The organism is Pseudomonas sp. Irchel s3h17, from assembly GCF_900187505.1.
GTDB lineage: Bacteria > Pseudomonadota > Gammaproteobacteria > Pseudomonadales > Pseudomonadaceae > Aquipseudomonas.
Map to the genome: position 1 here is coordinate 1 of NZ_FYDL01000006.1, position 55974 is coordinate 55974.

The 55974-nt window shown below is 61.4% G+C and carries 55 protein-coding genes, 1 tRNA gene and 2 pseudogenes (1 of these 58 only partly in view); 30 read left to right on the forward strand and 28 right to left on the reverse strand.

What is annotated here, in order from left to right:
• Both CKW25_RS09675 and CKW25_RS09680 read left to right on the forward strand, forming a co-directional pair.
• On the forward strand, nt 1–416 hold a 416-nt coding region (locus tag CKW25_RS09675), incomplete at its 5' end, for an oligopeptide/dipeptide ABC transporter ATP-binding protein (RefSeq protein ID WP_371854926.1).
• Nucleotides 416–1387 (forward strand): peptide ABC transporter ATP-binding protein, encoded by a 972-nt coding sequence (locus CKW25_RS09680; protein WP_095078957.1) that lies wholly within the window; start codon nt 416–418, stop codon nt 1385–1387. The genes CKW25_RS09675 and CKW25_RS09680, both read left to right, overlap by 1 nt.
• Nucleotides 1388–2107: 720 nt before the next feature.
• On the opposite strand, the gene CKW25_RS09685 is transcribed toward CKW25_RS09680, so the two are convergent.
• The 5 genes from CKW25_RS09685 to CKW25_RS09705 all read right to left on the reverse strand — a co-directional run bounded on the left by CKW25_RS09685 (nt 2108) and on the right by CKW25_RS09705 (nt 7736).
• Complete coding sequence (locus CKW25_RS09685) at nt 2108–2785, reverse strand: dTMP kinase (RefSeq protein WP_095078958.1); 678 nt, start codon at nt 2783–2785, stop codon at nt 2108–2110.
• A 375-nt stretch (nt 2786–3160) separates the two neighbouring features.
• Entirely contained in the window at nt 3161–4312 is a 1152-nt protein-coding gene (locus CKW25_RS09690; RefSeq protein WP_095078959.1) for a hypothetical protein, read from the reverse strand.
• Nucleotides 4299–5573, reverse strand: a complete 1275-nt coding sequence (locus CKW25_RS09695; protein ID WP_218192549.1) for an LssY C-terminal domain-containing protein — start codon at nt 5571–5573, stop codon at nt 4299–4301. The genes CKW25_RS09690 and CKW25_RS09695 overlap by 14 nt, the downstream gene beginning before the upstream one ends.
• The gene (locus tag CKW25_RS09700) at nt 5570–6862 is read right to left on the reverse strand and encodes an LssY C-terminal domain-containing protein (protein ID WP_095078961.1); all 1293 of its coding nucleotides are present in this window, start codon (nt 6860–6862) and stop codon (nt 5570–5572) included. The genes CKW25_RS09695 and CKW25_RS09700 overlap by 4 nt, the downstream gene beginning before the upstream one ends.
• Before the next feature lie 307 nt (nt 6863–7169).
• Complete coding sequence (locus CKW25_RS09705) at nt 7170–7736, reverse strand: hypothetical protein (protein ID WP_095078962.1); 567 nt, start codon at nt 7734–7736, stop codon at nt 7170–7172.
• A 395-nt stretch (nt 7737–8131) separates the two neighbouring features.
• On the opposite strand from CKW25_RS09705, the gene CKW25_RS09710 reads away from it, so the two are divergent.
• Complete coding sequence (locus CKW25_RS09710) at nt 8132–8512, forward strand: RidA family protein (RefSeq protein WP_095078963.1); 381 nt, start codon at nt 8132–8134, stop codon at nt 8510–8512.
• Between the two features lie 124 nt (nt 8513–8636).
• Entirely contained in the window at nt 8637–10637 is a 2001-nt protein-coding gene (locus tag CKW25_RS09715; protein WP_095078964.1) for a U32 family peptidase, read from the forward strand.
• A 291-nt stretch (nt 10638–10928) separates the two neighbouring features.
• On the opposite strand, the gene CKW25_RS09720 is transcribed toward CKW25_RS09715, so the two are convergent.
• Nucleotides 10929–11003, reverse strand: a tRNA-Gln gene (locus CKW25_RS09720).
• Between the two features lie 366 nt (nt 11004–11369).
• On the opposite strand from CKW25_RS09720, the gene CKW25_RS09725 reads away from it, so the two are divergent.
• Nucleotides 11370–12029: an MliC family protein gene (locus CKW25_RS09725; RefSeq protein ID WP_095078965.1), complete on the forward strand. Its 660-nt coding sequence runs from the start codon at nt 11370–11372 to the stop codon at nt 12027–12029.
• A gap of 22 nt (nt 12030–12051) precedes the next feature.
• Here CKW25_RS09725 and CKW25_RS09730 read toward each other — a convergent pair whose 3' ends face one another.
• The 3 genes from CKW25_RS09730 to CKW25_RS09740 form a co-directional block, all read right to left on the reverse strand.
• A complete protein-coding gene (locus CKW25_RS09730) occupies nt 12052–12753 on the reverse strand; it encodes an alpha/beta hydrolase (protein WP_095078966.1) in 702 nt (233 codons plus the stop codon).
• A gap of 117 nt (nt 12754–12870) precedes the next feature.
• Complete coding sequence (locus CKW25_RS09735; RefSeq protein ID WP_095078967.1) at nt 12871–13500, reverse strand: DUF5074 domain-containing protein; 630 nt, start codon at nt 13498–13500, stop codon at nt 12871–12873.
• A 33-nt stretch (nt 13501–13533) separates the two neighbouring features.
• The gene (locus tag CKW25_RS09740; RefSeq protein ID WP_095078968.1) at nt 13534–14754 is read right to left on the reverse strand and encodes an HTH domain-containing protein; all 1221 of its coding nucleotides are present in this window, start codon (nt 14752–14754) and stop codon (nt 13534–13536) included.
• Nucleotides 14755–14885: 131 nt separating this feature from the next.
• Here CKW25_RS09740 and CKW25_RS09745 point away from each other — a divergent pair, with 131 nt between their 5' ends.
• Entirely contained in the window at nt 14886–15077 is a 192-nt protein-coding gene (locus CKW25_RS09745; RefSeq protein WP_095078969.1) for a hypothetical protein, read from the forward strand.
• Nucleotides 15078–15125: 48 nt separating this feature from the next.
• On the opposite strand, the gene CKW25_RS09750 is transcribed toward CKW25_RS09745, so the two are convergent.
• On the reverse strand, nt 15126–15479 hold the full coding sequence (locus tag CKW25_RS09750; RefSeq protein ID WP_095078970.1) for a DUF1428 domain-containing protein: 354 nt from the start codon (nt 15477–15479) through the stop codon (nt 15126–15128).
• Nucleotides 15480–15808: 329 nt separating this feature from the next.
• Here CKW25_RS09750 and CKW25_RS09755 point away from each other — a divergent pair.
• Nucleotides 15809–16789, forward strand: a pseudogene (locus CKW25_RS09755) (zinc-dependent alcohol dehydrogenase family protein); the annotation flags it as partial.
• A gap of 59 nt (nt 16790–16848) precedes the next feature.
• Here CKW25_RS09755 and xerC read toward each other — a convergent pair.
• Complete coding sequence (xerC, locus tag CKW25_RS09760) at nt 16849–17763, reverse strand: tyrosine recombinase XerC (protein ID WP_095078972.1); 915 nt, start codon at nt 17761–17763, stop codon at nt 16849–16851.
• Between the two features lie 467 nt (nt 17764–18230).
• Here xerC and arnB point away from each other — a divergent pair, with 467 nt between their 5' ends.
• The 9 genes from arnB to CKW25_RS09805 all read left to right on the forward strand — a co-directional run bounded on the left by arnB (nt 18231) and on the right by CKW25_RS09805 (nt 27969).
• The gene (gene arnB, locus CKW25_RS09765) at nt 18231–19379 is read left to right on the forward strand and encodes a UDP-4-amino-4-deoxy-L-arabinose aminotransferase (protein ID WP_095078973.1); all 1149 of its coding nucleotides are present in this window, start codon (nt 18231–18233) and stop codon (nt 19377–19379) included.
• Complete coding sequence (gene arnC, locus CKW25_RS09770) at nt 19376–20389, forward strand: undecaprenyl-phosphate 4-deoxy-4-formamido-L-arabinose transferase (protein WP_095078974.1); 1014 nt, start codon at nt 19376–19378, stop codon at nt 20387–20389. Before arnB ends, arnC begins: the two co-directional genes overlap by 4 nt.
• Before the next feature lie 2 nt (nt 20390–20391).
• Nucleotides 20392–22383, forward strand: coding sequence for a bifunctional UDP-4-amino-4-deoxy-L-arabinose formyltransferase/UDP-glucuronic acid oxidase ArnA (arnA, locus tag CKW25_RS09775; RefSeq protein ID WP_095078975.1), 1992 nt, complete (start codon nt 20392–20394; stop codon nt 22381–22383).
• The gene (arnD, locus tag CKW25_RS09780) at nt 22383–23267 is read left to right on the forward strand and encodes a 4-deoxy-4-formamido-L-arabinose-phosphoundecaprenol deformylase (RefSeq protein WP_095078976.1); all 885 of its coding nucleotides are present in this window, start codon (nt 22383–22385) and stop codon (nt 23265–23267) included. The genes arnA and arnD overlap by 1 nt, the downstream gene beginning before the upstream one ends.
• Nucleotides 23264–24910 carry a lipid IV(A) 4-amino-4-deoxy-L-arabinosyltransferase gene (gene arnT / locus CKW25_RS09785; RefSeq protein WP_095078977.1) on the forward strand — a complete coding sequence of 549 codons (1647 nt, stop codon included), beginning with the start codon at nt 23264–23266 and terminating at the stop codon, nt 24908–24910. The genes arnD and arnT overlap by 4 nt, the downstream gene beginning before the upstream one ends.
• The gene (arnE, locus tag CKW25_RS09790; protein ID WP_095078978.1) at nt 24907–25251 is read left to right on the forward strand and encodes a 4-amino-4-deoxy-L-arabinose-phosphoundecaprenol flippase subunit ArnE; all 345 of its coding nucleotides are present in this window, start codon (nt 24907–24909) and stop codon (nt 25249–25251) included. Before arnT ends, arnE begins: the two co-directional genes overlap by 4 nt.
• The gene (gene arnF, locus CKW25_RS09795) at nt 25248–25661 is read left to right on the forward strand and encodes a 4-amino-4-deoxy-L-arabinose-phosphoundecaprenol flippase subunit ArnF (protein ID WP_095078979.1); all 414 of its coding nucleotides are present in this window, start codon (nt 25248–25250) and stop codon (nt 25659–25661) included. Before arnE ends, arnF begins: the two co-directional genes overlap by 4 nt.
• Nucleotides 25658–27049: a UDP-glucose/GDP-mannose dehydrogenase family protein gene (locus CKW25_RS09800; protein WP_095078980.1), complete on the forward strand. Its 1392-nt coding sequence runs from the start codon at nt 25658–25660 to the stop codon at nt 27047–27049. The genes arnF and CKW25_RS09800 overlap by 4 nt, the downstream gene beginning before the upstream one ends.
• 212 nt (nt 27050–27261) lie before the next feature.
• Nucleotides 27262–27969, forward strand: a complete 708-nt coding sequence (locus CKW25_RS09805) for an HPP family protein (protein ID WP_095078981.1) — start codon at nt 27262–27264, stop codon at nt 27967–27969.
• A gap of 30 nt (nt 27970–27999) precedes the next feature.
• On the opposite strand, the gene astA is transcribed toward CKW25_RS09805, so the two are convergent.
• The 7 genes from astA to CKW25_RS09840 form a co-directional block, all read right to left on the reverse strand.
• Nucleotides 28000–29034 (reverse strand): arginine N-succinyltransferase, encoded by a 1035-nt coding sequence (gene astA, locus CKW25_RS09810; protein WP_095078982.1) that lies wholly within the window; start codon nt 29032–29034, stop codon nt 28000–28002.
• Complete coding sequence (gene ctlX, locus CKW25_RS09815; protein WP_095078983.1) at nt 29034–29981, reverse strand: citrulline utilization hydrolase CtlX; 948 nt, start codon at nt 29979–29981, stop codon at nt 29034–29036. Before ctlX ends, astA begins: the two co-directional genes overlap by 1 nt.
• 256 nt (nt 29982–30237) lie before the next feature.
• Nucleotides 30238–30714 carry an Lrp/AsnC family transcriptional regulator gene (locus CKW25_RS09820; protein WP_095078984.1) on the reverse strand — a complete coding sequence of 159 codons (477 nt, stop codon included), beginning with the start codon at nt 30712–30714 and terminating at the stop codon, nt 30238–30240.
• Between the two features lie 12 nt (nt 30715–30726).
• The gene (locus CKW25_RS09825; protein WP_095078985.1) at nt 30727–31488 is read right to left on the reverse strand and encodes an ABC transporter ATP-binding protein; all 762 of its coding nucleotides are present in this window, start codon (nt 31486–31488) and stop codon (nt 30727–30729) included.
• Nucleotides 31489–31550: 62 nt separating this feature from the next.
• The gene (locus CKW25_RS09830; RefSeq protein WP_095078986.1) at nt 31551–32261 is read right to left on the reverse strand and encodes an ABC transporter permease; all 711 of its coding nucleotides are present in this window, start codon (nt 32259–32261) and stop codon (nt 31551–31553) included.
• A complete protein-coding gene (locus CKW25_RS09835; protein ID WP_095078987.1) occupies nt 32258–32983 on the reverse strand; it encodes an ABC transporter permease in 726 nt (241 codons plus the stop codon). Before CKW25_RS09835 ends, CKW25_RS09830 begins: the two co-directional genes overlap by 4 nt.
• Before the next feature lie 74 nt (nt 32984–33057).
• The gene (locus CKW25_RS09840; RefSeq protein WP_095078988.1) at nt 33058–33837 is read right to left on the reverse strand and encodes a transporter substrate-binding domain-containing protein; all 780 of its coding nucleotides are present in this window, start codon (nt 33835–33837) and stop codon (nt 33058–33060) included.
• 549 nt (nt 33838–34386) lie between these two features.
• On the opposite strand from CKW25_RS09840, the gene CKW25_RS09845 reads away from it, so the two are divergent.
• Both CKW25_RS09845 and CKW25_RS09850 read left to right on the forward strand, forming a co-directional pair.
• A complete protein-coding gene (locus CKW25_RS09845; protein ID WP_095078989.1) occupies nt 34387–35493 on the forward strand; it encodes an enoyl-CoA hydratase/isomerase family protein in 1107 nt (368 codons plus the stop codon).
• Between the two features lie 3 nt (nt 35494–35496).
• A complete protein-coding gene (locus CKW25_RS09850; protein ID WP_095078990.1) occupies nt 35497–36648 on the forward strand; it encodes an acyl-CoA dehydrogenase family protein in 1152 nt (383 codons plus the stop codon).
• A 294-nt stretch (nt 36649–36942) separates the two neighbouring features.
• Here the strand turns inward: CKW25_RS09850 and CKW25_RS09855 are convergent, their stop codons facing one another.
• The 8 genes from CKW25_RS09855 to CKW25_RS09890 all read right to left on the reverse strand — a co-directional run bounded on the left by CKW25_RS09855 (nt 36943) and on the right by CKW25_RS09890 (nt 45848).
• Nucleotides 36943–37716, reverse strand: a complete 774-nt coding sequence (locus CKW25_RS09855) for an enoyl-CoA hydratase (protein WP_095078991.1) — start codon at nt 37714–37716, stop codon at nt 36943–36945.
• A 14-nt stretch (nt 37717–37730) separates the two neighbouring features.
• Nucleotides 37731–38858, reverse strand: coding sequence for an acyl-CoA dehydrogenase (locus CKW25_RS09860; RefSeq protein ID WP_095078992.1), 1128 nt, complete (start codon nt 38856–38858; stop codon nt 37731–37733).
• Between the two features lie 9 nt (nt 38859–38867).
• On the reverse strand, nt 38868–40061 hold the full coding sequence (locus CKW25_RS09865) for an acetyl-CoA C-acyltransferase (protein WP_095078993.1): 1194 nt from the start codon (nt 40059–40061) through the stop codon (nt 38868–38870).
• 12 nt (nt 40062–40073) lie between these two features.
• Entirely contained in the window at nt 40074–40835 is a 762-nt protein-coding gene (locus CKW25_RS09870) for an SDR family NAD(P)-dependent oxidoreductase (protein WP_095078994.1), read from the reverse strand.
• Between the two features lie 16 nt (nt 40836–40851).
• Nucleotides 40852–42516: an AMP-binding protein gene (locus tag CKW25_RS09875; protein ID WP_095078995.1), complete on the reverse strand. Its 1665-nt coding sequence runs from the start codon at nt 42514–42516 to the stop codon at nt 40852–40854.
• A 172-nt stretch (nt 42517–42688) separates the two neighbouring features.
• Nucleotides 42689–43705, reverse strand: coding sequence for an AraC family transcriptional regulator (locus tag CKW25_RS09880; protein WP_095078996.1), 1017 nt, complete (start codon nt 43703–43705; stop codon nt 42689–42691).
• Between the two features lie 209 nt (nt 43706–43914).
• The gene (locus CKW25_RS09885) at nt 43915–44952 is read right to left on the reverse strand and encodes a dienelactone hydrolase (protein WP_095078997.1); all 1038 of its coding nucleotides are present in this window, start codon (nt 44950–44952) and stop codon (nt 43915–43917) included.
• Between the two features lie 284 nt (nt 44953–45236).
• Nucleotides 45237–45848, reverse strand: a complete 612-nt coding sequence (locus tag CKW25_RS09890) for an FMN-dependent NADH-azoreductase (RefSeq protein WP_095078998.1) — start codon at nt 45846–45848, stop codon at nt 45237–45239.
• Nucleotides 45849–45976: 128 nt separating this feature from the next.
• Between CKW25_RS09890 and CKW25_RS09895 the strand changes: the two genes are divergently transcribed.
• Complete coding sequence (locus CKW25_RS09895) at nt 45977–46885, forward strand: LysR substrate-binding domain-containing protein (protein ID WP_095078999.1); 909 nt, start codon at nt 45977–45979, stop codon at nt 46883–46885.
• Nucleotides 46882–47241, forward strand: coding sequence for an MmcQ/YjbR family DNA-binding protein (locus CKW25_RS09900; RefSeq protein ID WP_095079000.1), 360 nt, complete (start codon nt 46882–46884; stop codon nt 47239–47241). Before CKW25_RS09895 ends, CKW25_RS09900 begins: the two co-directional genes overlap by 4 nt.
• On the opposite strand, the gene CKW25_RS09905 is transcribed toward CKW25_RS09900, so the two are convergent.
• Nucleotides 47238–47642 carry a DUF1294 domain-containing protein gene (locus CKW25_RS09905; protein WP_256577951.1) on the reverse strand — a complete coding sequence of 135 codons (405 nt, stop codon included), beginning with the start codon at nt 47640–47642 and terminating at the stop codon, nt 47238–47240. The genes CKW25_RS09900 and CKW25_RS09905 overlap by 4 nt on opposite strands.
• On the reverse strand, nt 47639–48469 hold the full coding sequence (locus CKW25_RS09910) for an undecaprenyl-diphosphate phosphatase (RefSeq protein ID WP_095079001.1): 831 nt from the start codon (nt 48467–48469) through the stop codon (nt 47639–47641). The genes CKW25_RS09905 and CKW25_RS09910 overlap by 4 nt, the downstream gene beginning before the upstream one ends.
• 384 nt (nt 48470–48853) lie before the next feature.
• On the opposite strand from CKW25_RS09910, the pseudogene CKW25_RS27380 reads away from it, so the two are divergent.
• The 10 genes and pseudogenes from CKW25_RS27380 to CKW25_RS09955 form a co-directional block, all read left to right on the forward strand.
• Nucleotides 48854–49540: pseudogene (locus CKW25_RS27380) on the forward strand (cache domain-containing protein); the annotation flags it as partial.
• 123 nt (nt 49541–49663) lie between these two features.
• A complete protein-coding gene (locus tag CKW25_RS27385; protein WP_371854994.1) occupies nt 49664–50398 on the forward strand; it encodes a methyl-accepting chemotaxis protein in 735 nt (244 codons plus the stop codon).
• 118 nt (nt 50399–50516) lie between these two features.
• The gene (pnuC, locus tag CKW25_RS09920) at nt 50517–51080 is read left to right on the forward strand and encodes a nicotinamide riboside transporter PnuC (protein ID WP_095079003.1); all 564 of its coding nucleotides are present in this window, start codon (nt 50517–50519) and stop codon (nt 51078–51080) included.
• The gene (locus CKW25_RS09925) at nt 51077–51601 is read left to right on the forward strand and encodes an AAA family ATPase (RefSeq protein WP_095079004.1); all 525 of its coding nucleotides are present in this window, start codon (nt 51077–51079) and stop codon (nt 51599–51601) included. Before pnuC ends, CKW25_RS09925 begins: the two co-directional genes overlap by 4 nt.
• A 331-nt stretch (nt 51602–51932) precedes the next feature.
• On the forward strand, nt 51933–52370 hold the full coding sequence (locus tag CKW25_RS09930; protein ID WP_095079005.1) for a hypothetical protein: 438 nt from the start codon (nt 51933–51935) through the stop codon (nt 52368–52370).
• 1 nt (nt 52371) lies between these two features.
• The gene (locus tag CKW25_RS09935; protein WP_095079006.1) at nt 52372–52944 is read left to right on the forward strand and encodes an adhesin; all 573 of its coding nucleotides are present in this window, start codon (nt 52372–52374) and stop codon (nt 52942–52944) included.
• Nucleotides 52945–52996: 52 nt separating this feature from the next.
• Complete coding sequence (locus CKW25_RS09940; RefSeq protein ID WP_095079007.1) at nt 52997–54403, forward strand: heme utilization protein; 1407 nt, start codon at nt 52997–52999, stop codon at nt 54401–54403.
• A gap of 62 nt (nt 54404–54465) precedes the next feature.
• Nucleotides 54466–55146 (forward strand): C39 family peptidase, encoded by a 681-nt coding sequence (locus tag CKW25_RS09945; protein WP_095079008.1) that lies wholly within the window; start codon nt 54466–54468, stop codon nt 55144–55146.
• A gap of 32 nt (nt 55147–55178) precedes the next feature.
• Nucleotides 55179–55919 (forward strand): hypothetical protein, encoded by a 741-nt coding sequence (locus CKW25_RS09950; protein ID WP_095079009.1) that lies wholly within the window; start codon nt 55179–55181, stop codon nt 55917–55919.
• 46 nt (nt 55920–55965) lie between these two features.
• Nucleotides 55966–55974 carry the 5' portion of a hypothetical protein gene (locus CKW25_RS09955; RefSeq protein ID WP_095079010.1) on the forward strand. It continues 1272 nt past the right edge of the window, so only the first 9 of its 1281 coding nucleotides appear in the window; it begins with the start codon at nt 55966–55968; its stop codon lies off the right edge, out of view.

Genomic DNA, 55974 nt, shown 5'->3' on the forward strand with positions numbered 1-55974 from the left:
TGACCATCCAGGCGCAGATCATGGACCTGCTGCTGGCCCTGCAAAAAGAGCAGGACATGGGCCTGGTGCTGATCACCCACGACCTCGCGGTCGTGGCCGAAACCGCCCAGCGCGTGTGCGTGATGTACGCCGGTCAAGCCGTCGAAGTCGGCCAGGTGCCGCAACTGTTCGACATCCCGGCGCACCCGTACAGCGAAGCGCTGCTCAAGGCGATTCCAGAACACAGCCTCGGTGCCGCGCGTTTGTCGACCTTGCCTGGCATCGTGCCCGGTCGCTACGACCGTCCGCAGGGTTGCCTGCTGTCGCCGCGCTGCCCGTACGTGCAGGACAACTGCCGTGCACAGCGTCCGACCCTTGATCCGAAAAGCAACAGCCTCGCCCGCTGCGTCTACCCGCTGAACCAGGAGGTGGCGTAATGGCCGTCGTTCTTACCGCCCGCGACCTGACCCGTCACTACGAAGTGTCCCGTGGCCTGTTCAAGGGGCACGCGACTGTACGCGCCCTCAACGGTGCGTCGTTCGAACTGGAAGCCGGCAAGACCCTGGCCGTCGTGGGCGAATCCGGTTGCGGCAAGTCCACCCTCGCCCGTGCCCTGACCTTGATCGAAGAGCCGTCCTCAGGCTCCTTGAAAATCGCCGGGCAGGAAGTCGCTGGCGCCGACAAGGTCCAGCGCAAGCAATTGCGCAAAGACGTGCAGATGGTGTTCCAAAGCCCGTACGCCTCGTTGAACCCGCGGCAGAAAGTCGGTGATCAACTCGCCGAACCGTTGCTGATCAACACCAGCCTCAGCGCCTCGGAACGTCGCGAGAAAGTGCAGGCGATGATGAAGCAAGTCGGTTTGCGCCCAGAGCATTATCAGCGTTACCCGCACATGTTCTCCGGCGGTCAGCGCCAACGGATCGCCCTCGCCCGCGCGATGATGCTGCAACCGAAAGTGCTGGTGGCGGACGAACCGACCTCGGCGCTGGACGTGTCGATCCAGGCCCAGGTGCTGAACTTGTTCATGGACCTGCAGCAAGAGTTCAACACCGCCTACGTGTTCATCTCCCACAACCTGGCCGTGGTGCGCCACGTCGCCGATCACGTGATGGTGATGTACCTCGGCCGGCCGGTGGAAATGGGCCCGAAGGAAGACATCTACACCCGTCCGCTGCACCCTTACACCCAGGCCCTGCTGTCGGCGACACCGACCATCCACCCGGATCCGAACAAGCCGAAAATCAAGATCGTCGGCGAGCTACCCAACCCGCTGAACCCGCCGTCCGGCTGCGCGTTCCACAAGCGTTGCCCGTACGCCACCGAACGTTGCAGCACCGAAGAGCCGGCCCTGCGCCTGCTCGACAGCCGGCAGGTGGCTTGCCACTACGCGGAAGACATCAACGACTGAGCCACCGGGGTTGACAGGCCGCGTCCTTGTCCACCCCCACGCCAACCGACGGACGCCTATTCATGCCTTGCCAAATCCCTCACATAATGGCTCTTAGCCATTATCCGGGACCGATATTGCTGGCGGAAGAGACGACCAGCGACAGGGAAAGTCTGTAAGAGAAAGACAGGAGCTAATGCTGCGGCGGTGCCCGTCCTTCCCGCTGTCGCAGCCGTGAACGAGGCTAAAGGTTAGCCAAACAGCAGGCTGTAAAATGGCGGTCTTCTACTAGACCGCCCCGCTGTCGGGCATCCAGGACGACCTTGCACCTAGAGCCCGGAATTGGGCCAGCAATGGCTTGGCCCGGATTCGTTAAAATGGGGCTATCGTTCCTTAACTTTTTTCAGCTCATGAATCCCGTGCCCATCCCGATCCCAGAGGTAACCCGCGAGCTTTCCGATCCCCCTTCGCTGGCGACGGGGTTACCAGACTCGTCTACGCCGGCAGCCCCGCCGTGCAACGCCTTTGCTACGACGTGCGTATTGCAAAGTTGTGCATAGGTCCTGTCCGCTTCCCTACGTCCGCTTTCCTCTTGGCATACATTTCCAGCAATCGACGCTCGAACCGTCTGATCATGCAAGACCCGTCCCGGGCAGCTTCGGCTCAGATTTCGTTGACAGGCACCCAGATCAAAGCGCCAGCCGGCTACCGCCGTGGCGACAAATCACCCCTTCGATCCTGCTAACGATCTATATCTACAGCTATCTCAACCGCATCAAGGCCGGCGCAGCGTACTTCGCCTACGGGGCATCGAAGGACTCTATAGATCTCCGAAATCACCTGCATCGTTGCGTCTTCGATCGTTCCTTCATTACGGCATAAAAACCAGCCGTGATCTGCAATCGCTCGCTCGAACGCCTTGGTACAAGCGACATGTTCTTCCAGCTTATGGATCACAGTACTGCTCAGCCCACGCCGTCGTGCCGCTGCCCTCGCCCATGAAATATCAGGGGCGGTGACAACCCCGACATGCAGGTCTGGCACTCGCACGTTTCGATCAATGTTCAACTGTAGAATCTCTGCAAACGGGACTATCCGGCGAAACGCGGCATCAGACGGGTACCAGCGATCGATCAAGATGATGCTGCCAGGTGGCTGTTTAGCCAGCACGTGCTGGGAAATCCAGGTACGGCTGTCAGCAAAGCGTTCACAAACCCCCAACTCCAAATCCCGGGTAGGATTTCTGACGAGTTTGTTAACGAGGGCCATTGTTTCACCCCTATAGGGATCGCTTTTTTTCTCGCAAAGTCGGATCACCATTTTGTTGTCTGCCCTCAGTACTTTCGTAACGGCCTCCAACAGTGTGGTTTTGCCGGTACCCTTGGGCCCATCTAGAGAAACAAACAGCGGACGATTCATTCTTCACATAACGATTGATATACGGTTTTTTTTGCCCGGTTCGTTCGCTGGAACCGCTTGGCGCGACTACGCGAATCGAGTGGAGGGCCCTTATGAACAGACATTGATGAACACTCTAACCTGGTATCTGGCTAACGGGGCTCAAAATCAAGGGTTACAGCCGCTTATGAACATCGGTCATCGCCCATAAGTTAAATCGCGTAGCATGTTAGAAATGAGCGCGTGCTTACGTCACAGCAACTCCCAACATTGCCCGGATTAAAGAGAAAGCACTCGGCAAGAGTCCCGCCTATCAACGCAGCCTCCTGCCCTGCCCGCGCTCTTAGCGAAGCGAAGTACCTGACGCTTCCAGCTGCCGATACGTGCGGGAGCGGATCAGCGCGAAGATGCCGCCAAATCCTCTTCGACGAAGCGCAGCATCGCCTCCGCCAGCGCCTCGCGCGGATAGGCATTTTGTGTCGCCAATAGTGAAGCGATGGTCGAATGCGTTCGGGCGATCGGCACTGCCAGTGCCCAATGATCGGCGTTGATATAGCCCATCAGGGTGCTGCCAGGCACAACCTGATCGTAGAAGATCACTTGGCTGTCGTTGCGGGCATCGATGCGCGCCAGCTTGTTGTAACTCGATTTCAGCACGAACGAGATGTGATCCGGCTGCGGGAAGGTAACGAGCGAATAGTAGTTCAGTTCGGACGGCAGCCGGTTCTGCGCCAGCCAGCTCTTGCGCGTTGCGGGTCGCAGGCTGTTGATCGCGCCACCGTCGCCGGAATCGCAGGTCGCACCGGGAAAGTGCCGCAACAGGTCCGCCTGGTACTGCTCGGCATCGTTGGCCAGTGCCGAGCCGCCGACCGAGCCGGCAGCGCTGATCACTGCCGCCACGCGGCCGCGGATTTGCGGGTAAGCGACCATCGCTTCGAGAATGTCGGGCGCGCCTTTCGAATAGCCGATCAGGACGAGGCGTGGCGGTCCGGCCTCGGCTGGCATCGCCATGATCGCGTCGCGTATTTGCCGAGCGTTGTTTGCGGAACTCGATAAGGCGTCGACCTTGATCTGCACCAGGTCATATCCGAACTGGCGGAGATGAATCGCTACGCTGCCGGGCGCTTGCAGCCATTGTTCGAAGCATTCGTAGCCGACGCCGGCCACCACAGCGCCGATCAGACGGCGCTTCGATTGACCGAGATCGACGGGTTTGCCGGTGCCAGCAGGTTCGCTACCGACGCGCGTCAGTGCCTCCTCGCAAGGGCGGCTATCGGGCAGGTCGCTTCCTCGCGTGTCGAGGATCGAGCAGAAAATCTCGCGAAAGCGCGCCCGCTGGTCCTGCACGCCGGCCTGCGACGCAGGGACCAGCACAAGCGGCGGTGTGTCCGTCGAGTAGGCGATCAGCGGCGCAGATGTGCAGGCGGTGAGCGCATGGCAGCCAGCGATCATCAGCCATGCCATGCCACAGCGGCACAACAATGTGTGGGCGCCGCACAGACGGCCGGCCGAGTCATCCGGCCTGCCGAACAGGTCACTTGCGAGCATCGTCGACCTCCTTGCGTGCAGGCGATTCGCGCCGGTCCAGATACGTTTCCCAATCGAGCATCTCCACCTCCGACAGGCTGAGCGGGCGCGGCGCAAAGAACATGACCGCACGCAGACCGTCGCTGTAGTAATGGGCGCCGCTGAACGTCGTTCGAGATTGTGCCTGGGACGCGGGGCCGACGCCGGTAACGAACCCGAGCTTGTCCAGACCGGCCGAATACATCATGTCCTGAATCAGGAGATTTCTCGCCTCATCGACATCCTCATGCAAGACGAGGTTTTCCGACTCGCGCGGTGCAAAGCGTCCGCCGGTCGGTCTGCCGACCTGCGCGAGATAGACGGAGCGACCTTCGAAGCGCATTGGCGTGAGCCACACACGCACCCAGGTCGCCGGCGCTCCGGCTTGTGATTGCTTGCGAACCACGGCATCGGGCATGCGGCCGAACACACGTTCGGCCGCATCCGCGGGGTACGCGGCACGCCGGTAGCTGCGACGCACAAATGCGGCGGCGATATCGGCGAACTCGCCGACGAGAATCGCATTGAGCGGATCGCCGTGCGCCCTGCCGTTCGCGTCAGCGGCGCAGCAGGGAAGGCGCTCCAACGCGGAACGCAACGCGGCCAGATCGTCATAGTCCTTGATCTCGGAACCGTGATGCTGGAACAAGCCTTCGGCAAACCATTTTTCCCCAGCATCGTCCGGCACCTGCAAGAAGAGGGAGAACGGGATCAGCGTCTTTCTCTGCAGCAGATCGATATTCAGCAGCCGCGTAACGCGCTCCGGGTTGATGAACAGCACGCCCGCTTTCGTTTCGCCTGGCAGGACGGGATTCTTGAACCCCAGTTGGTCGAAGTGTGCATCGATGCGCGCGTTCGCTGCCGGGGCTAATGTCCTGTGCACGGACCAGGCGACTTCGAGTGGCGAGAAATAGTCGGGATCGGTCCCCGGCCGCAGCAACAAGAGCGGATCGTCAGTCTGGTTATGGACTTCGACCCACACGGGCTGCACGCGCGTCTTGTCCAACTCCACACCCAGCATGCGCCGCCTGTCTTCGGCACTGAGCACGGCGGCGCTGACGCGCACCTCGTGCCTGGTGGCCGTCTGCGCACGTTCACGCAACCCGGAAGTACTGAAATCGGCAGGCGCCTGCCAGGTCGCACAAGCAACGGCGAGCGCAAGAATCGCTGCACAACTCATGGTGCACAAGCAGCGCATTGCACACCGCAGAGTGGCGCGTGGCGCCGACGGCAAGCGGCTCATGGCTTGCCCCGCCCCGGTGATTGTCCGCCATTCTCGTAGATTCCCTTCGATAGAAAGAACTCGATTTCCGCCAGGGAGGTGTGCATTTTATCGAATACCAGGACACAGCGCAGTCCATCCGTGTAGTAAGGATCGGTCGTCAGGTTCTCGCGCGGCGCGCTCTTGGGCGCGGCCCCCACACCCTTCACAAATCCGAACTTGGCCAGCGTCACCGAATACGCCATATCCTGTGTCAGCGCACTCCGCGCTTCGTCGACGTCAGGGTCGATCTTGTGCGTCGTCAGCGTCGCAGAATGCACGGTAAGCCGGCTGCCGATATCACGGCTGATCTGTCCGACCCACACTTTCTTGCCGTGATATTGCATCGGGCTCAGCCACAGCCTCAGGTGATTGCGCTGGTGGACATTGTCACGCGCCTTTTGCAAGGCAAGGTCCTGAGCTCGCCCGAACAGATAGAGATCGCTCACCGGCGCATAGGGATAACGCTCGCCGGCAAGCGCCGAATTGACCATTTTCATGATCGACCCCGACCACTTTTCCTCGGTTCCACGCCAGCCGCGACGCGCGAATGCGGGGAAGGCATCATCGAGGCCGCCGACGATCACCAGGTTCAGAGGATCGCCGTTCCTGGAGCCCTCCTCGTTGGTGACGCAGCACGGCAGCGCCTCCAGCGCCGCCTGGAAACTGACGTCATCCGTGTAGTTCACAATTTCTTCGGGCGGATAGATGCCCTGCCTGAACACTTCGCTGATGTGGTAATCGGTGCGCAGGCCCGGCACGATGCTCAGGACAGAGAAATGCCTCGCCCGACCGTCCGCCACCAGATCGAGGTGAACGAACTTGAACCCCTCGTCGAGATTGGTCAACACGAAGCCCGAGGTTGTCGCGCCAGGTGGGACAGGGTTGCGGAAGGCCAGCCGACGAAAGTGCCGGTCGAGCGCCGTCCGCTCGTCCTGCGGGACGCCCGAGAAAAATGCTTCGGCCGCCTCGGATGCAGGGAAGAAATTTGGATCGAGGCCCGGCGAAAGCAGATAGTAGGCGCGATCTTCCCGATTGTTGACTTCGATCCAGACTGGCTGTATCGATGTATTCGCCAGAGGCACGCCGTAGACCGCCTCGCTTTCTGCGGCCGACAGTACGGCGGTCGACACGCGCAAGCCGCCATCGCTGCGCGTCACGGCGCGGCTCTTGTAGTCAAGGCTCGTCGTTGGCGGAGGCTGGGAGGCGCAGCCGGCGAGCGCGGCTGCGATGGCCGTTGCTGTGAGAACGTGTCTCACCATGCGATGCATCGCGTAACCTCATCAACTGAGCTTTACCAATCTTCGCTGCCCTGCCTACGTAATCCGTGGCTACTACGAACAATAGTTTCTACGTCGCAGCTTTTCATTATGAACCGCCCCGGGAATTCCGGAGGCTTTTTGGTATGAGTCACGCCGCCATGGCAGACTAGTCGAACTATCGATAGCAGGCCGCTTCGGCCTCTGCAGGTGATACGTCGCCGATGGGCTCCAGCAGCCGTTGAGAACGCCAGGTTCCTCTATCTATCGTAGTAATTCTCGAGTAAGTCACAGTGATCCGGGGTGAGCGACATCCAGACTATTCGATTTCCGGGTTACCTCTGATCGGGCATTGGATGTCCATCGGTATTTGCGTAATCGCCAGCCGTATACGACTCTGGATGTGATTGCAGCCCAAGAACCGCCTTTTGAATTGGTTCTCTTGAGGTGGCTTGTTTTTCTTGCGCGTGAGTGGGAATGCTTTTTCAACGTAAGGGACAATGAGTTCGAACACATCACCGCGATTCAAAGCCTGGCGATGCAGGTATTGCGAAGCTTTGTAGAGTATCTGCTCGATCTGCTGTTTCCCGAAAGGTGTATGGACAAACTTGCACTGCAGATAACGAGACTTGCCGTCCCGAACTGCGACCAGATCAATACCCTGGTCTGCAAAACCAAGGGCTAGCCCTCGGTAATCGATTTCCCAGCCATCTTTCTCTAGTTCCAGACCAATCCATCGCTCGTAGACTATCCCCCAGTCGGATAACGCCATCATCTGCGGAGTAATCAGGTCGATGGGCTCTCCCTTTTCGTTCAGCACCGTGACACCCATCACGTGATGCACTGCCAAACGCCCAGCCATCAGCCTTCTGGCTAACCCTTTCATCCGTCGCTCCTTTCAACTCTCCTATGGTGCGCCTTCGGCAACGCTGGCTTTGGAACAGCAGCATTCCTATCCCGGTACCACTCAGCGTTTCCGACCGCCTTCAGCAACTGGGCACGGCCACCCTCGTCCTGACCTTCAGTAACATTGCGACCTTATTCAAGGGTTAAGGGAGCGTTCAAGGAAAATTTCGCACACTCATGGCCAAAGGATCCTGATTCCGAGAAGTGGGCTAGATTTCACCGCCAGTAAAACCACTACGCCCTCTCCCGCTTTAAGTTGGCATGATCACCCGATTCAAGGTATTAAAGCCCCCCCCAGCGTCCCGGCCACTGACGATGTCGAACCGTCCGACCTACCCGCGACCTTCCCTTTACCACCTCACGCAAGAGACCCCCATGGCAAACCACGACCTGACCTTTATCCCTGATCCCGACGCGGACTCCATTTCCTCCGACGTTGTCGGTTTCGCGGGCGTGCTGGTCTCCACGCAGATCCCTACCCGTGCCGACGGAAGCCTGGAACTGGGCAACATCACGCTGCAGAGCGAGTGCACGCTGCAGGCGCTCAAGGTTGCGCTGGAGCGTGCCGGCAGTTCCATGGACCGGGTGATGCACCTGACCATCTACCTCACCGACATGGCCGACCGCGCCGCGTTCAACGAGGTTTACCAGCGCTTTTTCGCCAAGCCGTGGCCAGTGCGCGCAGCAGTCGGTGTGGCCGCCCTGGCGGTTGAAGGCATGCGCGTGGAAGTCACGGCGATGGCCGCCAAGGGCTGAATCCGCGGCGTTATTCGGCGGCCACGCTTAGCGAATGGCCGCCACCGGACAGCATGCGGGTGCCGGTCAAGCGTTTCGCCGCTACAATGCGCGTCTCGACCGTGACAAGCCTGACTAAAAAAATATGTCCCTGCCCAAACATCATCTGGAATTGCTCAGCCCTGCCCGCGACGTGGCCATTGCTCGCGAGGCCATCCTGCATGGCGCCGACGCCGTGTACATCGGGGGGCCGAGCTTCGGCGCCCGCCACAACGCCTGCAACGAGGTGAGCGATATTGCCCAGTTGGTGGAGTTCGCCCGTCGCTACCACGCCCGGGTCTTCACCACCATCAACACGATCCTGCACGACAACGAGCTGGAGCCGGCCCGCAAGCTGATCCACCAACTGTACGATGCCGGCGTCGACGCCTTGATCGTCCAGGACCTGGCCGTGATGGAACTGGACATCCCCCCGATCGAGCTGCACGCCAGCACCCAGACCGACATCCGTACCCTGGGGCGGGCGAAGTTCCTCGATCAGGCCGGCTTCTCCCAGTTGGTCCTGGCCCGCGAGCTGAACCTGCAAGAGATCAGTGCCATTGCCGACGAGACCGATGCGGCGATCGAGTTCTTCATTCACGGCGCGCTGTGCGTGGCCTTCTCCGGCCAGTGCAACATCTCCCACGCCCAGACCGGCCGTAGCGCCAACCGGGGCGACTGTTCCCAGGCCTGCCGCCTGCCGTACACCCTCAAGGACGAAAAAGGCGGCGTGATCGCCTATGAAAAGCACCTGCTGTCGATGAAGGACAACAACCAGAGCGCCAACATCCGCGCCCTGGTAGAAGCGGGTGTGCGCTCGTTCAAGATCGAGGGACGCTACAAGGACATGGGCTATGTGAAGAACATCACGGCCTACTACCGCCAGCGCCTGGACGCCGTCCTCGAAGACCGCCCGGACCTGGCCCGCGCGTCCAGCGGCCGCACCGCGCACTTCTTCCTGCCCGATCCGGAGAAGACCTTCCACCGCGGCAGCACCGACTACTTCGTCAGTGATCGCAAGATCGACATCGGCGCCTTCGACTCGCCGACGTTCACCGGCGTGCCGGTGGGCATCGTCGAGAAGGTCGGCAAGCGCGACCTGCAGGTGATTACCCACGAGCCGCTGTCCAACGGCGACGGCCTCAATGTGCTGGTCAAGCGCGAGGTGGTGGGTTTCCGCGCCAACATCGCCGAGGCCAAGGGCGAGTTTGAAGAGGACGGCGAAAAGCGCTACCGCTACCGCGTCGAACCCAACGAGATGCCTGAGGGGCTGCACCGCGTGGGGCCACGCCATCCGTTGAGCCGTAACCTTGACCACAACTGGCAGCAGGCGTTGCTCAAGACGTCCGCCGAGCGCCGGGTCGGCGTTGCCTGGGTCGCTCGCCTGCGCGAGAATCGCCTGGAACTGACCGCCACCAGCGAGGAAGGCATCAGCGCCGACGTGGCCCTGGAGGGTCCGTTCGGCCTCGCCAACAAGCCGGAACAGGCCCTGGAGCAACTGCACGACCTGCTCGGCCAACTGGGCACGACCCAGTACCACGCCACGGACATCAAGCTGGATGCGCCACAGGCGTACTTCATCCCCAATTCGCAGCTCAAGGCATTGCGCCGCGAAGTGATCGAAGCGTTGACCGCGGCCCGTGTCGCGGCTCACCCACGGGGCGGGCGCAAGGCCGAGACCACGCCGCCTCCGGTGTATCCGGAGTCGCACCTGTCGTTCCTGGCCAACGTCTACAACCAGAAGGCCCGCGACTTCTATCACCGTCACGGTGTCGCGCTGATCGATGCGGCCTACGAGGCCCACGAGGAAACCGGCGAGGTGCCGGTGATGATCACCAAGCACTGCCTGCGCTTCTCCTTCAACCTGTGCCCGAAGCAGGCCAAGGGAGTCACAGGCGTGCGCACCAAGGTCGCGCCGATGCAACTGGTGCACGGTGACGAGGTGCTGACGCTGAAGTTCGACTGCAAGCCCTGCGAAATGCATGTGATCGGCAAGATCAAGGGACACATCCTGGGCCTGCCGCAATCAGGCAGCGCGGCGGAACAGGTTGTCGGGCACATCAGTCCCGCCGACCTGCTCAAGACCATCCCGCGCGCACCGCACTGAGTGACTGGCGAGCGCGATGTCAGCTCATCGCGCTCGCCGGCTCGGTCAAGAACGGGCGGCTCACTGTCCCATGCGGCGCTTAGCCGCCCTCGCCCACTGGTTTGAGTGTTGATGAACGGCAGTCGGGTACGTGGTTGCGTTCGCGGCAAGCCAGCTGGATGTTGAAACGTCGGGAGTTATGCAGCAGGCACGAGAAGCACCGGATCGGAGTTGGCGTTCTGTGCAAGGAGAATCGACCAGGCCTCGTGCAATAGCTGCCGAGTGAGCCGTATCTGGATGTATCCAGAAAAATGGCAGGGGCGGCTGGATTCGAACCAACGCATGGCAGGATCAAAACCTGCTGCCTTACCGCTTGGCGACGCCCCTGTATCTGTAGCGACGAGTGACTGGCACTCGCTTCCTCTGGTGACACGCCGCGTAAGGGCCTGTGCAGGAATGCGCGCAAATGTATCAACTTTCGCTTCGCCTGGGAAGAGAAAAGATACACAAAATGGTTTTAAAACAGATGCTTACTGTCAGACGGGGTTGAAACTGGCCCTTTGCGCGGCTTTTTTGCACTCCCGTGGCCGATGAAAAGCCCCGGGATTGCCGAATGGCGCTGCCCGGCGGCCTGGCAAGTTCTGGGTGCTGACTTACACTGCGATACACTCCATACGAACGCAGGACGGGTCAACGGATCGATGGATCACGCTGCCAGCCTGGGCATCACGTAATGATCTGAGTGAAGCCAACATGAAAATGCTCACGGCCATCTGGACAGGTTTTCTCGCAACCGGCCTGTGCGCGGTGACGAGCAACGTTGCCAGTGCGGCAACTCCCGGCCGAGTCTTCCAGACCGGTTTCGACTGCTCCACCGCCACCGCGAGGGTCGAAAAGCTGATCTGCCGCGATCCCCAACTGGCGCGGATGGACGTCGAACTCAGGCGCCTGTACCGACTGGCGCTCACCGATCAGCGCTCGGTACCGCCTCCGGACAAAGTCATGAACGACCAGCAGTTCTGGATCCTGGCCCGCAATCAGTGCGCAACCGACGTGGCGCCGAAGGCCTGCACGATCCGCAGCTATGCCGAGCGTGCATACCAGTTGCGCCAAGGCTCGGCAATCGTCAGGACCAAGGACCCGGACAGATTGACCGAAGGTCCCCTGACCTTTCGGTGTACAGGCCTGAACACGCTGATCGCCGCCACTTTCTTTAATGCCGGACCCGATGTCGTCTTCCTCAAATGGGCCAACGCCTCCGTCACGCTGAGCGAGGTGCCGAGTGATTCGGGGCTGCGCTACAGCGGCAAGGACAGCCTGGGTTACTACAGCTTCTGGCAAACGGATGCCATGGCGGTGTTCCAGAAACCGGGATCATCCGCCATGAGGTGTACCGTCGAGCCCGCTGGCTGACCTGACGCTAACCACCGTCAACTCACGGGGTCTTGATCGCCTCGCTCGCGGCTTCGTCAATCAACGCGGCGACCTCGGCAGCTCGGGATGCCAGCGACGCGTGGCTGGCGGCCAGGGTAATGACCTTCCTGGCATTGAGCCGGGCCGACATCATTTTCTGGTTGTCCGGGTGAATCATTCGATCCTCACTGGAGATCTGATACCAGGACGGTTTGTTTTTCCACGCCGGAGCCGTGATGGTGTCGCCAAAGGTGCTGGCCAGCGGGGCCTTCTGGGTGACCGCCATGACCAGAGCCTCATCGGGCGTCAAATCCTGGCCAAAGCTTTCATGGAACTTCTCGGGCTTGAGCCACAGGAAACCATCGCTGTCAGGCTCAAGGTTGGGTGCCGCAGCGGGCAGGTGTTGCTGGGTCAGCCCGCCTGGGCTTTCGCCGGCATCCGGTGCGAAGGCTGCGATATAGACCAGCCCCACGACATTCGGCAGATTACCCGCTTGCGTGATCACTGCGCCGCCGTAGGAATGCCCCACCAACAGCACGGGACCGTTCTGCTGCGCGACCATCTTGCGTGTACGCTCGGCATCGTCGGCCAGGGAGGTCAGTGGCATTTCCACTGCACGTATGGAGGTATAACCCTTGCGTGCCAGTTCCACGATGACCTTGCCCCAATGCGCTGCGCCGCCCCAGAAACCGTGCACCAACACTACCGTAGGTTTATTGCTCATGCGCTGACTCCGATCCGTCATTAGATGTTCAAACCAGATCCAACAGCATAGTGCCCCTTTGTGACATCGGCAGGCCGATCAACACTCAGGGGCTCACAAGCAAGCGTGCCCGTTCGTTCATTCGGGCCGGCGAACGACCCTCACCTTGCCGCTGCCACCCCCCCCGCAGAAGAATTGGTGGCCACCGTCGGACTCCAGCCCGGAGACCCCGACGCCCGCTGGCATTTCCAGGGACTCCAGCACGGCGCCCGTGTGCGGATCGATGTGGCGCAACTCGCTTTCCTCGCCTTCCCAGGTGCCGTGCCAAAGCTCTCCGTCCACCCAGGTGACGCCGGTGACGAAGCGATTGGACTCAAGGGTGCGCAGGATCGCGCCGGTGAGCGGGTCGATCTGGTGAATCTTGCGATCCTGGTACTGGCCGACCCAGAGCGAGCCCTCGGCCCAGGTCAACCCCGAGTCACTGCCGCCCGGGGCCGGAATCGTGGCCAGCACGCGACCTGTGGCGGGGTCGATCTTGTGGATGAGGTTCTCGGCGATCTGGTACAGGTGCTGGCCGTCGAACGCTGTCCCGGCATCGGCGGCGATCTTGATCGTGCGGGACGTTTTTGCGCTTTCAGGATCCAGGGCATGGAGCCCGCTGTCGCTGGCAAACCAGATGTGCTGGCCGTCCCAGGTCACGCCATGGACGCTCTTGACGTCGGCAAAGGGTCCATATTCACGAAGTATGTTGGCGGCTGACTGTTTCATGCTGGCTTCCTCGTCATGGGGTGTGAGTTCAGCCTACTCATTGGCCAGGGGAACGGGGAGTAACAAAGTCGTCGCGAATCCCGGTACCGACGGGATCACCCAGCGCCCCGCTCGCCCGCTACCGAACGACTGCACCCGGCCCTCGGCTGCCAGCGCCTCGAGCGCACGCTGCACCGTGCGCTGACTGCACCCCAGCGCCAGGGCCAGCGCGGAACTCGACCACGACTCACCGTCGACGAGCAAGGCCAGCACCGCGGTATGGGTCTGCTCCACCGGCCAGGCGAGTATCACGACCTCGCGGGCACGATGGGGCACCAGGGTAAATCCGCCCTGGGTCGCAATGACCCCGGCCATCGGCCGCAACAGGGTGCGCAGCCGGCCGACTTCAACCCGTAGCCGCGCGCGATGGGACTCATCGTCCAGTTTCAAGCGAAAGGCCCGGGCGATCAGCGTTGCCCTCGACACTTCGCCGGGCCAGGCATCGGCCAATGCCCGTGCCAGCGCCAGCAGCACCGGACGCCCGGCCAGGGAGACCTGGGCGAGCGCGTCACGCACCAGGAACCGCCGGGTATCGACAATCAGTGCGTCCGACAGCAGCAGCCGTTCAACTTCATCGAGCAGCAGCAACCGCTCCTCGCCACGGCAGATCAAGCGAGCGGCGGGCGTATCGAGCAGGTGGATCGCGCTCTGCACCTCCGCGTGCAGTGCGGCAATCCCGGCGTGCCGGGCCTGGTACTCGGCCCGAGCCAGCGCGGCGCGTGCGTCCGGTGTCCGCAGGCGCCTGATGGCCACCCCGGCCACGATCAGCTCGTGGATGGTGTTTAACGCCGGGGGCAAGCCCGCCGGGTCGAGGTCGGCCAGGCGCTGTTCGACTTCGTCCAGGCGCCCGATCAGTAGCAGGCGCCGAATCTCCAGATACCGGGCATGCGCCGCGTTGACCCGGTCGCAGTGGTCCTCAAGGACTCGCCGCGCAGCCTCCAGTGCCTTGACCGGCCAGCCCAGGTCCCGGGAAGCGAAGGCGATTTCCGCCTCGGCGACCACGCAGCGCGCACGGGCCAGGACTTCTTCAGGCGCGAATGCCCGCATTGCCCGGCGCACCAGCGCCTTGGCCCGGGCGAACTCGCCCAACTGCGCCATCGCAATGCCCCGCAGGGCAAGCGCCGGGGCATCCTCGCGCAAGGCCACATGATCGAGCGCGCCAAGGGGGTTTCCCGCCGCCAGCGCACGCGCCGCGGCCGTGATCAACGCATCCATGTGAGCCTCGTCACCGCTGCCACTCCTGCCGTCGAGTGTTCGCTGCCCAGTCTATCTCACCCGCACCTGCCACTGGCGTGTCCACCCAACCCCGTTATAGTTGAGGTGTCCCACACCACCGGGAGGTGACCATGCGCACAATCGTCAGTAAAGAACCCTGGTGGGCCGCGCCGCCAAAGCCCGGGCAGGATGAGTCCGAGCTGGAATGGGGCTGGCTGGTGACGTACAGCGAGGGTGAGCCGCGCTTCGAGTTTGTGAAACAGCGGCCGTCCGATAAAGAGATCCGCAACCGCAAGAGTTGCCGGATCACGGTGCAGGAGTGAAGGTGCGCGGGTCTGCGTACGCGGCAGACCCGCTTGCGAGACAGGACACTAGAGGTTCACGATCCGCTGGAATCCGCCAAAGATCATGCGCTGGCCATCAAAGGGCATCGCGTTGCCCTCGGCGCGCACCCGGGGATCGGCCATGAACTTTTCCATGCCTTTGTCGCGGGTCTGGCGATCGGGCCAGACGATCCACGAAAAGACCACGGTTTCATCTTCCTTGAGCTTCACCGCCATGGGAAACGAGGTCACCTTGCCTTCGGGGACATCGTCCCCCCAGCACTCGCTGACGTTGAGGGCACCGTTTTCCTTGAAGATGGCCGCCATGAATTCGGCGTGCTGGCGGAATCTGTCGCGATTGGCGGTGGGTACGGCGGCAATGAAGCCATCGATGTAGGACATGATCTGCTCCTGATACGGTTGCAGGGGGCTTGCCGGGATTGGCTCGTGAGTAGTCGATGGGGCGTTGCCTGGATCGACAGCATGAACGTCGAGGCCGACCAACGGTCATGGCCGCCGGAGTCAGGCTGCCCAGCTTGTTGGACCACCGGGGATGGCGAACGATCCTTTCCCGGGCACTCTGGACGCGCTTCGAGGTCAACCGCTCAGCAGTCCTGAATGAACTGCTGGTCACGATCCGGTCGGCGGCAACCAGGCCGGCCAGGCACGGTGGTCGGAGGAACAGACCCTGCAGGGTGTTTTGTGGGTGACCCCAGAGTGGGAGAGTCGTCATGCATGCCATGGTTCTGCATACCCCCGGCCAGCGGTTGCAACTGGAGGAGCGCCCGATTCCGAAACCAGGCGTGCAGCAACTGCTGATCAAGGTCCAGGCGTGCGGCGTGTGTCGCACCGACCTGCATCTGTTGGACGGCGAGCTGCCGCAAGCGGTACTGCCGCGGGTGCCTGGTCATGAAATCGTCGGCGAGGTGACGGCGGTGGGCCCGGATGTCCCCCCCGGCTGGATCGGCCTGCGGGTAGGCGTTCCGTGGCTCGGCTGGACCTGCGGCCAGTGTACGTTCTGCACGTCGGGCCGGGAGAACCTCTGCGATCAGGCACAGTTCACCGGCTGTCACCTGGACGGCGGTTACGCCGAGTACACCGTTGCCGACTGGCGCTACTGTCTCCCTATTCCCGAAACACTGTCGGCCACCCATGCCGCACCGCTGCTGTGTGCCGGGTTGATTGGCTTTCGCGCGCTGCAAATGACCAAGGGAGCCCGCCACCTGGGCCTCTATGGCTTTGGTGCGGCCGCGCACCTGGCGATCCAGGTGGCACGTGGTCGAGGGCAACAGGTGTATGCCTTCACCCGACCCGATGACAGCGAAGGCCAGGCCTATGCCCGATCTCTGGGAGCCACATGGGCCGGCCCCTCGGATCAGCCCCCGCCGCATTTGCTCGATGCAAGCCTGATCTTTGCCCCGGTCGGCGCGCTGGTGCCCCAGGCCCTGGAAGTCACGGTCAAGGGCGGCTGCGTGATTTGCGCCGGGATCCACATGAGCGACATCCCCGGGTTTCCCTATCGGTTGCTGTGGGGCGAGCGCAGCGTGCGGTCAGTGGCGAACCTGACTCGCGAAGACGGCGTCGCATTCTTTGAAGAACTGCAGCACACCCCCGTGCAGTGCGACGTCACCTGGTTTGCCCTGCAGGACGCCAACAATGCGCTGGCGTGCCTGAGGGCTGGCCACTTCAAGGGCGCGGTCGTGCTCACCCCTGACGCCCGCCGCCCGTGGACTGCTGGGGATCGACTGCGACCTCATGGATTTTCAACGACTTACAAGTCGAACCTGTCCACCGCTCGACGCCGCTCATTGTCGTCCCGCACATCGTAGTTGGCGGTGGTCTGGATGTTGGCGTGGTGCGCGAGTTTCTGGGCAATCGACAGGTCGTGCTCTTCGATCACCCGGGTAATGAATGAGCGACGGAAGTCGTGGGGCATGATTTTCACCCCGACTTGCGCGCCTCGCTGCCGGGCAATGTAGTAGATCGCATGCTTGGTAATGCGCTCGCGGGAGATGTGGCTGCCACGGCGGATTCGGTTGAACAGAAACCCGTCGTCTTCCTGCCCCGCGGGCAACAACGAACGGCGCAATTCAAGCCAGGCCTCGAGTTTGGCAAACACCCAGCCCGGGGCGTACTTGATCAACTGTTTATTGCCCTTGCCCATGACCTGCAGGCTACGCTCGGCAAAGTCGACCTGCGCCAGGTCGAGGTTCACCGACTCTGACTTGCGCATCCCCGAACCGTACAGAATCGCAATGATCGCTGCGTCCCGTAGGCCTTGCGGCCGTGGATCGGCGGCACAGACGGTCATCAGGTCGTGGATCAGCGTGCGCTTGAGGTTGCGCCCTTGAGACAGGCGCGTGCCGGAAATCCCCTTGACCGAGCGTATTTTCAACAACTGTTCCTGACTGATCAGGCTCAGGCGCCAGGCCTCGTTCATCACCCCTCGTAGCGCATTGACGTAGAGCGACGAAGTATTGGGCGCGTAGCCGTCCTGGCGTAATGCCGCCACCAGGGCAATCACGTCTTCGGGCTGCAGTTGGTGCCAGGGAATCTCTTCGATGTTCAGCTCGTCGAACCCCAGGCGATCGGCAGCGTCCTGTAGCACGTAACGCAGGGTCTGCTGGCTCGAGGGGGCGAGACGCTTGAGGTACAGCGTCAGCGGGTTGGGGCGCGGGGCGTTCATATCGGGTAAATCAGACAAACTGGAGGGGCCTTTGGTGTGAGTTGTTCAGCAGATTTTATCCATGTATGAGGGAGATTAATAATCGAAGTCGACAACCGTAGCGGCTATCGTCTTCTTTTGCCCAGTACACATGTACGACATTTCTGATTTGAGCCCTGTCCGTGACCGAACCCTGAACATTTGCTGTAAACCTTCATGTTATACGGCTTGCTCACCGTTTTTTCATGTCGTTTTCACAAAATCACGCTTACTCTCAGCACACCCGAAACTCGCCACACACTAACGACAAGTCGCCGGCAGCACTGAATAACGTCAATTAATGTATTTTTCCATGATTGCAGGCCAAACCATTGATAATGTTCGCGTTCATTGATTAATGAATGCCCAGAATCATGCACCCGATCGCTTCCGGGGCGGATTCGAAGAACATGACCGTTGCTGACCATTACCGACCCGAGGCCCCCCCAATGACCCAGGATTTCCTGCCTTTTTCTCGCCCAAGTATCGGCGCTGAAGAAATGGCTGCCGTGGAGCAGGTATTGCGCTCTGGCTGGATTACCACCGGACCGAAGAACCAGGAACTTGAGCAGCAGTTTGCCCGGTACGTGGGCTGCGAGCACGCCGTCGCACTGTCGTCGGCCACCGGCGGCATGCATGTCACCTTGCTGGCGCTGGGGATCGGCCCCGGCGATGAAGTGATCACACCCTCGCAGACCTGGGTATCCACCGCCAACATCATCTGCTTGCTCGGCGCGACCCCGGTCTTCGTCGACGTCGACCGCGATACCCTGATGGCCGATGTCGAGGCCATCGCAGCGGCCATTACCCCGCGCACCAAGGCCATTGTTCCGGTGCATTACGCCGGGGCGGCCTTCGACCTCGATCCGCTCTATGCCCTGGGGGACCGGCACGGTATCCCGATCATCGAAGACGCCGCCCATGCGGCCGGCACCCGTTATCGCGGGCGTGCCGTGGGGGGGCGGGGCACGGCGATCTTCTCCTTTCACGCCATCAAGAACATGACCTGTGCCGAAGGGGCAATGTTCGTCAGCGACAACAAAGCGCTGGCCGACCGGGTGCGCATGCTCAAGTTTCATGGCCTGGGCGTGGACGCATACGACCGCCTGACCCACGGCCGCAAGCCCCAGGCGCAAGTGGTCGAGCCAGGCTTCAAATACAACCTGGCCGACATCAATGCCGCCATTGCCCTGGTGCAACTGCAACGCCTGGACGAGATCAACGCCAGGCGCACGACCCTGGCACACACCTATCTACAACGCCTGAAGGCGTTGCCGGTGCAGCCGCTGAGTATTCCAGCCTATCCGCAACAGCATGCCTGGCACCTGTTTATCCTGCGCATCGACCCCGAGCGCTGTGGCATGGACCGCGAAACATTCATGCAAGCGTTGCAGGAACAAAACATCGGCACCGGCATCCATTTCATCGCCACGCATTTGCACACCTACTACCGTCAGCGTTTCCCGGGCATCCACCTGCCCAATACCGAATGGAACTCGGCACGCCTGTGTTCGATCCCGCTGTTCCCCGACATGACCTGCGATGATGCCGAGCGCGTCATCGGTGCTATTGAAAACATTCTGGATCCACGCCCTTGAAGCCTTATCCGATTAACTGCGTATCGATCGTTATCCCGGTCTACAACGAACAAGACAGCCTGCCCGAGTTGCTGCGTCGCACCGAAGCCGCCTGCCAGCAACTGACCCACGACTACGAAATCGTCATGGTCGACGACGGCAGCCGCGACGACTCGGCACAACTGCTCGAGGAAGCCGCTGGACGCGAAGGCAGCGCCGTGGTGGCCGTCATCCTCAATCGCAACTACGGGCAACACGCCGCGATCATGGCCGGTTTCGAACAATGCAAAGGCGACCTGGTGATTACCCTGGATGCCGATCTGCAGAATCCGCCGGAAGAAATCCCGCGCCTGGTCGCAGAGGCCGAACTGGGTTACGACGTGGTCGCCACCGTGCGCAACAATCGTCAGGACTCGGCCCTGCGCCGCTATCCGTCGAAGCTGATCAACCTGGCGGTGAAACGCTCGACAGGCGTGGCCATGACCGATTACGGCTGCATGCTGCGGGCGTACCGGCGCACGGTAGTCGACGCCATGCTGGCCTGCCGCGAGCGCAGTACCTTCATTCCGATCCTGGCCAACAGCTTTGCCCGCCACACCACCGAGATACCGGTACAGCACGCCGAGCGCGAGCACGGTGAGTCGAAGTACAGCCCGATGCGCCTGATCAACCTGATGTTCGACCTGATCACCTGCATGACCACCACCCCGCTACGCCTGTTGAGCATCATCGGCTTCGGCATGGCGGCGCTGGGCATGCTGTTCGCCTTGATGCTGATTGTCCTGCGCCTGGCCTTTGGCGCGCAGTGGGCGGGCGGCGGCACCTTCGTGCTGTTTGCCGTGCTGTTCGTGTTCACCGGTGGCCAGTTCATCGGCATGGGGCTTTTGGGCGAGTACCTGGGGCGCATGTATGGCGACGTCCGGGCCCGTCCACGGTTCTTCATCGAAAAAGTCTTGCGCCAGCAACCCGCCAGGCCTGCCCCCGCTGTCACGGTCGACGGTTTGACTTCCACCTCTTGCGATCAGGTTTGACCATGAATTCAAAAGCTGTTGTTTTCGCCTATCACGACATTGGCTGTGCGGGTATCCAGGCCCTCCTCGACTCTGGCCTGGAGATCGCCGCGGTGTTCACTCACGCCGACGACCCGAAGGAAAACACCTTCTACGGCTCGGTCGCGCAGTTGTGTGCCCGCCAAGGCATCACGGTGCATGCACCGGAAGACGTCAACCACCCGCTGTGGGTCGAGCGCATCGCCAAGCTCAACCCCGAGTACCTGTTCTCCTTTTATTACCGCAACCTGCTGAGCGAAGCCCTGCTGGCCACCGCCGGCAAAGGCGCATTCAACCTGCACGGCTCGCTCCTGCCTGCATACCGGGGCCGCGCGCCGGCCAACTGGGTGCTGGTCAATGGCGAAACGCAAACCGGCGTGACCCTGCACCGCATGGTCAAGCGTGCGGATGCCGGCGCCATCGTGGCCCAGCAACCTGTTGCCATCGAGCGCACAGACACCGCGCTGACCCTGCATGGCAAGCTGCGTGAAGCGGCCGCCAGCCTGTTGCGTGACACCCTGCCGCCACTGATCCAGGGCCGCCTCACTGAAACCGCCCAGGATGAGTCCAGGGCCACGGTGTTCGGTCGCCGCACCCCGGCAGATGGCAAGCTGGTCTGGAAAAAACCGGCTGAAGAGCTGTTCAACCTGGTTCGTGCCGTTACCCAGCCGTACCCGGGGGCGTTCTGCGACGTCGGCGAGCACAAGCTGATCGTCTGGAGCGCCGAGGTCGCCAAGGGCAATGAAGGCCAGGCACCGGGCCGGGTGATCAGCGTCGACCCGCTGCGCATTGCCTGCGGCGAAGACTCGCTGGTGATCACGTCCGGCCAGCGCAACGATAACGGCCTGTTCCTCAGCGGCCCGCAACTGGCCGACGAACTGGGCTTGGTGGATGGTTCCGTGCTGCGTGGCGCCGAATCGGGCCGTGCTCCGCGTCGCACCCGGGTGCTGATCCTGGGTGTCAACGGCTTCATCGGCAACCACCTGTCCGAGCGCCTGCTGCGTGACGGCAAGTACGAGGTGTACGGCCTGGACATCGGCTCCGACGCCATCGAGCGCCTGCGCAGCCATCCGAACTTCCACTATGTCGAAGGCGATATCAGCATTCACTCCGAGTGGATCGAGTACCACATCAAGAAGTGCGACGTGGTGCTGCCACTGGTGGCCATTGCCACCCCCATCGAATACACCCGCAACCCGCTGCGCGTGTTCGAACTGGACTTCGAAGAGAACCTCAAACTGGTTCGCTACTGCGTCAAGTACAACAAGCGCGTGATCTTCCCTTCGACTTCCGAAGTCTATGGCATGTGCCAGGACCGAAACTTCGACGAGGACAGCTCCAACCTGGTGGTCGGCCCGATCAACAAGCAGCGCTGGATCTACTCGGTCTCCAAGCAACTGCTGGACCGGGTGATCTGGGCCTATGGCCAGAAAGGCCTGAACTTCACCCTGTTCCGCCCGTTCAACTGGATGGGGCCGCGCCTGGACCGCCTGGATTCGGCACGGATCGGCAGCTCCCGGGCGATCACCCAGCTGATTCTCAACCTGGTGGAAGGCACACCCATCCGCCTGTTCGATGGCGGCGAACAAAAACGCTGCTTCACCGACATCGCCGACGGTGTCGAAGCCCTGGCGCGGATCATCGACAACGAGAACGACGCCTGTAACGGGCAGATCATCAACATCGGCAATCCGGAAAACGAAGCCAGCATTCGTCAATTGGGTGAGGAGTTGCTGCGTCAGTTCGAGGCCCACCCGTTGCGTGCCAACTTCCCGCCGTTCGCCGGTTTCCGCGACGTCGAGAGCAAGGCGTTCTACGGCACCGGTTATCAGGACGTGTCGCACCGCAAGCCGAGCATCCAGAACGCCAAGCGTCTGCTCGACTGGACCCCAACCGTTGAGATGAGCGAAACCATCGGCAACACGCTGGACTTCTTCCTGCGCGAAGCCATGCTCGAAATCGCGGACCAGCGTTGATGCAGGCAGGTCTTCGTATCGATGTCGACACCTACCGAGGCACCCGTGAAGGGGTGCCCCGGCTGCTGGACATGCTCGACGAAGCACAGGTCAAGGCAACGTTTTTCTTCAGTGTTGGCCCGGACAACATGGGGCGCCACCTGTGGCGCCTGATCCGCCCGCAGTTTCTCTGGAAAATGCTGCGCTCCAACGCGGTGGGCCTGTATGGATGGGACATTCTGCTGGCCGGTACCGCCTGGCCGGGCAAGCCCATCGGCCGAGACCTGGGGCACCTGATGCGCCAGACCCTTGCCGCCGGTCACGAGGTGGGGTTGCACGCCTGGGATCATCACGGCTGGCAAGCCAATGCCGGACGCTGGAGCGATGCACAGTTGATTGAGCAGGTTCGCCGGGGCGTAGACACCCTCAGCGATATTCTCGGCCAGACCGTGGACTGTTCCGCCGCGGCCGGATGGCGCGCTGACGAACGGGTCATCGAGGCCAAGCAACGCTTTGGCTTTCGCTACAACAGCGACTGTCGCGGGCAAGGCCTGTTCTTGCCGCAACTGGCCGATGGCAGCCCGGGAACACCGCAAATTCCAGTCGACTTGCCCACCTTCGATGAAGTGGTCGGGCCGGACGTGACCGTTGAAGGGTTCAACGCATTCATTCTTGATCGGTTCAGCCCCTCCAGGCTGAACGTCTACACGATACATGCAGAGGTAGAAGGGATTCTGATGGCCAACCATTTCCGTCAATTGCTGGTGGATGCCCAAACACGCGATATCCGCTTCCAACCCCTGGGTCGGTTGTTGCCGGCCGACCCCACCATCCTGCCCCGGGGCCGCGTGTTGCGCGGTGCGCTGGAAGGTCGTGAAGGCTGGCTGGGAGTGCAGGGACAATGACCAGACGCTGGGCCCTGCCCTTGTTGTTGCTGGCGTTCGGCATGTTTTTCCTGCTGCCGATGGCCACCCATGGCCTGTGGATTCCGGACGAAACCCGGTACGCGCAAATCAGCCAGGAAATGCTGCTGAGCGGCCACTGGGCTTCACCCCATTTCATGGGCATTCGTTATTTCGAGAAGCCGGTCGCCGGCTACTGGATGATAGCCATCGGCCAGGCGGTATTTGGCGACAATCTGTTCGGCGTGCGCGTGGCCTCGGCCTTGAGTACCGGCCTGAGCGTGTTGCTGGCGTATTTGATTGCCCGCCGTTTGTGGAATGACCCGCGCAAGAGCTTCACCTGCGCCCTGCTCTACATGAGCCTGTGCGTGGTGGTTGGCCAGGGCGGGTACGCCAACCTGGACCCGCAGTTCACCTTGTGGGTCAACCTGAGCCTGGTGGCGCTGTGGTTCGCCATCGACAGCCAGACCCGAAGTGCGCAGTTGGGGTTCTGGGCGCTGCTGGGCCTGGCCTGTGGCATGGGCTTCATGACCAAGGGCTTTCTCGCCTGGCTGTTGCCGGTGCTGGTCGCCCTGCCCTACATGGTCTGGCAAAAACGCCTACGCGAACTGCTGGTCTACGGCCCAGTGGCAATCACGGTGGCCGTGCTGGTCAGCCTGCCCTGGGCCTTGACCGTTCACGCCCAGGAGCCGGATTACTGGCGTTTCTTCTTCTGGCACGAGCATATCCGCCGATTTGCCGGCGAAGATGCCCAGCACGCCAAGCCCTGGTGGTACTACCTGCCATTGCTGGTGGCGTTCAGCCTGCCCTGGGCGGCCCTGCTGCCTGCGGCGCTCAAGCAAGCCTGGCAGAGCCGTCGTCAGGCGAGCATTGGCTTCCTGCTGCTCTGGCTGCTGTTGCCGTTGGCGTTTTTCAGCCTGAGCAAGGGCAAGCTGCCGGCCTACATCTTTCCCTGCCTGTTGCCGTTGGCCTTGTTGATGGGCCATGTGCTGGTCGATCGCCTCGCGAACCGGCAGACCCGCGTCATCAGCCTGAACGGTGCGCTGAACCTGGTGCTGGGTGTGCTGGTGCTGATAGCGCTGGTCTACTTTCAATTGAAGAAGCCGCTCTACAGCAACGAGCCCGAGCACCTGGTGCTGGTGTTCATCGCCCTGGCCGGCTGGATCCTTGCCAGCGTTTTGCAAGCCTTGCGCCCGTTGCAGTGTTGGGCTGCGCCGGCCCTGGGCAGCTGGCTGTTCGTGGCGCTAGTCCCAGCGGCCCTGCCCAACTCGGTGGTCTATAACAAGATGCCGGACCAATTCATCATCGATCACGCCCAGGAGCTTGGCCAGGCCAGTCGCTTGCTGAGCAATGACCTGGGCGCCGCCTCGGCCCTGGCCTGGCGACTCAAGCGGCCGGACGTGGCGTTGTACAACACCGTAGGCGAAGTGAAATATGGCCTGGCTTATCCTGACACCTTGCATCGCCGGGTCGACTTTCTCAAGGTTCCCCAATGGATGACCGAAGCCCGCCAGCAGGGTTCGGTGGGTGTGGTGATGCGGATCAACGGCAAGGAGCACTACGAAATCGACATGTTGCCCCAGGACTTCAAGCGTTATAACCAAGGCAATCTGGTGATCCTGATCTTCCCCCAGAGCCAGCCATGAGCCTGTTGCTGATCGTGCTTGCCTGCCTGCTGACCTGCCTGGGCCAGGTCGCCCAGAAATATGCGGTGGAAAGCTGGCGTGGCCAGGCATCGGGAGTGCTAGACAAGCTGCGCTCGCCGTGGCTGTGGCTGGCGTTGCTGAGCCTGGGCTGCGGGCTGGTGGTGTGGCTGCTGGTGTTGCAGCGGCTGGACGTCGGCGTCGCCTATCCGATGCTCAGCCTCAATTTCGTACTGATTACCCTGATCGCCCGCTTCGTTTTCCACGAAGCCATTGATCGCCGGCACTGGATCGGCGTGGCCCTGGTGATTGCCGGTGTCGTGCTGCTGGGGAGGCACGCATGAGCCTGGGTCGCGGCATCGGCTTTGCCATGGGCAGCGTGTTGCTGGTCAGCGCGGCCCAACTGGGCATGCGATGGAGCATGAGCCACCTGCCCTTGCCGGCGCAGTGGCTCGCGGCATTGGGCAGTGGCACGGTCGACCCGCTGGCAGTCGCCGTGGTGCTGGCCTCGATCATGGCTTACGCACTGTCCATGCTCTGCTGGCTCATGGCCTTGCGTGACCTGCCGCTGGGACGGGCCTATTCGCTGCTCAGTATCAGTTATGCCCTGGTGTACCTGCTAGCCGCCAGCCTGCCGCTGTTCAACGAGCCACTCAGTCTCTCCAGAACCCTGGGGGTGGCGCTGGTCATCCTCGGGGTCATCACCATCAACTCTCGTGGTATCCACACCCCAGTCGTCAGGAAGACTCCATGAAAATCAGTGTCATTGGTAGTGGCTACGTCGGCCTTGTACAAGCTGCCGTGCTGGCCGAAGTGGGTCACGATGTGGTCTGCATGGACATCGATCAGCAAAAGATCGCGTTGTTGCAGCAAGGCCATGTGAGCATTTTCGAACCCGGGCTGGCCAGCCTGGTCCGTGAAGGACTGGAAAGCGGGCGGCTGCTGTTCACCACCGACGAGCAACAGGCGGTCCAGCATGGCCAGGTATTGTTCATAGCCGTGGGCACGCCCTCCGGGGAAGATGGCTCGGCCGACTTGCGTTATGTGTTGTCAGTGGGCGACGCCGTGGCCCGACACCGCGAGCAGCCCTTGATCCTGGTGGAAAAGTCCACCGTGCCGGTGGGCACCGGCGATACCCTGCGGGCCCATATTGACAGCCGGTTGCACAGCCACGGTCGCATCTTGCAGTTCGATATCGTGTCCAACCCCGAGTTTCTCAAGGAAGGCTCGGCGGTTGCCGACTGCCGCCGTCCGGACCGCATCGTCATCGGGTGCGACAGCGAGGCGGTACGCGAGGTCATGCGTGACCTCTATGCGCCCTTCAACCGCAACCACGACCGCATCATGTTCATGGACCTGCGCAGCGCCGAACTGACCAAGTACGCCGCCAACTGCATGCTGGCGACCAAGATCAGCTTCATCAACCAGATCGCCGAACTGGCCGAGCACCTGGGCGCGGACATCGAGTCCGTGCGCCTGGGGATCGGCGCTGACCAACGAATTGGCTACCACTTCATCTACCCCGGCTGTGGTTATGGTGGCTCGTGCTTCCCCAAGGACATGCGCGCGCTGATCCACAGTGCCGCGCAAGCCAACTGCTCCAGTGACTTGCTGCAAGCGGTCGAAGCGATCAACGAGCGTCAGAAACACAAATTGTTCGAGCGCATCAGAGCTTTCTACAACGGTGACCTGGCAGGCAAGACCTTTGCCCTGTGGGGACTGGCATTCAAACCCAATACCGACGACATGCGCGATGCACCGAGCCGGGTGCTGATGGAATCGCTGTGGGCAGCAGGCGCGACGGTGCGGGCGTTCGACCCGGAAGCCATGCAGGAGACCCAGAACCTGTACCCGAACGAAGCACGACTGATGCTCATGGGCACTCCGGAATCCGTGCTCAAGGATGCGGACGCATTGATCATCTGCACCGAATGGCAGCAGTTCAAGGCACCGGATTTCGAACTGATCCAGCAGCGTCTCAAGGCATCGGTGATCTTCGACGGACGCAACCTGTATGACGTCGAACGCCTGGCGCGCAAAGGCTTCCAGTACTTTCCGATGGGCCGGGGAGAATCACGCAACCTGCCCGTTTGCGCACAGCCATCGCTTGCGACGCCTGCCGTGGTCGAGAAGACGGCATAGAACCTGGCCACGACCTCCCGGGGCTACGTTGCCGAACAGCCATACCTCATTATTAATGCACTTAATGCTCATTAATATGAATTTGTCAGTGGCCGGCCAGACCGGCAGACTGCGCCGGTTCCTCCCCCAAATGGTGGAACTCTTGAAGGGCTTTCTGGTGACCCAGACAAGCCCTTTTTTTGCCTGCCCTCTGCCACTGGACCGTTCTGCCCATGTTTGCTCGCTGGATCCCCGCTGCCATCAACACCCGTCCTTCAGAATGGAGCCGTGCCGCCATCGGCATGTCCCTGGGCACACTGCTGAGCGTCTGGCTCTGTGGCCAGGTATTCGGCATGGACGTGGCCATGCACCTGATCGGGCCCTTGGGGGCATCGGCGGTGTTGCTGTTTGCCGTCTCGTCCGGCGCGCTGGCCCAGCCCTGGTCGATCCTGGGCGGGTACCTGTGTGCCGGGGTGGTAGCACTGTTGGTGGCCCATGTGCTTGGACGGACCCTGGGCAGTGCGTGCCTGGCGGCCGGCGCAGCGTTGATGCTGATGTGCTGGCTGCGTTGCCTGCATCCCCCGGCCGGTGCGCTGGCCTTGCTGATGGTGGTGGCGGACCCGGCGACCATTGCCCTGGACTGGAAAGCACTCGCGCCGGTGATGCTGAGCGCGGCCACCTTGTTGCTCTGTGCCCTGGCGTACAACAACCTGACCCGTATTCGTTACCCCAAGCGGCCCGCCGAACCGGTGTCCCGGGTGCCGGCGGATCACCCGCCCGTCGACAGCCAGGCCATCACCGCACAAGACCTGAAAGCGGCGCTGGCGGACCTGGAGGCCTTCTTCGATGTGACCCCCGAGGACCTTGAACAACTGATCCACGCCAGCGAACGGCACGCCAAGCGCCGCAGTATCGGTGAGGTATTCGCCAACAAGGCCTGATACGGCCACGGCAAGGCCAGGCGCTGTTCCTCAGGCCGCTGATTGCTGCCGTGCCGGTACCGCCAGGCTCACCGCTCGCACCGAGGCGCCGGTACACAAGCCGAGCGACTGGGCGGTTTGCGCATCGACAATCAATGTCCCGGCGGCGATTCGCGCAGGCGCTGCGGTAATCCGGCACTCGGCCAATTGCCGATTGTGGATCAGGTAGATCTCGGCCTGCTCCCCCGGGGTGCCAATGCTCAGTTGCAATACCTGACTATCGCGTACCGCCCGGATCTGTCCTGTCGCGCATTCGACCAGTGGACCGCCGTCAAAGATATCGATGTAGTCCCGGTGTTCAAAGCCTTCCGCCTTGAGCATGCCCAACGCCGGTTCGGTGTTGGGATGTACCCGACCGATCACCGATCGCGCGCTCTCGGGCAGCAGGCATGTGGGTAACGGGAACTTGGGCATCAGTTCGGCAATGAAGGTTTTGTTGCCAAGGCCGGTGAGGTAGTCGGCGTCGGCGAAATCCATTTTGAAAAAGTGTCGTCCCAGGCCTTCCCAGAAGGGTGAAACACCCTCCTCGTCGGAGTAGCCGCGCATTTCCGCGATGACCTTTTCGCCAAAGTGCTGGCGAAACTCGGCGAGAAACAGAAACCGCGCCTTGGACAACAGGCGACCATTGAGGCCGGCGCGGTGATCGGCATGCAAGAACAACGAACACAACTCCGAATGCCCGGTCATGTCGTTCCCCAGGAACAGCGTCGGCAATTGCTGATTGATCCCCAGGTTGCTGGAGGCGGCGACAAACAGGCCCAGGCGATAGTTGTACCAGGGCTCCCGCAGGCCGACAGCGCCAGCCAGGGCGCAGATGCCGATCGCCTCCCCCTGATCGCTCTCCAGCACAAACAGATAATCGGCGTCAGCGCGTCCGGCCTCGCCGGCAAACGTTCTCGCCGCCCACTCCAGGCGCTGGCGCAAACGTCCGGCATCCGCAGGCAAGGTCGTCAAGCCGGTGCCCGCACTGTGAGCCAGGGCCAGCAATGCCGGCAGATCATCGGGTGTCGCGGGACGAACGATCATCACATGCCCCCCATGGCAGCCGGATACGCCTGCCGGGCCTTGGGCAGGAAAACCTCCGCCAACATGCAGCGGGCACTCCCACCGCCCACCCGTTCGATGGTGTCGATGTTCACGGGCAACGGTGTGGTGTAAGCCTCGATGAGCCGACGCTGAGCCGCATCGAGGGAACGCCAGGCGGTGCGCGACATCACCAACAGGGGCTCACCTGCCGCAGTGTGGACTTGCAGCATGTTGCCCGCGAACGACTCCAACTGCTCCCAACCCAGCGCGATAACCTGCTTGCCGCTGTCTTCCAGGCGTGAACGCAGCGCTCGGGATTGAGCCGGCTCAGCCACGCAATCGAGGCAGGCCACGGCCAGTTCAGTACCGATGCTCATCATGACGTTGGTGTGATAGATCGCGACACCCTGGCGATCGACCGCGTTGAAGGCACACAACTCATACCCCAGATGGCTGACCACTTGATCCAGTGCATGGGCGTGGGTGCGTGTGGAGTAGCCGGCGTAGCAAATCCGCGCCTGACGGTCCAGTACCATACTGCCCGTGCCCTCGAGGAACACGTCCTGCAGTTCGAGGGCCGTGAGGTCCAGCAGGTGCTCGACCCGGTACTCGTTGTGCAACAGATCCAGCACACCCTTGTCCCGTTCCAGCCGCCGGTTATGGCCTTGCATCGGATACAACACCAGTGTGCCGTCGGGGTGACTGCTCCACCAGTTGTTGGGAAAAATCGAGTCCGGGGTATGGGGGGCATCGCGGTCATCGTGGACGATCACCTCCACACCGTGATCGCGTAGCGCAGCGACGTAACCGTCGAACTCCTGCAAGGCTTGGCGCTGGACGTCCTCCGACGCGGCTGCCAGGCGCTGGAAACGGTTGTTCGCCGCCGTATCCTGATTGAAGGAGAAACGTGTCGGGCGAATCATCAAAACGGTATTGGTGGTTTGCATGGGCACAGGTTCAATGAGGGTTGAGAGGTGCTCATTGTCTGTTTCACTGCGCAGAAAACCCGGCTGATAAGCAGCGCGGCAGTGTTGAAAATGGCTGAAAACCCAGGGGCTTTCAGCCGATTTGGCGGGATGAAAACAGGAAGGGATTGGGCGTTGAAGACCGTCACCACACTCAGCCTGGCAACGCCCCCGATAGGCGCTTCAGGCTGAGGAGCAATACCTGTGCTCCCAGGCTTGCGTGGAAACGCGCAGGTGCCTACGACGAAGTTTTGACCATCGCCAGTTCTGGGTGACTGACCAGTTTGTCGATATGCAGGTCCGGATCATCGAACCAGACTTCGGTCAGCACCCGGTAGTGCTCCATGTCACGGCAGCGCATTCGCAGACTGTAATCGAAGGCTCCGCTGATCAATTGGCATTCCAGTACCTGCGGGCAAGCACGCACCTTGGCCTCGAACGCCTTTTGTGCAGCACGCCCACTCTGGTTCGACAGCGCCACCAGCACCAGCAACGACAAACCCGGTGTCAGTTTCTTTTCGTCGAGAATTGCCCCATAACCCCGAATCACCCCGAGCTGCTCGAGCTTTCGCACCCGTTCCAGGCAAGGCCTGGGCGTCAGGTGCACGCGCTCGGAAAGCTTTTGATAGGTGATGCGCCCGTCGTGACGCAGCACCTCGATGATGGCCTGATCGATACGATCAAGCACGATCGTCAGATCACGGATATCCGCCATGTACGTCTTGCCTCACTTCAAACGGCCCGATAGAAATTGCTGTAAACGTTCACTCTTCGGCCGGTCGAGGATTGTCGCATCGCCCTGCTCCTCGACCTTGCCTTGATGCAGGAACAGCACTTGACTGGAAACCTGCCGGGCAAAACCCATTTCGTGGGTCACCATCAACATGGTCCGCCCCTCTTCCGCCAGTGCCTGAATCACCTTCAACACTTCACCCACCAACTCCGGGTCCAGGGCTGACGTCGGCTCATCGAACAACAGGATCTGTGGCTCCACCGCCAATGCTCGCGCAATCGCCACCCGTTGCTGCTGGCCACCCGACAGGAACGCCGGGTATTGCTCGGCCACCCGCTGGGGCAGGCCGACTTTGTCCAGATAGGCCCGGGCGCTGGTTTCGGCGTCCTTGCGAACGACGCCCAGCACGTTGCAGGGCGCCAGCATGATGTTCTCCAACACGGTCAAATGACTCCACAGGTTGAAGTGCTGAAACACCATGGCCAACCGTGTGCGCAAGCGCTGCAACTGTGCCGGATTGGCGACCCGCATGCCACCTGCAGACTGGCGGGTGACAATGCGCTCGCCATCCAGCGCAATGGCCCCCTCATCCGCGCGCTCCAGAAAATTGATGCAACGCAGCATGGTGCTTTTGCCCGAGCCGCTGGCGCCGATCATGCTCACCACATCCCCGGCCCGCGCGTTCAAAGAGACGCCCTTGAGTACTTCGTTGTCACCAAAACGTTTATACAGATTTTCAACCGTGAGTTTGTACATGCTTGCACTCCTGGAGCGGCGTCTGCGTCGACGCCGCTCTGGACAAAAATGAGGTGAGTGATTCAGTGCGCCGGCCCGAGAAAGCCCAGCCAACGTTTCTCCGCCAGGCGAAATCCGCCGACCAGGGCGAATGACAACCCCAGGTACAGCAAGCCGGCGATGCCAAACGCCTGAAACGTCATGAAGGTCGCGGCGTTGGCATCCCGGGCAACTTTCAGAATGTCCGGGATGGTCGCGGTGAAGGCCACGGATGTGGCGTGCAACATCAGAATCACTTCGTTGCTGTAGTACGGCAGTGCGCGGCGCAGGGCCGATGGCAGGATCAACTGCAGGTGCAGCCGCCAGCCGCTCAACCCATAGGCGTGCGCCGCTTCGATTTCGCCGTAGGGAATGCTGCGAATCGCGCCGGCGAATATCTCCACGGTGTAGGCACAGGTGTTGAGGGTGAAAGCCAGCAAGGTGCAGTTCATGGCATCGCGGAAGAAGGCTTCCAGCAGCGGCTGGGCGCGCACCGCCGCAATGCCGTAGATCCCGCTGTAGCAAATCAGCAGTTGGATATACAGCGGCGTACCGCGAAATACATAGGTAAACAACTGGACCGGCCAGCGCAACAAAGCCCAGCGCGAGGTACGCATGATCGCCAGTGGCAACGACAGGCAAAAGCCAAGGACGATACTCGCCACCAGCAACCACAGGGTCATGGCCAGGCCGGTGAACGTCTCACCGTCGCTGAACAGGAAGGGCCTCCAGTACTCGGCAATCAATTCAATCATCGCGCCATCCCCCGTACCCCTTGGTTGTAGCGGCGCTCAAGCACGCGCAACACATAGTTGGAGGCGCTGGTGATCAGCAGGTACAACGCCGCCGCCATCAGCAGGAAGTCGAGCATGTTGAAGGTACTTTTGCCCGCCTCCTGCGCCACTTTGACCAGGTCCGACAAACCAATGATCGACACCAGCGCCGTGGCCTTGAGCAACACCAGCCAGTTGTTGCCCAGGCTCGGCAAGGCAAAACGCATCATTTGCGGGAACACCACGAAACGAAACCGCTGCCAGCGATTGAGGCCGAAACAGGCGGCGGCCTCTTGCTGGCCGCGTGGCACACTCAAAATGGCGCCACGAAAGGTCTCGGTGAAGTACGCGCCGTAGATAAACCCGAGCGTGACGATCCCGGCCAGAAACGGGTCGATCTCCATGTAGGGCCAGCCCAGCGCCTCGGTAAGGCTGCTCAGCCAGCCTTGCAGGCTGTAGAAGATCAACAGCATCAGCACCAGGTCCGGCACACCACGAATCAGTGTGGTATAGAGCGTCGCCGGTAGGTTCAGCCACTTCAGCGGCGATAGCTTGGCCGCGGCGCCCAGCAATCCCAACACCATGCTGACCAGCAGCGATAACGCAGAGAGTTTGAGGGTGACCCACGTGCCATGCAGCAACAACGGGCCGTAACCTTGCAGGGTCGACAGATCGACCCCCAGTAGATTCAGGAGGGAATTCACGCCAGATACCTGTCTTGTGGCGCCCACACGTGCGCTGTACCGATGAGCGCGGCACAGTGCTCGGGGCGCGAGGATCAGTTGTTGTAGAGGTCCAGGGCGCCGAAGTGCTTTTGCTGGATCTGTGCGTAGATGCCCTTGTCGTGCAGGGACTTGATGGCGGCATTGATCATGCCTTTGAGCTCGTCGTTGCCCTTGCGGATACCGATGGCAATCTCCGAGGGCACCAGCGGGTCACTGATGCCTTCGCTGTTCTGGAAGTCCGCGCCCTGCGGCGAAGTCAGAAAACTCATCTGCGCCTGCAACTTATCCTGGATCGACGCATCGAGGCGGCCGAACACCAGGTCTGCGTACACCTGATCCTGATTCTGATAGGCCCGCAGTTTCACACCGCCTGGCGCCAGTCTGGCCCTGGCATAGGTTTCCTGAATCGTGCCCTGCATGAACCCCAGGGTCTTGCCCTTGAGGGATTCGGCGGTGGGCTCCAGGCCGGAATCCTTGCGAGTGACGATGGCGGTCGGTCCGGCATAGAGGCGATCACTGAAATCGATCTGTTTTTTACGGGCATCCGTCACCGTCATCGAGGACTCGATCGCATCGAACTTACCGGCTTTGAGACCCGGGATCAGCCCATCGAAGTCGTTGCTGACCCAGACACAGGTGAGTTTCAACTCGGCGCAGATGGCGTTGCCCAGGTCGACGCCGAAGCCTTGCACGCCTCCGTCGGCGGTCGTCGACTCAAAGGGTGGATAGCTGGGATTGACGCCAAAGCGCAACTCTTTCCATTCTTTGGCGCTGGCGCCGGTGGAGCAGCACAGCAAAGCGAGTGCCGGCAAGGTCAGCCACTTGATATTCATCTTCTTGAGTCCCGGATTATTTGGATTTATAGCGGTCAGGCGCCCGCGCCGAACCACACTTTTTACAGGGGCAGAAAATCGATGCGGTCTTCACCGCAGCCGTATTTATTGTTGTTATCGACTGGAAGGAGCCAGCCGTCGGGGCGCAACCCTTTTCTGGCGCATTGTCAAAAGCACCTGAAACGGAACGCCAGAATGCCAATAGCCAGGACGGCACAGGTGTCGTAAGGCCCGGTCCAGACAGCGTAACTGCGCTGAACGAGCGCATTCGACAGCCGATTCTGTCGTCAGCGGCAAGGCGCGATGACAAGCCTTTTCGACACGGGCGAAAGGCACTTCGACGGTACCTTGTCGCGCACTGTCCCGTGCCGGTCGGCGTGGAGGTTGTCGCTCAATGACCCACTGCATCACGGCCGGATCCCGGCATGCAAAAATGCACAGGCGACCTGCAGTTATCCGGGTTGTACATGGCAAATTTGCACTGTTACGATCCGCCATCGCTCGCGCGCGAGCATCTCTATAAAGAACAATAAAAGCAGGGAGTTAGTGATGACTGCTCAGGTTTCATCCCCGACCGGCCAGCCCATGGATGCCACGCAGAACGACGTGCTGGCCCAGGTGCGCAACCACATTGGCCACCTGACCCTCAATCGCCCCGCCGGCCTCAATGCCATTACCCTGGACATGGTGCGCAGCCTGCATCGCCAGCTGGACGCATGGGCCCGGGATCCGCAGGTGCATGCCGTGGTACTGCGCGGAGCTGGCGAGAAAGCCTTCTGTGCCGGTGGCGATATCCGCTCGCTGTACGACAGCTACACCAGCGGCGACACCCTGCATGAAACGTTCTTCGTCGAAGAATATGCCCTGGACCTGGCGATCCATCATTACCGCAAACCCGTGCTCGCGTTGATGGACGGCTTCGTCCTCGGCGGCGGCATGGGACTGGTGCAGGGCGCCGATCTGCGCGTGGTCACCGAACGCAGCCGCCTGGCGATGCCGGAAGTCGGCATCGGCTATTTCCCGGACGTGGGTGGCAGCTACTTCCTGCCCCGCGTCCCGGGCGAACTGGGGATCTACCTGGGGGTCAGCGGCGTGCAGATTCGCGCTGCCGATGCGTTGTATTGCGGGTTGGCCGACTGGTACCTGGAAAGTGCGCGACTGGCCGAACTGGACCAGCGCCTGGACAGCCTGGTATGGCACGACACCCCGCTCAAGGACCTGCAAGGCCTGCTGGCCGGGTTCGGCGTGCAACACCTGCCTGACGCGCCGCTGCAAGCCTTGCGCCCGGCCATCGATCACTTCTTCGCCCTGGCGGACGTGCCGGGCATCGTCGAGCAATTGCGCACCGTCACGGTTGCCGACAGCCACGCCTGGGCGTTGACCACCGCCGACCTGCTGGAAACCCGTTCACCGCTGGCCATGGGCGTGACCCTGGAAATGCTGCGCCGCGGCCGACAGCTGAGCCTGGAACAGTGTTTTGCCCTGGAGCTGCACCTGGATCGTCAGTGGTTCGAGCGTGGCGACCTGATCGAAGGTGTGCGCGCCCTGCTGATCGACAAAGACAAGAACCCACGCTGGAACCCTCCGACCGTACAGGCGCTGGACGCCGAGCGGGTGGCAAGCTTCTTCAGCGGATTTGATCAGAGCGGGAGCTGAATCATGCACGATATCGAATTGACCGAAGAACAAGTGATGATCCGCGACATGGCCCGGGACTTTGCCCGTGGCGAAATCGCCCCCCATGCCCAGGCCTGGGAAAAGGCCGGCTGGATCGACGATGCGCTGGTGGCGAAGATGGGCGAACTGGGGTTGCTCGGCATGGTGGTACCCGAAGAATGGGGTGGCACCTACGTCGACTACGTGGCCTACGCCCTGGCGGTGGAAGAAATTTCCGCCGGTGACGGCGCCACCGGCGCCTTGATGAGCATCCATAACTCGGTGGGCTGCGGGCCGGTACTCAATTACGGTACCGAGGAGCAAAAACAGACCTGGCTGGCAGACCTGGCCAGCGGCCAGGCCATTGGTTGCTTCTGCCTGACCGAGCCCCAGGCCGGCTCCGAGGCGCATAACCTGCGCACCCGTGCCGAGCTGCGTGACGGTCAATGGGTGATCAATGGCGCCAAGCAGTTCGTCAGCAACGGCAAGCGCGCGAAACTGGCCATTGTCTTCGCCGTCACCGACGCTGACCTGGGCAAGAAAGGCCTGTCAGCCTTCCTGGTGCCCACCGACAACCCAGGTTTCATCGTCGACCGTAGCGAACACAAGATGGGCATTCGCGCCTCCGATACCTGTGCCGTTACCCTCAATAACTGCGTGATTCCCGAGGCGAACCTGCTGGGCGAGCGCGGCAAGGGCCTGGCGATTGCCCTGTCCAACCTCGAAGGCGGTCGCATCGGCATCGCCGCACAAGCGCTGGGCATTGCCCGCGCCGCGTTCGAAGCGGCACTGGCCTATTCCCGTGACCGGGTGCAGTTCGACAAGCCGATCATCGAACACCAGAGCATCGCCAACCTGCTGGCCGACATGCACACCCGCCTGAACGCCGCCCGTTTGCTGATCCTGCACGCCGCACGCCTGCGCAGCGCCGGCAAGCCGTGCCTGTCCGAAGCCTCGCAGGCCAAGCTGTTCGCGTCCGAGATGGCCGAGAAGGTGTGCTCGTCCGCCATTCAGATTCACGGCGGCTACGGCTACCTGGAAGATTATCCGGTCGAACGTTACTACCGCGATGCGCGGATCACGCAGATTTACGAGGGGTCGAGCGAGATACAGCGGATGGTGATTGCGCGGGAATTGAAGAACTATCAGATCTGAAGCATAGGCACCTGTGGCGAGGATGAAATTTGGTCTGCCTGACAGCATGCAAATACAGGTTCAGGGCCGCTATGCGGCCCAACGGGGGCAAGCCCTAATGCCGGTCAGTCAAGAGAAATAAAGCCGAACACGAAACCCGTGGCGAGGGAGCTTGCTCCCGCTGGGGCGCAAAGCGGCCCTTTTTTGGGGCTGCTATGCAGCCCAGCGGGAGCAAGCTCCCTCGCCACAGGTTCTATGTTCGGCTGGTCTTTGGCTTAACTGATCGGCATTAGGGCAAGCCCCTTCGCCACACGATTACTTGCCGACGAACTCAGGCGTACGCTTGGCAATGAACGCGGCCATCCCTTCCTTCTGATCCTGGGTGGCGAACGCTGCATGGAACACCCGGCGTTCGAAGCGCACGCCTTCGGACAGGCTGACTTCAAAGGCGCGGTTGACGCATTCCTTGGTCATCATCGCAATCGGCAGCGATTTGCTGGCAATCACGGCTGCAACCTTCATCGCCTCGTCCAACAGCTCATCGGCCGGCACGATGCGCGCCACGATGCCGCAACGCTCGGCCTCCACCGCATCGATCAAGCGGCCGCTCAGGCACATTTCCATGGCCTTGGCCTTGCCCACCGCGCGGGTCAGGCGCTGGGTGCCGCCCATGCCTGGCAACACCCCCAGGTTGATTTCCGGTTGACCGAACCTGGCGTTGTCACCGGCCAGAATGAAGTCGCACATCAGCGCCAGTTCACAGCCGCCCCCCAGCGCGAAACCGTTGACCGCGGCAATGATCGGCTTGCGGCGGTTAGCCACCCGATCACTGTCGCTGAACAGGTCATCGAGGTAGATCTGCGGGTAGGTCAGCTCCGCCATTTCCTTGATGTCAGCACCGGCGGCAAAGGCTTTTTTCGAGCCGGTCAGTACGATACAGCCGATGTCCGGATTGGCTTCCAGACTGTCCAGCGCGTGGTTCAGTTCGCTGACGATCTGCGCATTCAGTGCGTTCAGTGCCTGGGGACGATTGAGCGTGATCAGGCCGACCCGGCCCTGGACGTCCAACAAAATCGTTTCGTAACTCATGCCAACATTCCTTCTCAAAGATTGCGCGAAATGACCATGCGCTGAATATCACTGGTGCCTTCATAAATCTGGCAGACCCGCACGTCGCGGTAAATGCGCTCCAGCGGGAAATCGTTCAGATAACCGTAGCCACCCAGGGTTTGCAACGCCATCGAGCAGACCTTCTCGGCCATTTCCGACGCAAACAGCTTGGCCATCGAAGCTTCCACCAGGGCCGGCTTGCCACTGTCACGCAGGGCGGCGGCATAGTGCACCATTTGCCGGGCGACGGCGATTTGCGTGGCCATGTCGGCCAGGCGAAAGGCCACGGCCTGATGCTCGATGAGGGCCTTGCCGAAGCTTTCCCGTTCGCGGGCATAGTCGCGGGCCGCTTCGAAGGCCGCGCGGGCCATGCCCACCGACTGCGAGGCAATGCCGACGCGCCCGCCTTCCAGGTTGGCCAGGGCAATCCGGTAGCCTTCGCCCTCCTCGCCCAGGCGGTTGGCCACCGGCACCTTCACGTCCTCGAACAGGATCTGGCAGGTGTCGGAGGCATGCTGGCCGAGTTTGTCCTCGATCCGCGCGACCTTGTAGCCCGGTGAGTCGGTGGGCACGATAAAGGCACTGATCCCGCGCTTGCCGGCAGCCGGGTCGGTCACGGCAAACACAATCACCACCCCGGCGTTCTGCCCCGACGTGATGAACTGTTTGCAGCCGTTGAGCACGTAGTGATCGCCGTCCAGGCGCGCACGGGTCTTCAGGCTGCTGGCGTCGGAACCGGCCTGGGGCTCGGTCAAGGCGAACGCTCCGAGCATGGCCCCACTGGCCAGCGGCTTGAGGAACTGCTCTTTCTGTTGATCGTTGCCGAACTTGAGGATCGGCACACAGCCGACCGAGTTGTGCACGCTCATGATGGTCGAGCAGGCACCATCGCCGGCGGCGATTTCTTCCAGGGCCATGGCGTAGGCCAGGTACCCGGTGTCGCAACCGCCCCATTGTTCCGGCACCAGCATGCCGAAGAAGCCCAGTTGCGCCATCTCGCCAATGGCTTCTTTAGGGAAGCGATGCTCGCGATCCCACTCGGCGGCGAACGGCTTGAGCCGCTCCTGGGCAAACTGCCGTGCCGCTTCGCTGATCTGTAGTTGTTCGTCATTCGGGAGCATGGGGATTCCTTAGTACAGGCATTCAACGGCCATGGCCGTGGCTTCACCGCCGCCGATGCAGATGGCTGCAACGCCGCGTTTCAGGCCTTTCTGGCGCAGGGCCGAGAGCAAGGTCACCAGGATGCGCGCACCCGAGGCGCCAATCGGGTGGCCCAGGGCGCAGGCGCCGCCGTGAATGTTGACCTTGTCGTGGGGGATCTCCAGCGTGGTCATGGTGACCAGGCTGACCACGGCGAAGGCTTCGTTGACTTCGAACAGGTCGACCTCATCCAGCGACCAGCCGGTCTTTTTCATCAGCTTCTTGATCGCGCCCACCGGGGCGACCGGGAACAGGCCCGGGGTATCGGCGAAGGCGGCGTGACCATGAATCACCGCCAGCGGCTTCAAGCCACGTTTCTCGGCTTCGCTGCGACGCATCAACAGCAAGGCCGCCGCGCCATCGGAAATCGAACTGGAGTTGGCCGCCGTGACCGTGCCGCCTTCGCGGAACGCTGGTTTCAGGCTGGCGATCTTCTCCAGCCTGGCTTTGGGCGGCTGTTCGTCATCGCTGATGGTTTTCGGCTCTTTGCCGACCATGACCTGCAGGGGCACGATCTCGGCGTTGAAGCTGCCGTCCTTGATCGCCTGCTGGGCGCGGGTGGTCGAGGCAATGGCAAAGGCGTCCTGCGCCTCACGGGTAAAACCGTTGGTCTCGGCACAGTCCTCGGCGAAGGTGCCCATCAGGCGCCCCTTGTCGTAGGCATCTTCCAGGCCGTCGAGGAACATGTGGTCCAGGACCTTGCCGTGGCCCATGCGCAGGCTGGCCCGGGCCCGGTCCAGCAGGTACGGTGCGTTGGACATGCTCTCCATGCCACCGGCGACCACCACCTCGGCACTGCCAGCCAGGAGCATGTCGTGGGCCAGCATCGTGGCTTCCATGCCCGAACCGCACATCTTGTTCAGGGTGGTGCAGCGGGTCGCCTTGTTCAGGCCCGCACCCAAGGCGGCTTGCCGCGCCGGGGCCTGGCCTAAGCCTGCGGACAACACGCAGCCGAACAGCACTTCTTCCACCGCGTCGCTGGCCACGCCCGCGCGCTCGACCGCCGCGCGAATGGCCGCGGCGCCCAGTTGCGGTGCGCTCAGGCTTTTGAGTTCACCTTGAAAACCGCCCATGGGGGTGCGGACGGCGCTGACAATGACAATCGGATCGTTGTTCGTGGTCATGATCATGACTCCTTATTTGGCCGCCATGCGCAAGGCGCCGTCGAGACGGATCACCTCACCGTTGAGCATGCTGTTCTCTATGATATGCCTGACCAGCGCGGCGTACTCGTCCGGTTTGCCCAGGCGTGGCGGGAATGGCACGCCGGCGGCCAGCGAATCGCGCACTTCCTGGGTCATGCCGGCCATCATCGGGGTTTCGAAGATGCCCGGGGCGATGGTCATCACGCGGATGCCAAAGCGCGCCAGTTCACGGGCCGCAGGCAAGGTCAGGCTGACAATCGCGCCTTTGGAGGCCGCGTAGGCGGCCTGACCGATCTGGCCATCATAGGCGGCGGCCGAAGCGGTGTTGATGATCACGCCGCGCTCGCCGTCGGCATTGGCCTCAGTCTCGGCAATCGCCGCGGCGGCCAGGCGCAACAGGTTGAAACTGCCAATCAGGTTGACGTTGATCACCTGGCTGAAACTGGCCAATGCGTGGGGGCCGTTCTTGCCGAGGATTTTCTCGCCACGGACCACGCCGGCGCAGTTGACCAACCCGTGCAGGCCGCCAAAGGCCGCTACAGTGGCCTTGACCGCCGCCTCCGCCGCCGCTTCCTGGGTGATGTCGGCCACCACGCTCTCGGCACCCAGGCGTTTGGCCTGGGCCGCGAGCGCTTCTGCGTTCATGTCCACCAGCATCACTTTGGCGCCGGCGCCGACCAGCATTTCAGCGGTGGCCGCCCCCAGTCCGGAAGCGCCGCCACTGACGAGAAAAACCTTGTTTGCGATTTGCATCACTGTTTCCTTGAATTCAAGCCGAAGCCTTGTGAGCCGCAGCCTCTTGAGCCTTGGCGATTTCCTGGTTGCGCAAGATAAAGCGCTGTAACTTGCCGCTTGGGGTTTTCGGCAACTCACTGACAAATTCCACTTCACGCGGGTACGAGTGCGCGGCCAGGCGCTTACGCACATGCTGGCGCAGTTCCTCGGCAAGCTCGGGAGAAGCGCGGTATTGCGAACTCAGCACCACGAACGCCTTCACCAGCTCAGTGCGCTCCGGATCGGGTTTGCCGACCACGGCCGCCTCGATCACCGCCGGGTGTTCGATCAACGCGCTTTCCACGTCGAACGGGCCTACCCGGTAACCGGACGTGGTGATCACGTCATCGCTACGGCCGACAAAGCTGATGCTGCCGTCCGGGTTCAGTTCGACGGTATCGCCACTCAGATAATAGTTGCCAACGAAGGCTTTGGTCGGCGCCCCTTCGTAACCGGCGAACCAGCACATCGGTGACTGGCTGCGGTCGATGGCCAGAATCCCTGGCTGGCCGACCGACAGTTCGTTGTAAGCGTCGTCCAGCACCACGATCCGGTGACCGGGCGAGGCGAAACCGGCAGCACCGACGTGTACCGGGTGCTCGAGGCCATGGTGGTTGCACAGCACCATGCCCAGTTCGGTCTGGCCATAGTGGTCATGGATCACCACGTCGAGGTTGTCGGCGAACCAGCGGATCACTTCCGGGTTCAACGGCTCGCCGGCGCTGCTGACGATGCGCAGCCGGCCCTTGATCGAACGGGCGAACTCATCGCCGCCGGCAATCAGCAAGCGGTAAGCGGTCGGCGAACCGGTGAGGTTGGTGATGCCGTACTTGTTGATGACCCGGCAGGTGCTTTCGAGGGTGAATGGACCATCGTAGAAGGTAATCGGGTGCCCCATGGACAACGGTCCGGTCACACCGAAGTAGATGCCATAGGCCCAGCCCGGGTCGGCAACGTTCCAGAACGCATCCTCGGGGCGCAGGTCGACCGCGTCACGGGTGTAGTTCTGGAACGCGACCATGGCCTTGAGGGGCACGTACAGGGCTTTCGACGGGCCAGTGGTGCCCGAGGTAAACATCAGCAGGAACGGGTCTTCGCCGGTCAGCATCACCGGTTCGCACTGATTGGAGTAATTGGCCAGCTCGGCCCAGAAACTGAAGTCGCCACGGACGATGCCCTGGCCTTTCGGGCCAGCGATGGTGACGATGGTCGGACAGTCCGGGACTTCATCGAGCTTCGGACGATTGACCGCGTCGGTCACCACGATCTTCGCGCCGGAGCTGCCGAGCCGGTGTTCGATGGCCTTGGGACCGAAGGCAGTGAACAGCGGCTGATAAACCGCACCGATACGCCAGGTGGCGAGCACCGCAATCAGCAACTCGACGTTGCGCGGCAGCAGGCCGGCGACCTTGTCGCCCTTTTTCACGCCCTGGGCCTGCAGGAAATTGGCAAAGCGCGCGGCCTTGTCCTGCAGATCGCTGAAGGTATAGGTCGCGGCGCTGGCGTCGCGTCCCTCCCAGAACAAGGCAATGCGCCCGGGCAACGCATGCCGGTCGCAGCACTCGACGCAGGCGTTGAGCGCCGTCAGTGAGCCGAGGAGCGCCGCATCGACGGTGTGCTGGTAATTGAATTGTGTGGTTGCAGACAGGTAATCGCGCATTGCCAGAATCCCTCTGTATTTTTATTAGGTTGGGGGGAACCGTTTAAATCCAGGAAATACTCGCTCTGCGGACGATAGGGAACAATGGTCAAAGCTTTCAAGTTGCTTGACTGGTTTGGCCAAGCCGCACGCGGTGCGAGGGCTGCAAGCGCGTGCCGGCGAAAGGCCCGGCTCAGTGCACTTCGTTGAGAATCAGGCTGCGGTAATGCCCGGGGTTTGACCCCGACCATTTGCGAAACGCCTTGTAGAACGAACTGGTATCGGCAAACCCCAGGCGCGTGGCGATTTCGGCGAAGCTGATGCTCGGTTCCGCCAGCCAGACGATCGCCAGCTCCTTGCGCACGCTGTCCTTCAGGCCCTGGTAGGTCTGCCCTTCTTCGGCCAGGCGGCGGCGCAAGGTCGAGGCCGACATGCACAGCCGTTGCGCCAGGCTGTCGGTTTCCGGCCAGTGCTGGGCCGGCAACTGCCGCAGGTCGTGCTTGATACGGCTGGCCAGGCTCTGTGGGTCGCGGTACTTGACCAGGATGTTGGCCGGCGCCTGGGCCAGGAAGCGCTTGAGTTCGTCCGCGCTGCGCTTGATCGGCAACTCGAGGCAGTCGGCGGAAAAGATCATCCGGGTCCGCGGCCGATCGAAGCGCAGGTTTTCGGAAAACATCACCTTGTAGTCATCGCAGAAGTCCGGCTCGGCGCAGCGCAGTTCGATCGCCAGAATCGGAATCCGTCGTCCAGCCAACCAGCAGGCCACGCCGTGAACAATCATCCAGTAAGTGAAATAGGTGAAGGCGCGGCGCGGTGGCAGGTCGTCCTCGAGCAGGACGATCTCCGCCAGGCTCTGCTGGTGGACCAGTTGGGCCGGCAGGTGTTCGAGCATCAACGACAGAAAGCCCAACCCGGACTCCAGGCCGGTCGCCAGGGTTGGCTGGGCCATCGCGCATCGACACAGGAACGCCAGGCTGCCGGACTTCAGCTGCCGCGGGTCCATGCCAAAGAACTCGTCGTCCCCGCGCCGCGCCAGCAACCGCCACAGCCGTGCATAGGCCGTGGCCGGTACTCGCGCATTGGCCACCTCGAGTAACCGCGGCTCGATTCCAACCTTGAGCAGCACCTCGAGGCTGGCGGCACCCGGTGCGCAACTCTGCAACAGTGCCTCGCGCACCAGGTGGATGGAGATGGTGTCTTTTTCCGACATTGAACGTGGTGAACCCTGTTTTTGTTTGGTCGCCATCTTAGCGCAGGCGCGGCGTACCTTAGACCAAAAGATCAGCCGTCGGGCTCCCGTTAGCCTAATGAATACCTCACCGTGCGCCACCTGCTCCTACAAATGCGACCTCAGCTTCTTAACTGATCGGAATCACCCCGTTAGCCTGCTTTCTTCTACGCCAGCTTGAGGACGTTGGTTCATTGATCCGACGTCTGCAGCCCTGCCCTGTCCGGTTTGCCCAGCGCCCGGGTAAAAAAGCGCCCGGCTTCGGCGATCAGGTTGCGGTGAATGTCCTCGCGGTCAACGCCATCGGCGTCGGTGCACAGCGCCGGCATCGCCGCGACCTGCTCCTCGCTGCAGGGCGCCATGAACACGAAGTGCCCGGCCCCCGTCAGTAACCTGAAGTCCGGGGCGACGGGCAGCTTACGTGCCAGCGCGGCGGCGTTGTTGTCCAGCGCCACCAGGGTGTCCCCATCGCCGCTGTAGAGCAGCACCGGGATGTGCACTCCCGCCAGGGTCTGGCGACCGAACTTCAGGCTCAGGGGCGCCATCAGCATCAAGGCGTGAACCCGTGGATCGGCCACCGGTTGCAGGTCGTCTCGGTCGGCGATCAGTTCACCCCGGGTGTTGCAGGCGTCCCGGTCATCGGGGCGCTCCTGGCAGTAGCGACGCAGCCGCTCCAGGTCCGGGCTGGCGCCCGAAAGAATCAGCGCGGTTTCGCCACCGGCGGAGTAACCGATCACCCCGACCTGATCGGCATGGACGAACGGCGCCAGTAGAGGGTCGGCCAGGGTGGCGGTGATGGCTTCGGAAATCTGGATCGGACGGCCGTACAGATTGCTCAAGGTCCCGAGACGGCTGTGGTCCTTGGAATTGTCACCGGGGTGAGTCACGGCCACCACCACGAACCCTTTGCGCGCCAACGAGGTGGCAAGATAGTGCAAGGCCAACGGTGTCCCGGTGTTGCCAGGGGACAGCATCAGCATCGGGAAGCGGCCGATGGCAACCCTGGCATCCTCGCTGGCCTGGATGCGATAGCCCCCGACCTGACTGGAATGCTCGATACCGGTCGACGGATAGAACGCAATGGCGTCCATGGGCTGTAGATCAAGGGGGTCAGGAAAAGTCAGTCGGTGATAGCCGACACTCCAGTGCGGGTGCGGCGCAGGCACCGCCTGCACCGGATTCAGGCTGCAGAGCAGGCAGAACAGTAACACTGCACAAAGACGCGACATGGAATGCCCCACCGTTTGACCTGACTGGATGAGCCGATTGGCGCCGTTTACCTGGATTCAGGGCCTTGGCCGGACTCGCCGGGCTCAAGAGTAACGTGCCATAGAGCCGTTACTTCGGATCTGCATAACCCGCGCCAACACCTCGATGGTGAGGGGTAAGGCGCAAAGCTCAGTAAAGTAAAAGGTCAGACACAAAAAGACCCCGGGCCTTGATCGTTTTACGACGATCAAGGCCCCGGGTCCAGTGGCATTTGCCCAAGGCTGGGCGAGCCGTTGAACCTGCCTTATGCAGCGACGAACAATTGATCGCTGATGTGGGCCTGGGCGCCGTTCATGGCTTTGGCGCGAACTTCGTCACCATAGGACAGGCCGTGGGCGCGGACGAATTCGACGTCGGTGATGCCCATGAAGCCCAGCATCACTTTCAGGTAGTCTTCATGACCTACACCCGTCGCCTGGCCGGCATGCAGGCCGCCAGAGGTGGACACCACCACGACTTTCTTGTTGCCGCACAGGCCTTCAGGGCCGGCTTCGGTGTAGCGGAAGGTCTGGCCGGCCACGGCGATACGGTCGAACCAGGCCTTGAGCTGGGTCGGGATGGTGAAGTTGTACATCGGCGCGGCGATGACCACGGCATCCGCTGCCAGGAACTCGGCCAGGGTCGAAGCGCTCAGGTCGGCTTCATGTTGTTGCGCGGCGTCACGCAGTTCGGCCGAGGTGCCGGCGGCAACCAGGGTCGCGGCGGAAAAGTGGCTGATGGCATCGCCGGCCAGGTCGCGGTAAGTCACCACGGCGTCAGGCTCGGCAGCGGTCCAGGCCTGGACAACGCCCTTGCTCAGCTGGCGGGAAGCCGAGTTGTCACCCAGGATGCTCGAATCGATATGCAGAAGTTTCATGTGGGATCTCCAAGTGAGGATCGCCACCGGGCGATCAATTGAGGACAATCCTACAGGTGAAACCAATAGCTGATTAGTCGGTAATAATGCGATAGTTCGTCCCACTCATAGGACAGTCGAGCTTCGCCATGCAAGACCTAAATGACCTCTACTATTTCGCCAAAGTGGTTGAAGCCGGTGGCTTCGCCGCCGCCGGGCGCTTGCTGGGCATTCCCAAGTCGCGCTTGTCACGACGCATCGCTGAACTGGAGGAGCGCCTGGGTGCCCGGTTACTGCAGCGCACCACCCGCCAGCTCAAGCTGACCTCGGTGGGCGAGCGTTACTTGCGCCATTGCCAGGCAATGCTGCTAGAGGCCGAGATGGCCGATGAAGCCGTGGCCAGCATGTCCAGCGAACCACGGGGGCGCTTGCGTGTGTCCTGCCCGGTGGGACTGGCCCATGAGTTTCTGCCGTCGGTCATCAGCTCGTTCCTGGAACGCTTCCCTCAGGTGCAACTGGACATGCAACTGCTCAACCGGCGCGTGGACCTGGTGACCGAAGGCATCGACGTGGCCTTGCGCGTCCGCGAACAGGGGGATGAAGACCCGTTCCTGGTCACCCGACGCCTGCGCCAGGCACAAACCGTCATGGTCGCCAGTCCACAGTTCCTGCGCGAGCGCCAGATTATCACCCCGGACGACCTGAAAAACGTCCCGGTGCTGGGGGCACTGGAAGCTGATCGCCTGGTGCATTTGCGCATGCTCGATGCGCAGGGACAAAGCTGCGACTTGAGCCTGGAGGCGCGCCTGGGGATCGATGATTTTGTCGTGCGCAAGGCCTGCACGCTCTCCGGCCTTGGCTTCACCATACTGCCGATGCTGTTCTGCGAACAGGAACTGGCAAGCGGCTCACTGGTGCAACTGCTGCCCCAGTGGTCATTGCCTGGCGGCTGGCTGCAGGCCGTCTACCCTCATCGGCGCGGCGTGCTACCGGCGGTGCGCGCCTGGATCGACCATTTGAGCGAATCTTTCAACCGCTGCGGGGACCGCTTGTTATGACGGCCAAGACCATGACGGAAGACGAAGTCGCGGGTTTCTGCCTGGCCCTGCCCGGGGCGCGGGAAGATTACAAATGGGGCGGTGTGCGGGTGTTTTCGGTGGCTGGCAACAAGATGTTCGCGCTGCAGAACCTGCGCGGCGAGTCCCTGGCGTTCAAGGTCGACAAGGACCTGTTCCTGGGCCACGTCGACCGTCCGGGGATCGGACCCGCGCCGTATCTGGCGCGAGCCCAATGGATCATCATGCACACGCCCTACCCGCTGGGAGCCCTTGAACTGCAAGCGTTGCTGCGCAGGTCCCACCAACTGGTGGTGAGCAAGTTGCCCAAGCGCGTCCAGGTCGGACTCTTGATCTAGAACAACCTGAACAACCCGGCGCCGAGAAACAACTGGTCGATCCAGAACACCTGGTGCAACAACACGATGATCCAGAACAGCGCCTGGAACGACACTTTGCGCGTCTTGTGCCGAAACACTTGCTGGGCAAGCAACGCACCTGGCCAGCCGCCCGCCAGTTCGACCGCATGCAGGACGTTCTCCGGGGTGCGCCAGCTATCGGCTCGCGCCTTGCGCTTGTCGCTCCAGTACAGGAAGAACGCCAGCAGGCTGGCGATGCCGTAGACCGCCAGCGGAATCAGCGAGACCCCGCGCAGCCACAGCAGGCTCGACCCCACGACCGGCAGTGCGCACAGCGCGAGGAAGACCAGCGCCTTGAGACGCGGGTACTGGATCGCGCGTCCGATACGTGCCTCGGTCACGGCTTGACCGCTGCCCAGTCGACCACGCCGAACTGCCAGGTGGCCAGGATCACCAGGCCGAACACAATCCGGTACCAGGCAAAGGCGGCGTAGCTGTGGCTGGCGATGAACTTGAGCAGGCCCTTGACCGCAATCATGGCGAAGATGAACGCAGTGACGAAGCCAATCGCGAACACCGGCAAGTCGGCGGCCTGGAACAGATCTCGGTACTTGTAGCCGGAGTACACCGCCGCACCGACCATGGTCGGCATGGCCAGGAAGAACGAAAACTCGGTGGCGGTCTTGCGCGACAGGCCGAACAGCAGGCCGCCGATGATGGTCGAGCCGGAGCGCGAGGTTCCCGGAATCATCGCCAGGCACTGGGCACAGCCAACCTTCAGCGCGTCCTTCCAGGTCATGTCATCGACGGACTCTGCGTGCACGGTATGTTCACGGCGCTCGGCCCACAACATGACGATCCCGCCCACCACCAGTGCGGTGGCGACTGTGATCGGGTTGAACAGGTAATGGTGGATCAGGTCCGCGAAGATCACGCCCAGCACCACGGCGGGCAGGAACGCGATCAGCAGGTTGACGGTGAACCGTTGCGCCGTGCGCTGGGTGGGCAAGCCGGTCACTACTTCGAGGATCTTGCCACGAAACTCCCAGACCACCGCGAGGATCGCACCGAGCTGGATAATGATATTGAACGCCTTCGCACGTTCACCACCGAAGTTGAGCACATCCGCGACAATGATCTGGTGCCCGGTACTGGAAATCGGCAAAAACTCGGTGAGTCCTTCGATAACCCCAAGAATCAAGGCCTGTGCGGCGGTCCAAAGATCCATCAATCCCCCATGAAGCGATGCCTCAAGGCATGCCCCGTCAATAGTTTTCAGGTATTCGCTGTGCTCAGCATTGCGCAAGCGCGAGGCCCATGGGATCGAGCCCGCCCCGTAGAAATCCGCTGAAAAATCAACCTGGATTCAGGTTTCCCCGCGCGAGGCCGAAATCCTATCAGACATGCCCGATTAGCGCTGCGCCGTTATTGGACTTCAGTCGCATTGGCGCCCGTGCCAATGCATGCCTGAATGCGTTCGGTGAGTGATGACAAGAACAACAAGAACCTGGAGTGACACGGTATGAATAGCTTGCGCGGTATGTCGATCAGCCGGCGTTTGTGGCTCATCCTGGTGGTGGCGGTGCTGATGCTGCTGACCCTGGGTGTGCTGATGCTCAAGCAGATTCACGATGACCTGTATCAGGCCAAGGCCCAGAAGACTCAGCACGTGGTCCAGGCCGCCAGCGGGATCCTCGGCTACTACCATGAGCTGGAAAAAGCCGGCACCCTCTCCCGCGACGCGGCACAGAAACAAGCGCTCAGCGTGGTACGTGGCTTGCGCTACGACCAGAACGACTACTTCTGGATCAATGACCTGACTCCGGTCATGGTCATGCACCCGACCAACCCGAAGCTTGATGGCCAGAACCTCTCCGCGGTCAAGGACCCGGACGGTTTCGCGCTGTTCAACGAGATGGTGACCATCGCCAGGGCCAAGGGCGCCGGCATGGTCGACTACCGCTGGCCCAAGCCCGGCGCCAGCACCCCGGTGCAAAAAACTTCCTACGTCAAACTGTTCGAGCCCTGGGGCTGGGTCATTGGCTCCGGCGTGTACATCGACGACATGCAGGTCGAGTTCCGCAGCCAGGTCTGGGAGGCATCGCTGGTGGGCCTGAGCATCGCGGTGCTGATGACCCTGCTAGTGATGCTGATTTCCCGCAGCATCGTTCGCCCACTGCGTGAAACGGTGGATGCCATGGCCAATATTGCCAGCGGCGAAAGCGACCTGACGCGCAGCCTCGATACCCATGGCCGGGATGAAGTCACGGAACTGGCACGGCACTTCAACGCCTTCACCGCCAAGTTGCGCTTGGTGATCAGCCAACTGCAAACCTCTGCCAGCGCCCTGGGCCAGGCCTCCAGCGACCTGGGCGACAATGCCGCGCAAGCCCAGGCTCGCAGCCAGCAACAGTCACAACAAATGGAACTGGTGGCGACAGCGGTCAACCAAGTGACCTACGGTGTGCAGGACGTGGCCAGGAATGCCGAACACGCGGCCAGCGAAATGCGTGACGCCCAAGCCCAGGCCCAACAGGGCCAAGTCAACATCGATGGCAGCCTGCAGCAGATCGATCAGCTGTCGGGCACCATCGATCAAGCGGTCGACGTGATTCGTACCCTGGCCACCGAGAGCACGCAGATCGGCAGCGTGCTGGAGGTAATCCGCTCGATTGCCGAACAGACCAACCTGCTGGCGCTCAATGCCGCCATTGAAGCCGCCCGCGCCGGAGAGCAGGGTCGCGGGTTTGCCGTGGTCGCGGATGAAGTGCGCCTGCTGGCGCAACGTACGCAAAAATCCACGGCGGAAATTCAAGCGATGACCGAGCGCTTGCAGAATCACTCGGACGCTGCGGTCAAGGTGATCGGCGACAGCAGTCGCGCCTCCCGGCTGACCATCGAGCAGGCAGGCCTGGCCGGGCAAAGCCTGAACGCCATTGGCCAGGCGCTGCGCAACCTCAACGGCCTGAACGCCTCGATCGCCAGTGCGACCCTGCAACAGGCCCATGTGGTCGAGGACATCAACCAGAACGTCACCCAGGCGGCCGGGTTGTCCCACAGCACCGCGTTGGCCGCTGAACAGTCGAGTGTCGCGAGCGTGCATTTGAAAGGACTCAGCGAACAGTTGAACGGCCTGCTCAGGCAGTTCCGGGTCTAGGCAACCTCTGTGGCGAGGGGGGAAACTGCTTTGCAGTCCAACGGTGGCAAGCCCCCTCGCCACATTTCCCGGCTGCTGTACAATCAGCGCCCTCTTCGACTTCCCCCAAGGAACCGCCATGTCCGGGCTTGAACTGTTTGCCGCCGCGCTCGGCGTGATTGCCGTCTGGCTGACGGTCAAACAGAACCCCTGGTGCTGGCCGATCGGCCTGGTCATGGTGCTGCTCTACAGCTGGATCTTTTTCGAAGTCAAACTCTACTCGGACATGCTCCTGCAAGTGATCTATGCCGGTTTGCAGCTGTATGGCTGGTGGCAGTGGACCCGGGGCGGCGACACGCACCATGGCCGACAGGTCACCCGCCTGGGCAACGCCACCCTGGCACGCGACCTGGCCATAGGCGCGGCCGGTAGTTTGCTGCTGGGTGCCGCGATGGCCCATTTGACCGACGCCGCCCAGCCCTGGCTGGATGCCGCCTTGACCGGCTTCAGTCTGGTGGCCCAGTTGTGGATGGCGCAAAAACGCCTGCAATGCTGGCCGCTGTGGATTGCCGTGGATGTGATCTTTGTCGGGCTGTTCCTGTACAAGGGGCTGTACCTGACTGCCGCCCTCTACGCCCTGTTCACCCTGCTGGCCATTCAAGGCTGGCGCACATGGCGCAGCGATCCGCTGCTGTGCCCATGAAGGTGTTGGTGCTGGCAGGGCCGGAATCCAGCGGCAAAAGCTGGCTTTCGGGCGAAATTCACGCCCATTTTGGCGGCATCCTGGTCGGTGAGTACGTTCGGCATTTCATCGAATGTGAAGCCCGCGAAACCTGCTACGATGATATTACATCCATAGCACATGGCCAGCTGGCATGGGAAGATGAAGCCCGCGCCGAAAAGCCATCACTGTTGATTCTCGACACGCACCTGTTGAGCAATATCCTTTGGAGTCGCACGTTGTTTGGCGCGTGCCCGACGTGGATCGAGCAAGCATTACTGGCACGGCACTACGACCTGCATTTACTGCTGAGCCCTGAAACCGTGGCCTGGCATGACGACGGGCAGCGTTGCCAACCGCAACTGGCGGAACGCCAGGCGTTTTTCCAGGCCAGCCGCCAATGGCTTGACCTGCACCGCCAGCCTTGCCAGGTACTGCAAGGTGATTGGAAACAGCGCAAGGACGCGGCATTCGAGGCTGCGACGCGTTTGCTCAAGGCCTGACAGGGTTCCCCGCCCTGCCGAAAATGTCCATTCCTGAAACACCCTCCCTGGCGCAAACCCGCGAGCTAAAGCGGCGCGCGCACTCCGGCAAAAAATGTCAAGCCACTGATACAACCTGCCTTTCGCGCCCTTGGCGAGCAATGCCGCCAGCATGGACGGCGCTTTTTTGGCGTGGTTATGTCTCAGTGGCGTTACAAATTTTTTTGACCACCGCGACAATAAAAACCAACCAACTGTTTTTAAACGGAAAACAAAAACCGGCACAGCTTCTGCTCCCTTCCTCGCAACGCTGATAAGGGCCAGCGTTCCACTTACAGAAGGAATTGCCGCCGTGGGGAAATTTGCTAAAAACATCCATCGCCTCCTGCTGATCGGATGCGCACTGGGCTCAAGTGTTGGCCTGCCGGTACACGCTGACAACGGCATCATTGTTATCACCCGTGACGTCCAACCGCGCAACGCAGTGCGTCCGCCGATGATTCCCGACCCCGACCCCACGACCGCCAATGCCAACCCGTCCAAACAGATCCTCAGGCAAACGAACGAGTTGAGCGACGGCGACTTTGCCAGCGTCGCCAGTGGTGCAGGCATCTCCCGCCTGGTCACTCAAGGCAGCAACAACCTGGGCGGTAATATCACCAACCAGCCCCAGCTTTCCAACCTCCCCGCTGGACGTTCGGGAAACTCGGGCAACGGCATTGCCAACATGGTCAATTCAAACGTCCAGCAAGGCCTGGGTGCCCTGAAAATCTTGACGGGAGACCGTTAAGATGAATCGCACGCTGCTGATTATCGCCATGTTTTGCAGTGCATCGACCTTTGCTCAACCTCCCGTCATCAATAACGCCGACATCGACGGTTCGGGCATGCAGTACCAGGGCAATCTCTCGGTCAACCAGGCGGCCGGCGATCAACAGCAACAGGCCAACGCCCGGGCCATCGCCATTGGCCACACAGCCAGTGCTACCACACAGATTCGCCAACGGCTGCGTACGCGGGTCGATCCCAGGATCGATGCTCGATCCAGCATTCAAGGCGACTCCTTCAGCCACGGTAACGGCGTACTGGGCGTCAACCAGAGCGCGGGTGCCAGCAACCAGCAAGCCAATGCCCTGCGGATAAGCATCAGTACACAGCCGCAAAGTATCGACGACAGCGTCCTCATGCAACAGAACGTGGCGCTGATCACCAACTCCGATCCAACTGACTCTGCACCAGGCTATCGCCAGGTCGCTACCAGCGATCAGGCCTTCACCGGTAGCCGTGGGGTGATCCAGTTGAATCAGAGCGCCGGGGTGGGAAACCGAACGGCCAACACTCTGAGCGTACGGGTCAGGGATTGACCCAAACAGGTAGGAACAACACTTAACCTAAAATAAAGTACGGAGAATCACCATGAAACCTTCGATGGCACTCAAGCCTCTGGTTTTCGCAATTGCTGCGGTCATGGCTGTTGCTGTACAAGCTGGGCAAAACGAACCGCGTGGCAATGGTCACCATAATGGCCATCATAACGGCGGCCACCACACTCCTCCTCCAACCAAGATCCCTGTCTACGCGACTGCAGATGCAAACGATCGGCAGCGCAGTACCGGCAACCGCATCCTCAACGAAGGGACTGAGAACGAAGCCGAAATGAGCAGCTCTGCCACAGGCACCAGCGGCAACGTCGGCGTCAACGTGGCTGCAGGCGCCGGCAACCAACAAGACAACGCGGCCGCCATCGCGAACGCTGCCTCCGACTCCAGTCTCGATAACAGCTTCGTGTTCGGCACTGCCACTGCCACCGCTGACGTCAGGCAGTACAGCAACAATAACAGGGTCGACAACTACGGCAGCACAAACTCTGCCGTGATGGGCGGATCGGGCAATAGCGGCAGCGGCAATATGGGTATCAACATTGCTGGCGGCGACCTTAACCAACAGAAAAACACCATGGCAATTGCCAATACCAATGCCCCACTCGGCAACGCAACAGCCACCGCCTCTGCCGATCAGCACGGTCCAGGCCTGACCGTGAACAACAATGCTGACCGGACCTACCGCGTAGATACGCTGACGGTTACCAAAACGGCCAGCGGTAGTTCCTCTTACAGCAAGGAATCCGACTTGAGCGTTGATAAGAGCGCTTCTTCGAACTGGGCTGCGAGCGGCGCCAACAGCTTTAATGTGAGCGGCTCCAAGAGCTCAGAGGCCAGCGGCTCCAAGAGCTTTGATGCCAGCGGGTCCAAGAGCTACGATGCCAGCGGGTCCAAGAGCTTTGATGCCAGCGGGTCCAAGAGCGCTTCTTTGAGCGCTTCTCTGGAAGCGGCTCTGGATGCTTCCAAGACCGTTTCTTGGGATCATGGCCGTCACGAGGGCAGCAGCAGTAAGTCTGTCGAAGCCTCGCTGAGTGCATCGCTCGACGTATCGGTCGATAAATCGTTCGATAAATCGTTTGACTCCTCGTACGATAAATCGTCTGCCTCCTCGTACGATAAGTCGTCTGCCTCCTCGTTCGAAAAATCGTCTGCCTCCGCGTTCGAAAAATCGCTTGATTCCTCGTACGATAAATCAGGCAGTAATTCGTCCGATTCTTCATACGATAAATCGAAAAGTTACAGTGAGAGCAGCGCTTACGATTTGAGCAACACTTATTCCTTCCAAGTGCTGACTCCAACTGGCTGGGCAAACCCTGTGACCAACACTGCAACCCTGAGCGGTTCGGTGAATGGCGGCAGTGGCAACCTGGGCGTCAACGTGGCTGCTGGTGTGGGTAACCAACAAAGCAACTCGCTGGCCATTTCCAACAACTCGTTCTAATGGCTGTCCCTGGAGGCCCCCTTTTGGGGGCCTTCTTCAACACAACCAGAAGGCGTCCCACCATGCGCATTATCGCCTTGGTATTTTTGCTTTGCGTGGCCAGTGTGATCGAGGCTGCACAAATGCCGCTTTCCGTCTTGCCGGGCGGCGCGGTGGTGTATAAGCCGATCCAGAGCATACGTGAGCGTAAATTTTCCGACCTGGTGCAACAGAAAACCGACTTCAGTTGCGGCGCAGCTGCGCTGGCGACCATCTTGCGCCAGGCCTATTGGCTGGACGTGAATGAAGAACAGATCATCGAAGGCATGCTGGCACACTCCGACCAGGATCTGGTCCGCGTCCAGGGCTTCTCCATGCTCGACATGAAGCGTTACGTGGAAAGTATCGGCATGCGGGCCCGTGGCTACCGGGTAGCGCCGGAAACGTTGAGCGAAATCAGAATTCCGGTGGTGGTACTCATGGATATCCGTGGCTACAAACATTTTGTAGTCATGCAAAGAGTCCATAAGGGCTGGGTATATATCGGAGATCCGGTACTCGGTCATAAACGTTACAAAGTCGACGACTTTGTCAAAGGCTGGAACGGCATCATCTTTGCCGTCATCGGCCAAGGTTACGACAAGACCAATGCGTTGCTCGACCCACCCATGCCACTGACCGCCAGGAACCGCATCAACACCTTCACCCCGGTGCAAGAAGCAGAGTTGATGGATTTCGGATTCATTCAAAGCGACTTCTTCTAATGACAAGGAGCACGACGCTCCGGGAGCATCCAATGAAGACTCCAATCTGGCTAGCCGTGGTTTGCCTGGCCGCCAGCCTGCCGACCCAGGCACAGACGTTCAAACCCATTGAACTGAACGATCAGGAATTGGCGACCCTGCGAGGCCGCTATGTCATGCCGGGACGGATCATCAGTTTCGGCATTGTGATGACCAGCACTTGGCAAAATGCCAGCGGTGAAGTGATCGGGGCAACTTCCTCGATGCAAATCCAACAATCGACCCTCACGCCACAGTTCTATGTGTCGATGATCGACGAAAAAGGTAATGGCTCAGCAAGTTCGCAAGGCACCGGTACCGTCATTGGCGGCAGCGGCCTCAACAGCACAGAAGGCGTCACGCAAGTCGTGCGTGCTGCCGGCGACAAGAACACGGCCTACAACAACGTTGATATCAACGTCACAAAAGCTAGCCAAGCGCCAGCAACGCAACAACAGGGCCAGGCACTGGCCCCAGGCTCGACGTTGGTCAACGCCAATGGCGCGGGCTCGCTGAGCGTTTCCTCGACCGGTACGGGTGTGCAACTCAACATCGTGGCCAACAACAACCAGGGCAGTACCCAACAACGCCTGGCCCAGGGTGGGCTGATGCAGAACACGACGTTGCTCGGCAATAGCAACCGGGTCAGCAACCTCACGTCCCTCAATGTCGTGCTGCGTGACAACGTACCGACAGCCGGGTCGCTGAACGGTAACCTGGACCAGCTCAAAGGTCTTCGCACTCTCGGATTCTGATCTACGCTCAGTCTCATCCGAAGTAGTCAGCAGGGACGGATAACCCATGCACCGT

Bases quoted from the DNA above. Each gene is read 5' to 3' on its own strand.
- CKW25_RS09725 (WP_095078965.1), top strand. From the start codon at position 11,370: ATGAAAATGCTCACGGCCATCTGGACAGGTTTTCTCGCAACCGGCCTG.
- CKW25_RS09820 (WP_095078984.1), bottom strand. From the start codon at position 30,714: ATGGCGGATATCCGTGATCTGACGATCGTGCTTGATCGTATCGATCAG.
- pnuC (WP_095079003.1), top strand. From the start codon at position 50,517: ATGTCCGGGCTTGAACTGTTTGCCGCCGCGCTCGGCGTGATTGCCGTC.
- CKW25_RS09745 (WP_095078969.1), top strand. From the start codon at position 14,886: ATGCGCACAATCGTCAGTAAAGAACCCTGGTGGGCCGCGCCGCCAAAG.
- arnT (WP_095078977.1), top strand. From the start codon at position 23,264: ATGACCAGACGCTGGGCCCTGCCCTTGTTGTTGCTGGCGTTCGGCATG.
- CKW25_RS09900 (WP_095079000.1), top strand. From the start codon at position 46,882: ATGACGGCCAAGACCATGACGGAAGACGAAGTCGCGGGTTTCTGCCTG.
- CKW25_RS09700 (WP_095078961.1), bottom strand. From the start codon at position 6,862: ATGCATCGCATGGTGAGACACGTTCTCACAGCAACGGCCATCGCAGCC.
- CKW25_RS09735 (WP_095078967.1), bottom strand. From the start codon at position 13,500: ATGAAACAGTCAGCCGCCAACATACTTCGTGAATATGGACCCTTTGCC.
- CKW25_RS09895 (WP_095078999.1), top strand. From the start codon at position 45,977: ATGCAAGACCTAAATGACCTCTACTATTTCGCCAAAGTGGTTGAAGCC.
- arnD (WP_095078976.1), top strand. From the start codon at position 22,383: ATGCAGGCAGGTCTTCGTATCGATGTCGACACCTACCGAGGCACCCGT.
- CKW25_RS09850 (WP_095078990.1), top strand. From the start codon at position 35,497: ATGCACGATATCGAATTGACCGAAGAACAAGTGATGATCCGCGACATG.
- CKW25_RS09840 (WP_095078988.1), bottom strand. From the start codon at position 33,837: ATGAATATCAAGTGGCTGACCTTGCCGGCACTCGCTTTGCTGTGCTGC.
- CKW25_RS09945 (WP_095079008.1), top strand. From the start codon at position 54,466: ATGCGCATTATCGCCTTGGTATTTTTGCTTTGCGTGGCCAGTGTGATC.
- CKW25_RS09685 (WP_095078958.1), bottom strand. From the start codon at position 2,785: ATGAATCGTCCGCTGTTTGTTTCTCTAGATGGGCCCAAGGGTACCGGC.
- ctlX (WP_095078983.1), bottom strand. From the start codon at position 29,981: ATGCAAACCACCAATACCGTTTTGATGATTCGCCCGACACGTTTCTCC.
- CKW25_RS09935 (WP_095079006.1), top strand. From the start codon at position 52,372: ATGAATCGCACGCTGCTGATTATCGCCATGTTTTGCAGTGCATCGACC.
- arnB (WP_095078973.1), top strand. From the start codon at position 18,231: ATGACCCAGGATTTCCTGCCTTTTTCTCGCCCAAGTATCGGCGCTGAA.
- arnA (WP_095078975.1), top strand. From the start codon at position 20,392: ATGAATTCAAAAGCTGTTGTTTTCGCCTATCACGACATTGGCTGTGCG.
- CKW25_RS09690 (WP_095078959.1), bottom strand. From the start codon at position 4,312: ATGCTCGCAAGTGACCTGTTCGGCAGGCCGGATGACTCGGCCGGCCGT.
- CKW25_RS09805 (WP_095078981.1), top strand. From the start codon at position 27,262: ATGTTTGCTCGCTGGATCCCCGCTGCCATCAACACCCGTCCTTCAGAA.
- CKW25_RS09940 (WP_095079007.1), top strand. From the start codon at position 52,997: ATGAAACCTTCGATGGCACTCAAGCCTCTGGTTTTCGCAATTGCTGCG.
- CKW25_RS09870 (WP_095078994.1), bottom strand. From the start codon at position 40,835: ATGCAAATCGCAAACAAGGTTTTTCTCGTCAGTGGCGGCGCTTCCGGA.
- CKW25_RS09715 (WP_095078964.1), top strand. From the start codon at position 8,637: ATGTCCCTGCCCAAACATCATCTGGAATTGCTCAGCCCTGCCCGCGAC.
- CKW25_RS09705 (WP_095078962.1), bottom strand. From the start codon at position 7,736: ATGAAAGGGTTAGCCAGAAGGCTGATGGCTGGGCGTTTGGCAGTGCAT.
- CKW25_RS09740 (WP_095078968.1), bottom strand. From the start codon at position 14,754: ATGGATGCGTTGATCACGGCCGCGGCGCGTGCGCTGGCGGCGGGAAAC.
- arnF (WP_095078979.1), top strand. From the start codon at position 25,248: ATGAGCCTGGGTCGCGGCATCGGCTTTGCCATGGGCAGCGTGTTGCTG.
- CKW25_RS09825 (WP_095078985.1), bottom strand. From the start codon at position 31,488: ATGTACAAACTCACGGTTGAAAATCTGTATAAACGTTTTGGTGACAAC.
- CKW25_RS09695 (WP_218192549.1), bottom strand. From the start codon at position 5,573: ATGAGCCGCTTGCCGTCGGCGCCACGCGCCACTCTGCGGTGTGCAATG.
- CKW25_RS09730 (WP_095078966.1), bottom strand. From the start codon at position 12,753: ATGAGCAATAAACCTACGGTAGTGTTGGTGCACGGTTTCTGGGGCGGC.
- xerC (WP_095078972.1), bottom strand. From the start codon at position 17,763: ATGAACGCCCCGCGCCCCAACCCGCTGACGCTGTACCTCAAGCGTCTC.
- CKW25_RS09680 (WP_095078957.1), top strand. From the start codon at position 416: ATGGCCGTCGTTCTTACCGCCCGCGACCTGACCCGTCACTACGAAGTG.
- CKW25_RS09750 (WP_095078970.1), bottom strand. From the start codon at position 15,479: ATGTCCTACATCGATGGCTTCATTGCCGCCGTACCCACCGCCAATCGC.
- CKW25_RS09880 (WP_095078996.1), bottom strand. From the start codon at position 43,705: ATGTCGGAAAAAGACACCATCTCCATCCACCTGGTGCGCGAGGCACTG.
- CKW25_RS09800 (WP_095078980.1), top strand. From the start codon at position 25,658: ATGAAAATCAGTGTCATTGGTAGTGGCTACGTCGGCCTTGTACAAGCT.
- CKW25_RS09830 (WP_095078986.1), bottom strand. From the start codon at position 32,261: ATGATTGAATTGATTGCCGAGTACTGGAGGCCCTTCCTGTTCAGCGAC.
- CKW25_RS09855 (WP_095078991.1), bottom strand. From the start codon at position 37,716: ATGAGTTACGAAACGATTTTGTTGGACGTCCAGGGCCGGGTCGGCCTG.
- arnE (WP_095078978.1), top strand. From the start codon at position 24,907: ATGAGCCTGTTGCTGATCGTGCTTGCCTGCCTGCTGACCTGCCTGGGC.
- CKW25_RS09925 (WP_095079004.1), top strand. From the start codon at position 51,077: ATGAAGGTGTTGGTGCTGGCAGGGCCGGAATCCAGCGGCAAAAGCTGG.
- CKW25_RS09890 (WP_095078998.1), bottom strand. From the start codon at position 45,848: ATGAAACTTCTGCATATCGATTCGAGCATCCTGGGTGACAACTCGGCT.
- CKW25_RS09710 (WP_095078963.1), top strand. From the start codon at position 8,132: ATGGCAAACCACGACCTGACCTTTATCCCTGATCCCGACGCGGACTCC.
- CKW25_RS27385 (WP_371854994.1), top strand. From the start codon at position 49,664: ATGGAACTGGTGGCGACAGCGGTCAACCAAGTGACCTACGGTGTGCAG.
- CKW25_RS09865 (WP_095078993.1), bottom strand. From the start codon at position 40,061: ATGACCACGAACAACGATCCGATTGTCATTGTCAGCGCCGTCCGCACC.
- astA (WP_095078982.1), bottom strand. From the start codon at position 29,034: ATGATCGTTCGTCCCGCGACACCCGATGATCTGCCGGCATTGCTGGCC.
- CKW25_RS09875 (WP_095078995.1), bottom strand. From the start codon at position 42,516: ATGCGCGATTACCTGTCTGCAACCACACAATTCAATTACCAGCACACC.
- CKW25_RS09885 (WP_095078997.1), bottom strand. From the start codon at position 44,952: ATGTCGCGTCTTTGTGCAGTGTTACTGTTCTGCCTGCTCTGCAGCCTG.
- CKW25_RS09950 (WP_095079009.1), top strand. From the start codon at position 55,179: ATGAAGACTCCAATCTGGCTAGCCGTGGTTTGCCTGGCCGCCAGCCTG.
- CKW25_RS09845 (WP_095078989.1), top strand. From the start codon at position 34,387: ATGACTGCTCAGGTTTCATCCCCGACCGGCCAGCCCATGGATGCCACG.
- CKW25_RS09860 (WP_095078992.1), bottom strand. From the start codon at position 38,858: ATGCTCCCGAATGACGAACAACTACAGATCAGCGAAGCGGCACGGCAG.
- CKW25_RS09910 (WP_095079001.1), bottom strand. From the start codon at position 48,469: ATGGATCTTTGGACCGCCGCACAGGCCTTGATTCTTGGGGTTATCGAA.